This is a genomic window from Pseudomonas sp. 31 R 17, assembly GCF_900004915.1.
In the GTDB taxonomy this organism is placed as follows: Bacteria; Pseudomonadota; Gammaproteobacteria; order Pseudomonadales; family Pseudomonadaceae; genus Aquipseudomonas; species Aquipseudomonas orientalis_A.
Genome location: NZ_CVTN01000083.1, coordinates 1 through 42,389, shown reverse-complemented (window position 1 = coordinate 42,389; position 42,389 = coordinate 1). Strand labels below are relative to the sequence as shown.

Here is a 42,389-nt window from a genome sequence, read left to right as displayed (position 1 = left end):
CCGTTACCGCAGAAACGGATATGTACTCGATCTGATCCAACATCCTGGTCGGCCCAGAGGCCGCCATCGGGGGCAAGCCCCCTCCCACATTTTTGATCAGTTGCGGTCTGGGAAATCGGTGTGCAGCTTGTCCAGCAAGGCATCCTTGTCTTCCCACAGCTGGTTGATCCAGCCCTGGAACGCCAACCGATACTCCCCATCCTGCTCATAATTGCTGCCAATGAACTCGGCCGGAATCCGCACTTCTTCGAACTGCACCACCACGTCCTTCACATTCCCGCACAGTAAGTCCCAATAGCCCGGACGCCCGGCCGGGTAGTGGATAGTCACATTCACCAGTGACTTCAATTGCTCACCCATGGCATCCAGCACAAACGCGATTCCGCCGGCCTTGGGCTTGAGCAGATAGCGAAACGGCGACTTCTGTTGCGCGTGCTTGCCCGGGGTAAACCGCGTGCCCTCGGCGAAGTTAAAGATGCCCACCGGGTTGTCGCGAAACTTCGCACAGGTCTTGCGCGTGGTTTCCAGGTCCTTGCCTTTCTTTTCCGGGTGTTTTTCCAGGTAAGCCTTGCTGTAGCGCTTCATGAACGGAAAGCCCAGGGCCCACCATGCCAGGCCAATCACCGGCACCCAGATCAGTTCCTGCTTGAGAAAGAACTTCAGCGGGCGAATCCGTCGATTGAGCACGTATTGCAGCACCATGATGTCGACCCAGCTCTGATGGTTGCTGGTGACCAGATACGAATGCTGGTAATCCAGGCCTTCGAGGCCGCTCAGGTGCCAGCGCGTGCGCCGCACCAGGTTCATCCAGCCCTTGTTGTTCGTGACCCAGGCTTCGTGGGTGTGATTCATCAACCATTCGCTGAAGCGCTTGGCGAAGGGCAGCGCCTTGAACAGCGCGACGATAAACAGGAACGAGCACAGCAGGATCGTGTTCAGTGCCAGCAGCAGGGACGCGATCACCCCACGTACGGCGGCAGGTAGAAAATCCAGCATTTAGATATCCATAGGTCGGTTGGCGGCTTGGATCGCGGTGAGGGCGATGGTGTATACGATGTCGTCCACCTGGGCGCCGCGTGGCAGGTCGTTGACCGGTTTGCGCAGGCCCTGGAGCATCGGCCCCAGGCTCACGCAATCGGCGCTACGCTGCACGGCTTTGTAGGTGGTGTTGCCAGTGTTCAGGTCGGGGAACACGAACACCGTGGCCTTGCCGGCGACCTGGCTGTTGGGCGCCAATTGTCGGGCCACGCTTTCGTTGGCGGCGGCGTCGTATTGCAGCGGGCCGTCGATCAGCAGTGAGCTTTGCTGTTCGTGGGCGAGCAGGGTGGCCTCGCGGACTTTTTCCACTTCCTCGCCGCTGGCCGAATCGCCGCTGGAATAACTGATCATCGCCACGCGCGGGGCGATGCCGAACGCGGCCGCCGAGTCGGCGCTTTGCAGGGCAATTTCCGCCAGCTCCGCAGCGCTGGGGTGCGGGTTCATCACGCAGTCGCCGTACACCAGCACCTGCTCGGGGAACAGCATGAAGAACACCGACGATACCAAGGTGCAGCCCGGCGCTGTTTTAATCAGCTGCAGGGCAGGGCGGATGGTATTGGCGGTGGAGTGGATGACGCCGGAGACCAGGCCGTCCACTTCGTCCAGGGCGAGCATCATGGTGGCGATCACCACGGTGTCTTCCAACTGCTGCTCGGCCATCGGTGCGTTCAAACTCTTGCTCTTGCGCAGTGCCACCATGGGCTCGACGTAGCGCTGGCGGATCAGGTCCGGGTCGAGAATCTCCAGGCCTTCGGGCAAATCGATGCCGTGGGCGCGAGCGACGGCTTCCACGTCCGCCGGCTTGGCCAGCAGCACACAGCGCGCGATGCCCCGCGCCTGGCAGATCGCAGCGGCCTGTACGGTCAGCGGCTCGCTGCCTTCGGGCAACACGATGCGCTTGTTGGCGGCCTGGGCGCGTTGGATCAACTGGTAGCGGAATACCGCAGGGGACAGGCGCATTTCCCGTGGCGTGCCGCAGCGTTGGTGCAGCCAGCGTGCATCGAGGTGGCTGGCGACGAAGTCGGTGATGATCTCCGCGCGCTCGCGGTCATCGATGGGGATTTCCTTATTGAGGCTATTGAGCTGGTTGGCGGTGTCGTAGGAGCCGGTGCTCACCGACAGCACCGGCAACCCGGCCTGGAACGCACCGCGGCACAGCTCCATGATGCGCGGGTCGGGCAACGTGTCGCTGGTCAGCAGCAGGCCGGCCAGGGGGACGCCGTTGATCGCAGCCAGGCTGACGGCGAGGATGATGTCGTCGCGATCGCCGGGTGTTACGACCAGTACGCCGGGCTTGAGCAGCTCCACGGTGTTGCGCATGGTGCGCGCGCAAATGATGATCTTGGTCATGCGCCGGGTTTCGTAGTCGCCGGCATTGAGGATCTGTGCACCCATCAGGTCGGCCACGTCGCGGGTACGCGGCGCGTTGAGTTCGGGCTGGTAGGGAATGCAGCCGAGCAGGCGGAAATCACCGCTGCGCAGCAGGGGCGAATGTTCCTTGAGGCGCGCCGAGAACGCCTCCATGCTTTCGTCGGTGCGCACCTTGTTAAGGATCACGCCGAGTACTTTCGGGTCTTTCGGGCCGCCGAACAGTTGCGCCTGCAGTTCCACGCGGCCGGACAGTTCGGTGAGCACTTCGTTTTCCGGGGCAGAGACCAGGATCACTTCCGCATCCAGGCTCTTGGCCAGGTGCAGGTTGACCCGGGCCGCATAACTGGCGCTGCGGGTCGGCACCATGCCTTCGACGATCAGCACGTCCTTGCCCACGGCGGCTTGCTGGTACAGCGTGATGATTTCTTCGAGCAACTCATCCAGCTGGCCGTCGCCGAGCATGCGCTCGACATGGGCCAGGCCCAGCGGTTGGGGCGGTTTCAGGCCGTGGGTGCGCGCCACCAGTTCGGTGGAACGCTCGGGGCCGGTATCGCCAGGGTGTGGCTGGGCAATCGGTTTGAAAAAACCGACTTTCAGTCCGGCTCGTTCCAGGGTACGCACCAGCCCAAGGCTGATGGAGGTCAGGCCCACACCAAAATCGGTGGGCGCGATAAAAAAAGTCTGCATGCGAATTCTCTGGAGGTGCATGGCTGGGGTGGCGCTCTATGCTTGAGCACCTACCGCGAATCAGGCGCCAAGGTTATCGTTATTCGTGCTGTTGCGCACACCAGCCGCAGGCAAAGGGTTGGCCTATTTTTTCAAGGCGTTGCGCGGGGTCGAGCACCCAGGCGCGCGACTGCCACGGCGGCTGGTGGCGCAGATGCTGGGTGTGGCCGCAGGACAGCTCGGCGACCCAGTGCAGGTCGTCGTCCTGGTGGAATCCGGTTATCGTCGAGACCGTTGGTCGGCCCCGTCCGTCCGGGTTCTGTTCGCTTTCGGACAAATCCTTGTTTAGACTTGTCCGTTCTTCATTCTTATGCAAAAGGTCTCGCCCCATGACGATCGCCGCTAACAAGGCTGTCTCCATCGACTATACCCTGACCAACGACGCTGGTGAGGTCATCGACAGCTCCGCCGGCGGCGCGCCGCTGGTCTACCTGCAAGGCGCGGGTAACATCATCCCAGGCCTGGAAAAGGCGCTGGAAGGCAAGGCAGTCGGTGATGAACTGACCGTTGCCGTAGAGCCTGAAGATGCCTACGGCGAATACTCCGCCGAACTGGTCAGCACTTTGAGCCGCAGCATGTTCGAAGGTGTTGATGAACTGGAAGTCGGCATGCAGTTCCACGCTTCCGCGCCGGACGGCCAAATGCAGATCGTGACCATCCGCGACCTGGACGGCGACGACGTGACCGTTGACGGTAACCACCCTCTGGCTGGCCAGCGCCTGAACTTCCAGGTGAAGATCGTTGCCATTCGCGACGCTTCCCAGGAAGAAGTGGCTCACGGTCACGTCCACGGTGAAGGCGGTCATCACCATTGATTGTGGTTTGATCAATCGGTAGCAAAAACGCCCCGACTGGTTCGGGGCGTTTTTTTGCGCTCAAGAAAACACTGGAGTTCAAATGTGGGAGGGGGCTTGCCCCCGATGACGGTGTGTCAGTCAAAGTATTTCTTACTGATACACCGCCATCGAGGGCAAGCCCCCTCCCACATTTGGATAGGTGTGCATTCCAGAAAACAAAAATGCCCCGGACCTTTCGGTACGGGGCATTTCTTAACTGTTACGCAACCTGAGGTCACGTGGCAGTTGTTACCACTTAGGCTGCAGCAGCAACGTTCAGAGCCTTGATGTGGCCATTCAGGCGGCTCTTATGACGAGCGGCCTTGTTCTTGTGGATGATGCCTTTATCGGCCATACGGTCGATAACTGGCACGGCCAGAACGTAAGCAGCTTGGGCTTTTTCAGCGTCTTTGGTGTCGATGGCTTTAACTACATTCTTGATGTAGGTACGAACCATGGAACGCAGGCTGGCGTTGTGGCTGCGACGCTTCTCAGCCTGTTTTGCACGTTTTTTGGCGGAAGGTGTGTTGGCCACCGTCGAGCTCCTCGAAAGACTTTTTAGGAAATAGCAAACAAAATAGGCCGCGAATCATGCCGATGACTTGATGGGTTGTCAAGAGCGGCTGATGCGAACTGCTGAGTGGTCGATCTGAAGAGGCGGGTGATTTATTTCCGGCGCTTGACCTGTAAACTCGCGAGCTTTGGCGCTGTGCTGTTGCAGGCGCGCAGTATCGCATAAGTAGGCGCTTTGTTCGCCTGCTCTTTATCTATAGGCGCAAACTCTTTCAATGAATCTGCTCAAATCGTTGGCTGCCGTCAGCTCTATCACGATGATCTCCCGGGTTTTGGGGTTTGTGCGTGACACCCTGCTGGCACGCATTTTTGGCGCCAGCATGGCCACGGACGCCTTCTTCATTGCCTTTAAACTGCCCAACCTGTTGCGCCGGATTTTCGCCGAAGGCGCGTTCTCCCAGGCCTTCGTGCCGATCCTGGCCGAATACAAGACTCAACAGGGGGAGGAGGCGACTCGCACCTTTATCGCCTATGTCTCGGGCCTTCTGACACTGGTGTTGATGCTGGTGACCGTGCTCGGCATGCTCGCCGCGCCCTGGGTGATCTGGGCCACGGCCCCCGGCTTTGCCAATACCCCGGAAAAGTTCGCACTGACCACTGATCTGCTGCGCGTGACCTTTCCTTATATATTGCTGATCTCGCTGTCATCGCTTGCCGGGGCGATTCTCAATACCTGGAACCGTTTCTCGGTGCCGGCCTTCGTGCCGACGCTGCTTAACGTCAGCATGATTATCTTCGCGCTGTTCCTCACGCCGTACTTCGATCCGCCGGTGATGGCCCTGGGGTGGGCCGTCCTGGCGGGGGGGCTGGCACAACTGTTCTACCAGCTGCCGCATTTGAAAAAGATCGGCATGCTGGTGCTGCCGCGCCTGAACCTCAAGGACGCCGGCGTCTGGCGCGTGATGCGCAATATGTTGCCGGCGATCCTCGGTGTGTCCGTCAGTCAGATTTCCCTGATCATCAATACGGCGTTCGCGTCGTTGCTGGTATCCGGTTCGGTGTCGTGGATGTACTACGCCGACCGCCTGATGGAATTGCCGTCCGGCGTGCTCGGGGTGGCCCTGGGCACCATTTTGCTGCCGACCCTGGCGCGCACCTATGCGAGCAAGGACCGCCAGGAATACTCGCGCATTCTCGACTGGGGCCTGCGCCTGTGCTTCCTGCTGGTGCTGCCGTGCTCCCTGGCCCTGGGAGTCCTGGCCGAACCCTTGACGGTCTCGCTGTTTCAATACGGTCAATTCGACGCGCACGACGCCCTGATGACCCAGCATGCGCTGGTGGCGTACTCCGTGGGGTTGCTCGGCATTATCGTGATCAAGGTGCTGGCGCCGGGCTTCTATGCCCAGCAAAACATCCGCACACCGGTGAAGATCGCGATCTTCACACTGATCGTCACGCAATTGCTCAATCTGGTGTTTATCGGCCCGCTGGCCCATGCCGGCCTGGCGCTCGCGATCAGTGCCGGTGCCTGTATCAATGCCGGCCTGCTGTTTTATCAACTGCGCAAGCAGCAGATGTACCAACCGCAGCCCGGCTGGGGCGCGTTTACCCTCAAGTTGCTCGTGGCGGTCGCGGCGATGTCGGCCGTGCTGTTTGCGCTGATGCACGTGATGCCGGCCTGGGATCAGGGCCATATGCTGGAGCGCTTCATGCGCCTGGGCGTGCTGGTAGTGGCTGGCGTGGTGGTGTACTTCGGGATGTTGCTGCTGCAGGGTTTTCGCCTGCGCGATTTCAATCGCAAGTCGCTGGGGTAGAGAGTTTGCCGCGATAAAACGGCTGTTTTATCGAATCGATCCATTTGGCCTGCGCTGTTGCCTGTCGTCCGGGGCCGGGTGTGGTTATAATCGACCACTTTATGAGCAAGAAGCGCGTTATGCAGCTGGTTCGAGGTCTCCACAACCTGCGCCCCGAGCACCGGGGCTGCGTCGCCACCATTGGCAACTTTGACGGTGTTCACCGTGGCCACCAGGCTATCCTGGCCAGGCTGCGCGAGCGTGCGGTCGAGTTGGGCGTGCCCAGCTGCGTGGTGATTTTTGAGCCACAGCCGCGGGAGTTCTTCACCCCGGAAACGGCGCCGGCCCGCCTGGCCCGCCTGCGAGACAAACTGCAACTGCTGGCTGAAGAAGGCGTGGACCGCGTCCTCTGCCTGGCTTTCAACCAGCGCCTGCAAAGCCTCAGCGCCGCCGAGTTTGTCGACCGCATCCTCGTCGATGGTCTCGGCGTGCAGCATCTGGAGGTCGGCGACGACTTCCGTTTTGGTTGCGACCGGGTCGGCGATTTCGATTTCCTGCAACACGCCGGCGTCAACCAGGGTTTTACCGTCGAAGCCGCGCAAACCGTCGAACTGGACGGCCTGCGCGTGAGCAGTACCCAGGTGCGTAATGCCCTGGCCGCTGCCGACTTCGCCTTGGCCGAGCGTTTGCTCGGTCGCCCGTTCCGCATCGCCGGGCGGGTACTGCACGGCCAGAAGCTGGCGCGCCAACTGGGCACGCCAACCGCCAACGTGCAACTCAAGCGCCGTCGTGTACCGCTGACCGGGGTTTACCTGGTGAGTGTCGACATCGACGGCCAATCGTGGCCGGGAGTCGCCAATATAGGCGTCAGGCCCACGGTTGCAGGTGATGGCAAGGCCCACCTGGAAGTTCACCTTTTGGATTTTGCCGGTGACTTGTATGACCGGCGTTTAACGGTGGTTTTCCACCAGAAGCTGCGTGAAGAGCAGCGTTTCGCCTCCCTTGAGGCGTTGAAAACGGCGATCAATGCGGATGTCGCCGCCGCCCGTGCACTAGCCGCACCTAGCGCCCATCGCTAACCGAAGAGCCTTAAATGACCGACTATAAAGCCACGCTAAACCTTCCGGACACCGCCTTCCCAATGAAGGCCGGCCTGCCACAGCGCGAACCGCAGATCCTGCAGCGCTGGGACAGTATTGGCCTGTACGGAAAGTTGCGCGAAATTGGCAAGGATCGTCCGAAATTCGTCCTGCACGACGGCCCTCCTTATGCCAACGGCACCATTCACATCGGTCACGCGCTGAACAAGATTCTCAAGGACATGATCCTGCGTTCGAAGACCCTGTCGGGCTTCGACGCGCCGTATGTCCCGGGTTGGGACTGCCATGGCCTGCCGATCGAACACAAGGTCGAAGTGACCTACGGCAAGAACCTGGGCGCGGATAAAACCCGCGAACTGTGCCGTGCCTACGCCACCGAGCAGATCGAAGGGCAGAAGTCCGAATTCATCCGCCTGGGTGTCCTGGGCGAGTGGGACAACCCTTACAAAACCATGAATTTCAAGAACGAGGCCGGTGAAATCCGCGCCCTGGCCGAAATCGTCAAGGGCGGTTTCGTGTTCAAGGGCCTCAAGCCCGTGAACTGGTGCTTCGACTGCGGTTCGGCCCTGGCCGAGGCGGAAGTCGAGTACGAAGACAAGAAGTCCTCGACCATCGACGTGGCCTTCCCGATTGCCGATGAGGCCAGGCTGGCCGAGGCCTTTGGCCTGGCATCGCTGGCCAAGCCGGCGGCCATCGTGATCTGGACCACCACGCCATGGACCATTCCGGCCAACCAGGCACTGAACGTGCACCCCGAGTTCACCTACGCGCTGGTGGACGTTGGCGATCGCCTGCTGGTGCTGGCCGAAGAAATGGTCGAGCCGTGCCTGGCGCGTTACGAGCTGCAAGGTTCGGTGATCGCCACCACCACCGGTACCGCGCTGGAGCTGATCAACTTCCGCCATCCGTTCTACGACCGCCTGTCGCCGGTGTACCTGGCTGACTACGTCGAACTGGGTTCGGGTACCGGCGTGGTTCACTCCGCGCCCGCCTACGGTGTGGACGACTTCGTGACCTGCAAAGCCTACGGCATGGTCAACGACGACATCCTCAATCCGGTACAGAGCAATGGCGTGTACGCGCCGTCGCTGGAGTTCTTCGGCGGCCAGTTCATCTTCAAGGCCAACGAGCCGATCATCGACAAGTTGCGCGAAGTCGGTTCGCTGTTGCACACCGAAACTATCAAGCACAGCTACATGCACTGCTGGCGCCACAAGACTCCGTTGATCTACCGCGCTACCGCGCAGTGGTTTATCGGCATGGACAAAGAGCCGACCAGCGGCGAAACCCTGCGCATACGCTCGCTCAAGGCCGTCGAAGGCACCAGGTTCGTCCCGGCCTGGGGCCAGGCGCGCCTGCACTCGATGATCGCCAACCGTCCGGACTGGTGCATCTCCCGCCAGCGTAACTGGGGCGTGCCGATCCCGTTCTTCCTGCACAAGGAAAGCGGCGAACTGCACCCACGTACCGTCGAGTTGATGGAGCTCGTGGCCCAGCGCGTTGAACAGGAAGGCATCGAAGCCTGGTTCAAGATGGACGCTGCCGAGTTGCTCGGTGATGAAGCGCCGCAGTACGACAAGATCAGCGACACCCTCGACGTATGGTTCGACTCGGGCACCACCCACTGGCACGTGCTGCGCGGTTCGCACCCGATGGGCCACGAGACCGGCCCGCGTGCCGACCTGTACCTGGAAGGTTCGGACCAGCACCGCGGCTGGTTCCACTCGTCGCTGCTGACCGGTTGCGCCATCGACAACCACGCGCCGTACCGGGAGCTGTTGACCCACGGCTTCACCGTCGACGAAAACGGCCGCAAGATGTCCAAGTCGTTGAAGAACGTGATCGAGCCGAAGAAGATCAACGACACCCTGGGCGCCGACATCATGCGTCTGTGGGTCGCCTCGACCGATTACTCGGGCGAGATCGCCGTCTCCGACCAGATCCTGGCCCGCAGCGCCGATGCCTACCGGCGTATCCGTAATACCGCGCGCTTCCTGCTGTCGAACCTGACCGGTTTCAACCCGGCCACCGACATCCTGCCGGCCGAGGACATGCTCGCCCTCGACCGTTGGGCCGTGGACCGCGCCCTGTTGCTGCAGCGCGAGTTGCAGGAACACTACGGCGAGTACCGCTTCTGGAATGTCTATTCCAAGATCCACAACTTCTGCGTGCAGGAGCTCGGTGGTTTCTACCTCGACATCATCAAGGACCGCCAGTACACCACTGGTGCCAACAGCAAGGCGCGCCGTTCGGCGCAGACCGCGCTGTACCACATCAGCGAAGCGCTGGTGCGCTGGATCGCACCGATCCTGGCGTTCACCGCCGACGAATTGTGGGAGTACCTGCCGGGCGAGCGTAACGAGTCCGTCATGCTCAACACCTGGTACGAAGGCTTGACCGAACTGCCGGCCAACTTCGAACTGGGCCGCGAGTATTGGGAAGGCGTGATGGCCGTGAAGGTTGCGGTGAACAAGGAGCTGGAAGTGCAGCGCGCGGCCAAGGCCGTGGGTGGCAACCTGCAAGCCGAAGTCACCCTGTTTGCCGAGGACGGCCTGACCGCCGACCTCGCCAAGCTGAGCAACGAACTGCGCTTTGTGTTGATCACCTCCACCGCAAGCCTGGCGCCTTTCGCCCAGGCCCCGGCAGATGCCGTGGCCACCGATGTGCCGGGCTTGAAGCTCAAGGTGGTCAAGTCGGCCTTCCCTAAATGCGCCCGTTGCTGGCACTGCCGTGAAGATGTCGGCGTGAACCCCGAGCATCCGGAAATCTGCGGTCGTTGCGTCGATAACATCAGCGGTGAAGGCGAGGTTCGTCACTATGCCTAACGCTGCCAGTCGTTTCGGACGTCTGGGCTGGCTCGTATTGAGCGTGCTGGTGCTGGTCATCGACCAGGTCAGCAAGGCTCATTTCGAAGGCACCCTGGAAATGTTCCAGCAGATCGTGGTGATCCCGGATTACTTCAGTTGGACCCTGGCCTACAACACCGGTGCGGCCTTCAGCTTTCTCGCTGATGGCGGTGGCTGGCAGCGCTGGTTGTTCGCGGTGATCGCCGTGGTGGTCAGTGCGGTGCTGGTGGTCTGGCTCAAGCGCCTGGGCCGGGACGACACCTGGCTGGCCATCGCGCTGGCCCTGGTGCTGGGCGGCGCGCTGGGTAACCTGTACGACCGCGTTGCCCTGGGCCATGTGATCGATTTCATCCTGGTGCATTGGCAGAACCGCCATTACTTCCCGGCGTTCAACTTCGCCGACAGCGCTATCACCGTCGGCGCAATCATGCTGGCGCTGGACATGTTCAAGAGCAAGAAAACCGGAGAGACCGTCAATGACTGATCAGGTATTGGCTGAGCAACGCATCGGCCAGAACACGGAAGTCACTTTGCATTTCGCATTGCGCCTGGAGAATGGCGACACGGTCGACAGCACCTTCGACAAAGCCCCGGCGACCTTCAAGGTCGGTGACGGTAATCTGTTGCCGGGTTTTGAAGCGGCGTTGTTCGGCTTCAAGGCCGGCGACAAGCGCAACCTGCAGATCCTGCCGGAAAATGCCTTTGGCCAGCCCAACCCGCAAAACGTGCAGATCATCCCGCGTTCGCAGTTCGAAGGCATGGAGCTGTCGGAAGGCCTGCTGGTGATCTTCAATGACGCGGCGAATACGGAATTGCCCGGCGTGGTCAAAGCCTTCGATGACACGCAAGTGACCATCGACTTCAACCACCCGTTGTCCGGCAAGACACTGACCTTTGACGTCGAGATCATCAACGTCAAGGCGCTGGTCTAAAATGTGGGAGGGGGCTTGCTCCCCTCCCACCTTTGATCTCCATTATCTGTTGAGTCAGCGTTAATATTGACTCAATGTGGCTGCAAGACACGAGGCACAGCATGCAAATCAAACTCGCCAACCCCCGTGGCTTCTGTGCCGGTGTGGACCGGGCGATCGAAATCGTCAACCGCGCCCTGGAAGTCTTCGGCCCGCCGATCTACGTGCGGCATGAAGTCGTCCACAACAAGTTCGTGGTTGAAGATCTGCGTGCTCGCGGGGCCATATTCGTCGAAGAACTCGACCAGGTGCCTGACGATGTCATCGTTATCTTCAGTGCCCACGGGGTCTCCCAGGCCGTGCGCACCGAAGCGTCCGGCCGTGGCCTGAAAGTATTCGATGCCACATGCCCGCTGGTGACCAAGGTGCACATCGAGGTGGCGCGCTACAGCCGTGATGGACGTGAATGCATCCTGATCGGCCACGCCGGTCATCCGGAAGTCGAAGGCACCATGGGCCAGTATGACGCCAGCAATGGCGGCGCCATCTACCTGGTGGAAGACGAAAAAGACGTCGCCAACCTGCAAGTGCAGAACCCGGAGCGCCTGGCGTTCGTTACCCAGACCACCTTGTCCATGGACGACACCAGCCGCGTTATCGATGCCCTGCGCACGCGATTCCCGGCCATTGGCGGCCCACGCAAGGACGACATCTGCTACGCCACGCAAAACCGCCAGGACGCGGTCAAGCAACTGGCCGACGAGTGTGATGTGGTGCTTGTGGTCGGCAGCCCCAACAGCTCCAACTCCAATCGCTTGCGTGAGCTGGCCGAGCGCATGGCGACACCGGCGTACCTGATCGATGGCGCCGAGGATATGCAGCGTAGCTGGTTCGACGGTGTGGAGCGCATCGGCATCACGGCGGGCGCCTCGGCCCCGGAAGTCCTGGTGCGTGGCGTCATCCAGCAATTGCACGCCTGGGGGGCCACCGGTGCCGATGAGTTGGCGGGGCGCGAAGAAAACATTACGTTTTCGATGCCCAAGGAACTGCGGGTGCGCTCGCTGCTCTGAACCCGGCTCGCTCAACCACCGCATAACGCCTGCTCGGTCTTGTCACTGCGCAGGCTGACGCGTCCACTTGGCGCCAGCACTATCTGATACAGGCTTTGTGCCTGCGTCGCGTCGCACACATGCACGGTGCCGGCACGAAACCCGCCGCCCGCAAACACCGGCTCCCCCAACGCGCTGAAACGCACCTGGCTGCTGACCGGGCCATTACCTGCCACCGGTACGCGCCCGCTGTCCTGTCGCTCCAGCAGCACCGGATTCTCGTCATCCAGATGGCCGCGACCACTGATATCCAGGATCACCCGCCAGCCCTGGCTCCAGTCTTGCTCCCTTGCATGGATGACCACTGCACGACTGCGTGCGATCGCCTCCGTGCGCGCATAACGCAGCCCGTCGGCCAGTGACCGGGCCACGCTTTGTTGCTGCTGCGATTCCAGCAAACCCTTGAAGCCGGGTATGGCCAGTTGCGCCAGAACGCCCGTGACGATCAGCCCCAGCAGTAATTCGATCAAGGTGAACCCTCGTTGTGTCATGTGCGTCCCTCCGTGGATGCGGTTGATCTTTAAGTGACAGGCATAGGTATAGCGTTTGCTCCCTGATGCTGAATGATGGCCTTTATGTCCAATGTATTTCCCTTTGTTCCGATAGCGGCAGCCGCCAAAAACCGGCGCTAGTCTTGGGGCGTACAGCAGGGTTCTGCTGTTTTTCTACGGCCCTCGACATGGACGACGACGGTAATGCCTTTGTGCAGCAACACTTTATTTCTACGCGCAGTTCATCGACCTCAAGCCGGCATGACCCTGATCGAGGTACTGGTAGCGGTGCTGGTCCTGGCTATCGGACTGCTGGGGGCTGCGGCTCTCCAGCTCAACGCGCTCAAATACACCGACAATGCACGGATGACCAGCCAGGCCAGTTTCATTGCCTACGATATGCTTGATCGAATTCGCGCCAATGCCGGGGTCGATTACGCCTGGGCCCAAGCCGAACGCGCGCCGCCCGGCACCTCGACCGCCAGCGTGCGTGACCTGGACTTGCATGATTTCGAAGCCAATATCATAGGTTTTGCCGGCAAGGACGCCAAAGGTGCCGTGGCGGTCAGCGGCAATGAAGTCACTATCAGCATCACGTGGGAAGACGCCAGGTTGGAGAGCAGCCTGGGTGCGCGGCAAACCTTCACGCTCACCAGCCGTATCGCCAGTGGGCAAGGCAGATCGCAATGAACCGTCCCGCACGTGGTTTCGGGCTGGTGGAGTTGCTGCTGGCGCTGGCCGTCGGGCTGGTGCTGATCCTTGGCGCGAGCCAGGTGCTGATCGGTGCGCGGCTGACCCAGGCCAGCCAGCAGGCCGCTACGGTGCTGCAGGATGATGCGCGATTCGCCCTGAGCAAGCTTGTCCAGGATATTCGCCAGGCAGGCATGCTGGGATGTTTGGCCCCGGCGTTTATCGACAACGCCCCGGCGACCTTTGATCGACCGATTGGCTGGCAAATATCGGCAAGCGCAACGTCACTGACGCTGGTGACCGCCAATACCGGCGACGGTGCCGGCAAGCCAGACTGGACGGTGGTGTCCGACTGCAGGGACGCGGCACAGGCTTACGCCGGCACCCCGCCTGTGGTCGCGCCCGGCCAGGTTCGGTTTGCCATACGTGAGCTCACCTACACCCATGAGGCGGGGCAGTTGAGGATCAGTACGCCGTCGGCACCGGCCAAGGCGGTGCTGATAGATAACGTACGGGCCTTCGAGATCAGTTTCGGGGTAGCCGCCGGGCCTGAATCGACGGACGTGGCGCGCTACGACAGCCACCCGGCCGACGCATCGTTGATCCGCAGCGTGCGCATCCGCATGACCCTGCAGGACCCGACCGGGCGTGTGAAGGATCAGGCCTATAGCGTCGTGGCCGCACTGCGCAACCGGCTGGAGTAGGGCGATGATCATGAGTGGGGGGAGCCCTGTGCGCCAGGCGGGAATGGTATTGCTGATCAGCCTGGTCTTTCTGCTGTTGCTGTCACTGGTGGGGTTGTCATCCATGCAGGGCGCGATCTCTCAGCAGAAGGTCGCCGGTAGCCTGTGGCAACGGAATCAATCGTTCCAGACGGCCGAAAGTGGCCTGCGGCTGGGGGAGTCGGCGGTGCGCAGGGGCGGACTTGCGCTGCCACCTTGCCACTCGATCATCAGCTGCGCGCCGCCCGCGGAGGCATTTTCGGTGGTTGGCCCTGGGCCAAATCCGGTCTCTGCGGTGAATTGGGTGGCGTTCAAGGACGGGGTATATGGCATTCAATCCCTGGGCGTGGGGATGGGCCAGGCGCATTTACCGCCGCTTATCCCGGCCGCGCTCTTTCGGGTGACGGCCGTGGGGCTGGGTGGCCAGTCGCGCACGGTGCTTGAGACGGTGTATGCGCGGGTGGGGGAGGGCGACGGGGCGCGGTTTCGGCGAGTCTTATGGCGGCAACTTCAATAAGGAGCAATTCAATGGGCATGGATAGCCAGGGCTTTACCCTGATCGAGCTGTTGATCGCGGTGGCGATCATCGCGTTGCTGGTCGGGATCGCTTACCCCGGATACACCGGCCAGGTGAAAAAGGTGTACCGGGTGCAAGTCGTCGCGCTGCTGAGCGAGCAGGCTCAACATCTGCAGCGTTTTTACACGCGCAACGGCACTTTTATTGATGCAAGCGGCGTCAGTACAGGCAATGATCACTATAGAATCAGCGCCGTATTGAACCCTCATGATTTTGTCTTGCTCGCCACGCCTGCCCCGCACTCAGTCATGGCGGACGACGCCTGCGGCCAATTCAGTTTGACCAGCACCGGTATGCGCAGCAATCCGGGAGCGGTGCCGCAAATGCCGCTCAAGGCATGCTGGGGGCAGTGATGAGAGTGCTGGATGAATGGGCGCCGGGCGCGCTTTTCCCTTTTTATCGGCTGGATCAAATGATGGCTAAGCAACAGCGAGTAGTGATTGTCGGCGGCGGCGTGATGGGTTTGTTGACGGCATACAACCTGGCGAACCGGGGGCAGGCGGTCATATTGCTGGAGCGCGGCGGGCTTGGGCAGGAGTCTTCCTGGGCTGGCGGCGGGATTGTTTCGCCGTTGTATCCATGGCGCTATAGCCCGGCGGTGACCGCCTTGGCCCATTGGTCCCAGGATTTCTACCCGCAACTGGCACAACGGCTGTTCGCTGCGACCGGCGTCGATCCCGAGGTTCACACCACAGGTCTCTACTGGCTCGACCTGGATGACGAAGCCGATGCCCTGGCCTGGGCTGCGCGAGAGGGCAGGCCCTTGAGCAAAGTGGACGTATCGGCGGCCCATGATGCAGTTCCGGCGCTGGGCGGCGGATATTCGCAGGCGGTCTTCATGGCCGATGTGGCCAATGTGCGTAACCCGCGCCTGGTCAAATCCCTCAAGGCGGCGTTGTCGGCGTTGCCCAATGTGGCGATTCACGAGCAGTGCGAAGTCGATGGCTTCATTTTGCAGGGCGACACCGTGGTCGGCGTGAATACGAGCGCTGGCGCCATGACGGGTGATCAGGTCGTGCTCGCAGCGGGTGCCTGGAGCGGGGATTTGCTGGGAAAACTGGGCTTGGCACTGCCCGTTGAGCCGGTCAAGGGCCAGATGATCCTCTACAAATGCGCGTCTGACTTCTTGTCGAGCATGGTCCTGGCTAAAGGGCGCTATGCGATCCCGCGGCGGGATGGGCATATTCTGATTGGCAGCACCCTGGAGCATGAGGGGTTCGACAAGACGCCGACGATAAGCGCGCTGGAAAGTCTCAAGGCCTCGGCGGTGGAACTGCTTCCCGCCCTGGCGGACGCCGAGGTGGTGGGGCACTGGGCGGGGTTGCGGCCCGGCTCGCCGGAAGGTATCCCGTATATCGGCGAGGTACCCGGCTTCAACGGCTTGTGGCTCAATTGCGGGCATTACCGCAATGGCCTGGTGCTTGCCCCGGCGTCCTGCCAGCTATTTGCCGACTTGCTGCTGGGGCATGCGCCGATTATCGATCCGGCTCCTTACGCGCCCGCCGGTCGAGTCAGCGCTGGATAGACTTCGGCCCCTGCTGCAGATGCGCCTGGGTGCAATACCATTGCTGGCCCGAGCTCAACGCCCGATCCTGCGGCACGTGCACGCCGCAATGGGCGCAACGCACCATCAACGCGGCATTGGGTTCGCCGGTGCGCGGTTGCCTGGCGGCAGGGTTTTTGAATTTGCGCCAGAGCCATACCGCGGCGGCAATGACGGCGATCCAGAACAATAGACGAAGCATGATGGGCAGTTTCTCGATAAGGAATGCGCCAGTTTAGCCAAGGTGGCCATGGGCGCACAGCGCAATAAATACTCGCCCATGAAAAAGGGAGCTCCTGAGAGCTCCCTTTTGCGTTGCGTCGAACGGTCAGTCGAACACGCCGAAGGTCATATAGCTGAACCACGAGCGGTCCTGGTTGTTACCCAGGGCTTGCGGCTCTTCTTCTTCGATCACGTCGCCGTTCTCGTCGTGCGGCTTGAGGTCCGAAGGAATCGCGTCCTTGGCGTCCTGGTACTGCTTGATGACGTCCTGGTTGGCGCGTGTTTCGCCTGGCGGCAGCGGCGGACGGGACTCGATCAGGCCCAGGGTGTACTTGCTCAGCCACGAACGGTTGTCGGCTTCGTCAACCTGAGGCACGAACTGGCCGTCTTTCAGGCTCGGGTGGTCCGGGTAGTTGAGCTTCAGGGTTTCCAGGCTGGTGGTCGCCAGCTGATCCAGGTGCAAGCGCTGGTAAGCCTCGGTCATCACGGCCAGGCCGTCACCCACGGAAGGGGTTTCCTGGAAGTTCTCCACCACATAACGGCCACGGTTGGCAGCGGCCACGTACGCCTGACGGGTCAGGTAGTAATGGGCCACGTGGATCTCGTAGGAAGCCAGCAGGTTGCGCAGGTAGATCATGCGCTGCTTGGCGTCAGGCGAGTAGCGGCTGTTCGGGTAGCGGCTGGTCAGCTGGGCGAACTCGTTGTAGGAGTCGCGCGCTGCGCCCGGGTCGCGCTTGGTCATGTCCAGCGGCAGGAAGCGCGCCAGCAGGCCAACGTCCTGGTCGAACGAGGTCAGGCCCTTCATGTAGTAGGCGTAGTCCACGTTCGGATGCTGCGGATGCAGGCGGATAAAACGCTCTGCAGCGGACTTGGCAGCTTCCGGCTCGGCGTTCTTATAGTTGGCGTAGATCAGCTCGAGCTGGGCCTGATCGGCATAGCGTCCGAACGGATACCGCGACTCCAGCGCCTTGAGCTTAGCTGTGGCGCTGGTGTAGCTATTGTTATCCAGGTCTGTCTGAGCTTGCTGGTAAAGCTCGACTTCGCTCAGGTTTTCGTCGACGACGTCCTTGGTTGACGAGCAAGCAGCAGTCATGGCGAGGATGGCGATCAGCAGCAGGTGTTTCACTTGCATGGCGGCTTGCGTCCCTATGACGGCCGCTGTCTTGGGCGGGGCCGTCCTGTTATGATGAGCGCCCCGTTGAAAGCCTCGGGGCAAAAGACGCCGTATTTAACCACAAGCGCGCAGCCGAAACCAAAGGCTGTGCCACGCCTAGTCTGAGCATGTCCGATAAAATTGAACTTCGCGCAGAGGTGCCGTCCGAATTGGGCGGCCAACGCCTCGATCAAGTCGCCGCACAATTATTCGCTGAGCACTCGCGCTCGCGCCTTTCCGCCTGGATCAAAGACGGCCGCCTGACTGTGGATGGAGCGGTTATCCGCCCGCGAGACACAGTGCATGGCGGTGCGATTCTTGAGCTGACTGCCGAGCAGGAAGCCCAGGGAGAATGGGTCGCCCAGGACATCGAGCTGGATATCGTCTATGAAGACGATGACATCCTGGTCATCAACAAACCCGCAGGCCTGGTGGTTCACCCGGCGGCCGGGCACGCTGATGGCACCTTGCTCAATGCCCTGTTGCACCACGTGCCGGACATCATCAACGTGCCGCGCTGCGGCATCGTGCACCGTCTGGACAAGGACACCACCGGCTTGATGGTGGTGGCCAAGACCATTCAGGCGCAGACGCAACTTGTTACTCAATTGCAGAGTCGCAGCGTCAGCCGGATCTATGAATGCATCGTGATCGGCGTCGTGGTGGCCGGTGGCAAGATCAACGCACCCATTGGTCGCCACGGCCAGCAGCGCCAGCGCATGGCGGTGATGGAGGGCGGCAAGCAGGCCGTCAGCCACTACCGCGTGCTGGAGCGTTTCCGTTCCCACACCCATGTGCGGGTCAAGCTGGAAACCGGTCGAACTCACCAGATCCGCGTGCACATGGCCCACATCAACTTCCCGTTGGTCGGCGATCCGGCCTACGGTGGTCGCTTCCGCATTCCGCCTGCGGCCAGCCAGACCATGGTCGAATCGCTCAAGACGTTCCCGCGCCAGGCACTGCATGCACGCTTCCTGGAGCTGGATCATCCGACGAGCGGTCAGCGCATGAGCTGGGAATCGCCGCTTCCGGACGATCTGGTGTGGCTGTTGTCGCTGCTCAAGCAGGATCGCGAGGCGTTTGTCGGATGAGTGACTGGCTGATACCTGACTGGCCCGCGCCGTCTCAGGTCAAAGCCTGCGTCACCACCCGTGCGGGCGGCGTCAGTGTGGCGCCGTTCGACAGCCTCAACCTGGGCGACCATGTGGAGGACAGCCTTGAGGCCGTCCTGGAAAATCGTCGTCGCCTTACCGCAGCGTTCGATATCCAGCCGGCCTGGTTGCGCCAGGTCCACGGCACCACGGTGGTCGAGGCCGATCCGGGCCGGATCGTCGAAGCCGATGGCAGTTGGACCAGCACACCGGGCATCGCCTGCACCGCCATGACGGCCGATTGCCTGCCTGCATTGTTCTGCAATCGAGCAGGCACCCGTGTTGCGGCGGCTCATGCCGGTTGGCGTGGGTTGGCGGCAGGGGTGCTGGAGGCGGCGTTCGAAAGCCTTGAGAACCAGCCCGCCGACGTTCTGGTCTGGCTCGGTCCGGCCATCGGCCCGCAGGCCTTTGAAGTCGGTCCCGAGGTGCGTGAAGCGTTCATGCAGCAACTGCCGGCAACTGCCCAAGCCTTTGTTCCCAGCCGTAATCCCGGCAAGTTCATGGCCGACATCTATCAACTTGCACGCCTGCGCCTTGCCGCGCGGGGTGTCACCGCTGTCTACGGTGGCGGCTACTGCACCGTGACCGACCCGCGTTTCTTTTCCTATCGACGCAGCCCGCGTACGGGCCGATTCGCCTCCCTTGTCTGGCTTGACCGCTAGACTGTCCTGATCTGTATCAACCATCCACTGCTTGAATCCCGCAGAATCCACCCCATCTATAGGGGTATCTGGCAGGTTTCTTCATTCAGGATGTGTTTGTTCATAGCTCCGGCCTGCTCAAAAGGAAGGTGACTAATGCGTATTGATCGTTTAACCAGCAAATTGCAGTTGGCCTTATCGGACTCCCAGTCCCTGGCCGTCGGTCTCGACCACCCGGCGATTGAACCGGCGCACTTGATGCAGGCGCTCCTCGAGCAGCAAGGTGGTTCTATCAAACCCTTGTTGATGCAGGTGGGCTTTGACGTCAATAGCCTGCGCAAGGAGTTGAGCAAAGAGCTCGACCAACTGCCGAAAATCCAGAATCCCACCGGCGACGTGAATATGTCGCAGGACTTGGCGCGGCTGCTGAATCAGGCCGACCGCCTGGCCCAGCAAAAAGGTGACCAGTTCATCTCCAGCGAACTGGTGCTGCTCGCCGCCATGGACGACAACAGCAAGCTCGGCAAGTTGTTGCTGGGCCAGGGCGTAAGCAAGAAAGCCCTGGAAAACGCCATCAACAACCTGCGTGGCGGCGAGGCGGTGAATGACCCCAATCATGAGGAGTCGCGCCAGGCCCTGGATAAATACACCGTTGACCTGACCAAGCGCGCTGAAGAGGGCAAGCTTGACCCGGTCATCGGCCGTGACGACGAAATCCGTCGCACCATCCAGGTGCTGCAGCGTCGCACCAAGAACAACCCGGTACTGATCGGTGAGCCTGGCGTGGGTAAAACCGCCATCGCCGAGGGCCTGGCCCAGCGCATCATCAATGGTGAAGTGCCGGACGGGCTCAAGGGCAAGCGCCTGCTGTCCCTGGACATGGGCTCGTTGATCGCCGGCGCCAAGTTCCGTGGCGAGTTCGAAGAGCGCCTGAAATCCCTGCTTAATGAATTGTCCAAGCAGGAAGGGCAGATCATTCTGTTTATCGACGAACTGCACACCATGGTCGGCGCGGGCAAGGGCGAGGGCTCCATGGATGCCGGCAACATGCTCAAGCCTGCCCTGGCGCGAGGCGAGTTGCATTGCGTCGGGGCGACCACGCTTAACGAGTACCGCCAGTACATAGAAAAGGATGCGGCGCTTGAGCGACGTTTCCAGAAGGTCCTGGTGGAAGAGCCCAGCGAAGAAGACACCATCGCCATCCTGCGTGGCCTGAAAGAGCGCTATGAGGTTCACCATAAAGTCGCGATTACCGACGGTGCGATCATTGCGGCGGCCAAGCTGAGCCATCGCTATATCACTGATCGCCAGTTGCCCGACAAGGCCATCGACCTGATCGACGAGGCGGCTAGCCGCATCCGTATGGAGATCGATTCCAAGCCGGAAGTGCTCGACCGCCTGGACCGTCGCCTGATTCAACTGAAGGTCGAATCCCAGGCGTTGAAAAAAGAAGAGGATGACGCGGCGAAGAAACGCCTGGAGAAACTCCAGGAAGAAATCGTGCGCCTGGAACGCGAGTATTCGGACCTCGAGGAAATCTGGACCTCGGAAAAAGCCGAGGTGCAGGGCTCTGCGCAGATCCAGCAGAAGATCGAGCAATCGCGCCAGGAGCTGGAAGCCGCGCGCCGTAAAGGCGACCTGAACCGCATGGCCGAGTTGCAGTATGGGGTGATCCCGGACCTGGAACGCAGCCTGCAGATGGTTGACCAGCATGGCCATAGCGAGAACCAGTTGCTGCGCAGCAAGGTGACCGAGGAAGAAATTGCCGAGGTGGTCTCCAAGTGGACCGGTATTCCGGTGTCGAAGATGCTTGAAGGCGAACGCGACAAGCTGCTGAAGATGGAAAGCCTGCTGCACCAGCGCGTGATCGGTCAGGAAGAGGCGGTGGTGGCGGTGTCCAACGCGGTGCGGCGTTCCCGCGCCGGGTTGTCCGACCCGAATCGCCCGAGTGGTTCGTTCATGTTCCTTGGGCCTACCGGCGTGGGCAAGACCGAGCTGTGCAAAGCCCTGGCTGAATTCCTGTTCGATACCGAAGAGGCCATGGTGCGCATCGATATGTCCGAATTCATGGAGAAACACTCGGTGGCTCGCCTGATCGGCGCCCCACCAGGCTACGTGGGCTATGAGGAGGGCGGTTACCTGACCGAAGCCGTACGGCGCAAGCCCTACTCGGTGATCCTGCTGGATGAGGTCGAGAAGGCGCACCCGGATGTGTTCAACATCCTGCTGCAAGTGCTGGAGGATGGTCGCCTGACCGACAGCCACGGACGCACGGTGGATTTTCGCAACACGGTGATCGTAATGACCTCCAACCTGGGCTCGTCGCAGATCCAGGAACTGGTGGGCGATCGCGAGGCACAGCGGGCCGCTGTCATGGACGCGCTGACCACCCACTTCCGGCCGGAATTTATCAACCGGGTGGACGAAGTGGTGATCTTCGAGCCGTTGGCGCGGGATCAGATAGCCGGCATTACCGAGATCCAGCTGGGACGCCTGCGTGCACGTCTGGCCGAGCGCGAGCTTGCCCTGGAGCTGAGCAGCGAGGCGTTGGACAAGCTGATTGCGGTGGGTTACGACCCGGTATACGGCGCGCGGCCGTTGAAGCGTGCGATCCAGCGCTGGATCGAGAACCCGCTGGCACAGCTGATCCTGTCGGGCAGCTTTATGCCGGGCACCAGCGTCGAGGCGACGGTGGAGAACGACGAAATCGTCTTCCATTAAGCCCTGCGGCCAGTGCCATAAGAGGAGGCCCCGCATTGCGGGGCCTTTTTTTTCGATAGGGCGTTGAACTGTAAGGCAAAGGCTTGTAAAGTGCGCCCCGCAGCAACGTCAGCCCACGGGTTTCTTCTCCCCAAGAAGAAATCAGAAAGAAGCGCAAATCATTGTCTTAAAAGCAATTTAAAGGGTTGACAGGGGTTTTTAAGATTGTAGAATAGCGCGCCTCAGAGACGCTAACGTAGCGATACGGACAGGGTCGAAGAGAAGCTACACAGCGGTAAATGTTGTAGTTTGAAATATGTTGTACTTTGAAATATATAGTTCCGTGATAGCTCAGTCGGTAGAGCAAATGACTGTTAATCATTGGGTCCCAGGTTCGAGTCCTGGTCACGGAGCCAATTTCAAACCGGGGTATAGCGCAGTCCGGTAGCGCGCCTGCTTTGGGAGCAGGATGTCGGGAGTTCGAATCCCCCTACCCCGACCATATTTGGGTCGTTAGCTCAGTTGGTAGAGCAGTTGGCTTTTAACCAATTGGTCGTAGGTTCGAATCCCACACGACCCACCATTTTTGAGACCAGTTAACGCTGGAATCAGATCTTAAGATCAGAGGCCAAAAGCGCTGATCGAAGAAGGCGACTGAAAGGTCGCCTTTTTATTACCGGGGTATAGCGCAGTCCGGTAGCGCGCCTGCTTTGGGAGCAGGATGTCGGGAGTTCGAATCCCCCTACCCCGACCATATTAAAAATCCTCGTATCGAAAGATACGGGGATTTTTTTTGCCTGCGCGAAACTCAGGACCGATTGAAACACTGTGGGAGGGGCGGTGCGACGATTCGACCCGCCCCCGATTACACCAGAAGAACTACCTGTGATGCTTGCCCGCCAAACGCTATCGCAGCAGCCCCGATAGCAAAATACGAAAGCTGGCGATTGCCTGTGTCGATGCCTTGTGTGGATCAGCCGCGCCAGCGATCCACAGAGAAGCATTCAACGCTGCACCATTGACCAGATAGGCAGTCGCCTGTGCATCTACCGGTTTGACCACGTTCTGGTCGATCAACGCTTGAATGCAACGCATAGTGCTGGCCAGGCAGGCGCTCTGGCTGGCCGTCCGCGCCGGATCGCCAAGAACCGCAGGGCCATCCAGCAGAACGATACGTTGAATTTCCGGGTTAAGTGCCAGCTTGATCCATTCGACACTTTCCTCGACGAACCCCTCCCAAGGCGTACTGGCCTGTTCTACAACTGCACGCAGGTGCGCAGAAGATTCTTCGTCTATCTGGGCAATAACGGCTTCCAGCAGGCCTTTCTTGCCGCCGAAGTGGTGGTAGAGCGCACCGCGTGTCAGTTCGGCATCCGCTGTCAGATCCTCCATGGCGGTCTCGGCGTAGCCCTTTTCTGCAAAGGCTTTGCGGGCTGCAGCGATCAACTTGCTGCGTGTTGACGCAATCATCTCCGCACGTTTTTGTCGCGCCATCAGGCTCTCCTTATCAATCACGGGTGCATTGACATGCAGTGCGTATGTTAATACATTAATCACATACATTATGTATGTGAATGCGGCGAGAGCTGCTTACCGGATCATTTGATCAACCTGAGCGGGAGAAATGTAATGACAACGCTATCGAATCAGCAGGTCGTGCTGGCGGCGCGCCCGGATGGGGACCTGAAGCCATCCGACCTTCGCCTTGAAGATGTCGCTGTACCCATACCAGGCGAGCGCGAAGTTCTGCTGGAGACCATTTATCTCTCCATTGACCCCTATATGCGCTGGTGGATGAGGGCGGAAAAATCCTATAACGAGCCTATCGAGATCGACCAGGTCATCGTCGGCGCCACGGTGTCCCGGGTGAGGGAGTCTCGTCATCCCGATTGGCCCGTCGGTGCGTGGGTATTGGCTTTTTCCGGGTGGAAACGCTTTGCCATTTCAGATGGCAGCGACCTGCGTCAACTTGATCCAGACCTGGCACCGCCTTCCACCGCATTGGGCGTACTGGGAATGACAGGTTTCACGGCCTATGCGGGTTTGCGCAACATTGGCAAGCCCAATCCAGGTGAAACCGTAGTGGTTGCTGCTGCGAGCGGCGCGGTCGGCTCTATAGTCGGACAAATCGCCCGCCTGCGTGGCGCTCGAGCGGTAGGCATCACTACCGGTGCGAAAAAGCTCGCCTACCTGAAGGACGAGCTGCATTTCGACGCAGTCGCCGATTACAACGCGCCGGATTTTGCAGAACAACTGGCCAACGCCTGCCCGGACGGCATTGATGTCTACTTTGAAAGCGTCGGTGGAAAAATCTGGGATGCTGTACTGCCGCTCTTGAATACTTACGCTCGCGTTCCTGTCTGCGGGATTATTTCTCAATACGAGAAACCGTCCGGTGCTCAGGAAAGCATTGATCGTCTATCCAATACGATGGCGCAGATAATGAGCAAGAGCCTTACCCTGCGCGGTTTCATCCAGACGGAGTACGCTGAAGAGCAAATGGCAGATTTTCTCGAGGAGGCGGTCCAGTGGATCGCCGACGGCAAGTTGAGTTATCGCGAGCAGATTACCCATGGGTTGCATACAGCGCCGCAAGCCTTGATTGACCAACTCAAGGGACGTAATTTTGGTAAAACGATTGTTCAGTTAGGCGAGCCATGATGTGCCCGCCAATGGAATGATAGGCTGCGTAATTCTTTTTCAAAACGTCCAGTGTTTTGAAGGGAAGCATCCAGGATGGGAAGTTGCAGATAACAGCTTGGCGGTATAGAGCGCCTTAAGGACAGCGATATGATCCGGTTAGCCGAAGCAAGTGATGAGTTCGAGATCAGACATTGCGCTGAACAAGCCTACGCGCGTTATGTGCCCGTGATCGGGCGCAAGCCAGCCCCGATGATCGCCGATTTCATCACGCAGATAGCGGCCGGAGTGGTCTATGTTGCGCTTGACGATCAAGCCAGGTTTCAGGGCTTTATTGTGTTCTATGTCAAGGACGGGTATTGCCTATTGGAAAACGTGGCGGTCCTCCCGAGCGCAGCCGGGCGGGGGGTTGGAAGGGCGCTGATCAGCTTTTGTGAAAAAGCCGCCAGCGCGCGCGGTGTGAACGCCGTTCATCTTTATACCAATGCGAAGATGGCAGACAACCTCTCGATATATCCCAAGCTTGGTTATGTGAAAGTTGCTGAGCGCACGGAGTATGGTTTCGATCGCGTTTACTTCGAAAAAAGCCTTACATAACCAGGCGCATCTTGCCAGAGGCTGGTCCGGATGGCGATTTTGCGCGAGGTAGGTGGGGGCTTCACCGCCGTCTGTAGGAGCGAGCTTGCTCGCGAAAAACTCACAGGCACCGCGTTCATTCAGGAAACACGCGTTATCGTTGACGTTTTTCGCGAGCAAGCTCGCTCCTACCCCATTGTTTTATCTTGTCAGTGCAGTTTCAGGCGCGGCTCGGTCCCGCGTCCGATCTTGCTGCCAAGCATCAGCATAGCCGTGCGGAAAAAGCCATACAGCGCCATCTGGTGCATACGGTACAGCGACACGTAGAACATCCGCGCCAGCCAGCCCTCGAGCATCACACTGCCGGTCAGGTTACCCATCAAGTTACCCACGGCGGAAAAGCGCGACAGCGAGATCAGCGAGCCGTAGTCGGTGTATGTGTAGGTCGGCAGTTCCTTGCCTTCAATCCGCAGCTTCAGCGACTTGGCGAGCAATGAAGCCTGTTGGTGAGCGGCTTGCGCGCGTGGCGGCACATTGCGGTCGGTGCCCGGTTGCGGGCAGGCGGCGCAATCGCCAAAGGCAAAGATGTTTTCGTCGCGGGTGGTCTGCAGCGTCGCCAGCACCTGAAGCTGGTTGATGCGGTTGGTCTCCAGGCCATCGATGTCCTTGAGAAAGCCCGGAGCGCGGATCCCGGCAGCCCAGACTTTGAGGCTGGCCGGAATCACCTGGCCGCTGCTGGTGATCAGCGCGTCGGCGGTCACTTCGCTGACGGCCGAGTTGGTCAGCACGGTCACCCCGAGTTTCTCCAGGGTTTTATGCACCGGCCCGCCAATCCGCTCCGGCAGCGCGGGCAATACCCGTGGGCCGGCTTCGATCAGGGTGATGTGCATGTTTTCCGGCTTGATGCGATCCAGGCCGTACGCCGCCAGCTCATGGGCGGCGTTATGCAGTTCGGCGGCCAGTTCAACGCCGGTGGCGCCGGCGCCGACGATGGCGACGCTGATTTGTTCGACCGTATCGGTCTGCCCGGCGTGGGCGCGCAGGTAATGGTTGAGCAACTGCTGATGAAAGCGCTCGGCCTGTTTACGGGTGTCGAGGAACAGGCAATGTTGCGCGGCGCCCTCGGTGCCGAAATCGTTCGTGGTGCTGCCCACTGCAATGACCAGGCTGTCGTAGCCCAGGACGCGCGCGGGCACCAGTTCCCGGCCTTCTTCGTCGAGGGTGGCGGCCAGTTGGATTTTCTTCTGTTCGCGGTCAAGCCCGCTCATACGACCCAGTTGGAACTCGAAGTGGTTCCATTTCGCCTGGGCGACGTAATTGAGTTCGTCTTCCGAAGAGTTCAGCGACCCGGCGGCTACTTCGTGCAGCAACGGCTTCCAGATATGCGTCAGGTTGGCGTCCACCAGCGTGATGCTGGCTTTGCCACGTTTGCCCAGGGTCTTACCCAGGCGTGTCGCCAGCTCCAGGCCGCCGGCACCGCCGCCGACGACAATAATACGATGGGTCATGGGGATATCTCGCAAGGCTAAAAGAAATTGGAGCAGTTACCCCCGCGAGCGCCAGGCGGCTCATAGCGTCAGGTAACTCAAAAGGCGGCTCAGCAAACCGAGCCCGATCACCACCACCAGCACCACACCAAGGAGCAGCCAGGGCCTGAAAGGCTTGCGCTCGACTCTGTGCTGGGAGAGTTGCAGGTACTCTTCGACATGCTGTTGGTCATCGGGTTTCAGGCGGCTGCTCATAAAGGCCTCGTCAGGTAGACGTTGCAAAAGGGCGTCACGTTACAGCCTGTGGATCAAAGGCTGATGCCCACATCGAACACTATGCTGCGGCCCAGGTTGTTGCGCAAGAAATCCGGCGCGTCCGGATGAGCGAACAGTACCCGCGCAAAGGTCGGCCCCACCAGTGACAGGGAGCGCCAGCCCTGGCGCAGATATTCGGTGGGCGGCGGAAAGTGGCTGTTGAGGTCCAGCACTTCGCGCTTGAGGCTGGCGAAGGCGATGAGGTCCAGCTCCCCCAGGTCCATGCCGCGTTCCTTGTAGTTGTGCGCTTTCTTGCGCAGTGTCGGTGCCAGGCGCAACAGGAACTCATGGGCGGGAATGCGCCTTGGCTTGGCTTCGCGCCGCACCAGTTGGCTCAGGGAGAAAGCGCTGCGCCTGCGCAGCAATTCGTCGCGCCATTCGTCGTTCAGGCGGCGGCCTTCGTCCAATACAAAGAACACTTCAAAACTGGCGTCGCGAAACAGCACGTCCGGCGGCTCGGTGCCTGCGGCGTGGAACTCTTCGGCGCGATAGGGCACGTTCAAGCCTTGCAGCAGGCGCTGGCAGACCCAACGCTCACGCTCCCATTTGCGGGCATTGGACAAAAACGCGTTGGCCTGTTCGGCTGCTACGGTGAGCAAGCGCAAATAATCTGAGTCGTCCATCTGCCTAGCTTAGCGTTCAAATGATGACCGCAGGAAGTCTTGCTTTAAACGCGGGTGTAGACTGTTCATCTGGCAGCAAGCCCAGGGATGAGGTGTGCGGTGATGCGGTCTATAAAGGTGGTGCATCCGTGATCAGTGCGGCTGTTCTAGCACTCCCGACGCTCGGCATCGGCTGGTTGTTGTATGCCCCGCTGGTGATCTGGGCGATTGTGCGTGCGCCCTGGGTCGAACTGTTTGCCGACCGACGTCGCCAGCATTTGCTGTTCGGCACGGTGTTCGCGCTGTTCATGTTGTGGCTGGTGCGGCGGGATTTCGATACGGGCGTGTCGTACCACTTTATTGGCATGACCGCGGTGACCCTGTTGCTGGATTGGCCGCTCGCAATCGTCGGTGGGGTGGCCGCGCAGTTGGGGTTGGTATGGCTGGGGCGTCAGGACCTCGCCGCTGTCGGCGTCAATGGCCTGTTGTTGATTGGCCTTCCGGTACTCATCACTGAGCTTTGCGCGCGACTCGTGGAGCGGGCGCAACCGCGAAACCCCTTCGTGTATATCTTCTGTTCCGGCTTTTTCGCTGCGGCGCTGTCGGCGTTGCTTTGCCTGTTGGTCGGCCTGGGGTTGCTGTGGTTCGATGGTCGATTTGAAATGCCGCAATGGCTGGAGGATTTCGTCGGCTACCTGTGGCTGATCATCTTTCCCGAAGCCTTTATCAACGGCATGGTGATCAGTGCCCTGGTGGTGTTTTGCCCGGAATGGCTTGAGACTTTCAACCGCACCCGCTACCTCTCGGCGCCGTGGAAGGATGACGATTCAGCGCGTTGATCCAGATCAAAAAGGCGCTGAGCGCACAGGCCCATGCTCTGCGAAATTTCAGGAGCACCAATCATGAGTGTGTACGAATGGGCACGGCAGGAACTGCGCAGAAGCCAGGATGCCGCGCAGGAAATCGGTTTTGATCCAGGCTTGACCCTGCGCGCCATGCTCAGCGCGGTGGTGCAGCAGAGCAAGGGCGTTCGCAGCTTTGAAGACTTGGCCGACGAGTTGCAATACCTTGCGGAAAACCTCGACGACCAGCAGGAATATGCCTTTATGCGGCCTTAGTGGCGCGGCGGCAGGTCTTCGGAAAACAACTCGTCTTCGGCGTCCGGGGCTACCGGGATCTTGTGTTCTTCAGCGGCCCAGGCACCCAGGTCGATGAGTTTGCAACGGTCCGAGCAGAACGGCCGGTTGAGGTTGTCGGGTTTCCATTCCACGGGTGCACCGCAGGTTGGGCAATCGACGGTCAAGGGTTGGCTCATGATCGGCCTCCACGCAAAGTAAGGTAAAAGTGGTGCAGTCGCTCGACCTCACCGTGCAGCCAGGCAAGGTCCTGGTCATTGACCAGTACGTCATCGGCACGGTTCAGGCGGTCTTCGCGGCTCGACTGGGCCTTGAGAATCGCCTGCACCTGTTGCTCGCTGATGCCGTCGCGCTGCAGGGTACGCTGAATCTGCAGGGATTGCGGCACGTCGATCACCAGGATGCGCTGGGTCATGCGGTATTGGCCGGACTCGATCAGCAGCGGCGACACCAGGATCGCGTAGGGCGACCGGGCGCGTGCCAGGTGATCGCTAATCTCGTCAGCGATCAGCGGGTGCAACAGGCCTTCGAGCCAGCGACGTTCCTCGGGTACTTCAAAAATCAATGTGCGCAACGCGGCGCGGTCCAGTTGGCCGTCCGCCTGCAGCACAGCGCTGCCGAAATGCTCGGCTATGCGCGCCAACGCCGGCCGGCCGGGCTCGACCACCCAGCGGGCGGCATGATCGGCATCGACCAGGTCGACACCCAGCGTGGTGAAGTACTCGGCCGCAGCGCTTTTACCGCTGCCGATACCGCCTGTGAGGCCGAGAATCCAGGGTGTTGCAACAGGAGTGGTCATGTGAAACCGACAGACTGCAGATAGAAGTCGGTTATTTGACCACCCCAGAGCAATGCAATCCAGCCGGCAATTGCCAGGCAGGGTCCAAATGGCATGGGTGCCGACACGTGCGTCTTGCGCCAGCGCATCAGCAGCAACCCGGCAAACACGCCGAGCAGTGACGCCATCAGCAGCGTCATCGGCAGTATCTGCCAGCCGCCCCAGGCACCGAACAGCGCCAATAGCTTGAAGTCGCCATAGCCCATTCCATCCTTGCCGGTCATCAGCTTGAACAGCCAGAACACGCTCCACAGGCTCATGTAGCCCAGCACCGCGCCCCATAACGCATCGGGCAATGTTGCGAACAGGCCCAGACTGTTAAGGATAAGCCCCAGCCATAGCAGCGGCAGCACCAGGGCATCCGGCAGCAGTTGGTGATCCACATCGATCAGGCTCATGCCCAGCAACCCCCAACTCAGCAGCATCACCGCGCCCGCCTGCCAGCCAAAGCCGAAGTGCCAGGCTACGGTGGCGGATATCAGCGCACAGGCCAGTTCGGTGAGCGGATAGCGCGCGCTGATGGATGCACGGCAGTGGCTGCAACGCCCCTTGAGCATCAGGTAGCTGAGCAGGGGGATATTCTCCCAGGGCCGAATCGGCTGGTCGCAGTGTGGACAGCAGGAATTCGGGCGCATCAGGTTATAGGCCGGCCCCGCCGGCGCGTCGGGCAGGCCGAGGATCTCACGGGCCTGGGCGCGCCATTCGCGCTCGAGCATCTTGGGCAGGCGCCACACCAGCACATTGAGAAAACTGCCAACGATCAGCCCCAGCACCAGCCCCATGCCGACAAACGCCCAGGGCTGCTCGCCCGACAACGCGCTCAAAATGCCGAACCCAGTTGAAACACCGGCAGGTACATCGCAATCACCAACGCGCCGACGATGCTCCCCAGTACCACCATGATCAGCGGTTCCATCAAGCTGGTGAGGTTATCGACGAGGCTCTCTACGTCCGCCTCGTAATGGTTTGCGACCTTTTCCAGCATGTGGTCCAGGGTGCCGGACTCTTCGCCGATGGCCGTCATCTGGATCGCCATGCCTGGAAACAGGCCGCTGGCGGCCATGGACTGATTCAACTGCATGCCTGTGGATACATCGTGGCGCATATGTTCGATTGCCTGTTTGAAAGGGCCATTGCCGACGGCGCCGGCCACTGAGCCGAGCGCCTGTACCAGGGGAACACCTGCCGCAAAGGTGGTTGCAAGCGTGCGGGCGTAGCGGGCGACGGCAGCTTTGTTCAACAGTTTGCCTGCCAGGGGGACTTTCAACAAACCCGCCTCCAGCCGGTAGCGAAACCGCGCAGAACTGCGGTAGGCGTGGCGCAGCCCGCCGATGAGCGTGCCCAGGCCCAGCGCCAGTATCCACCAGGCCCGTTGCAGAAAGTCGGAGAGGGCGATGACCCCCAGGGTAAAACCGGGCAATTGGCTGTCGACTCCGGCAAACAGGTGCTGGAACTGCGGCACCACCTGTATCAACAGCACGGCGCTGACGAGGCCGGCCACCACCAGCACGGCAAGCGGGTAAGTCATGGCTTTCTTGATTCTGGTCTTGAGCCGCTGGCTTTTTTCCAGATGAATGGCTACGCGCTCCAGCAGCGTTTCCAGGGCTCCGGCCTGCTCGCCGGCGGCAACCAGGTGGCAGTACAGGTCATCGAAATAACGGGGGTATTGGCGCAGCGTGCCGGTCAGGCTGTTACCGGCGGCGACGTGTTGCTTCATACCCTTGACCAACTCGCGCAGTGTGCGGTTTTCGACGCCCTCGCCGATAATGTCGAAGGCTTGTAACAGCGGGATACCGGCCTTCAACAGCGTCGCCAGTTGGCGGGTGAAAAGGGCGATATCCGCCGGCAGTATCGGCGCCGCCAGGCGTGGCAGGCCTGACGATCGCTTGCGCACATGTTCGGGGCAGATTCCCTGCTGGCGCAGTCGTGCCTTGACCCACGCAGGGTCATGCCCCGAAATTTTCCCGCACACCCTGCGGCCGTTGCGGTTGATGCCCTGCCAGGCGTAGATCGTCGAGGTGTCGTTCATGTCGCGTTCGCACATGCAGATTAAGAATTTACAGCTTAGCCAGCGGGCGGATACAGGCAGGCTGGCGTTGGCCGATAAAATGTCAGATTGTGCTTCTGGTATGCGATTGGCCGCGCAGGGATGAGTACACTGGCGCCGCTGCACAATACGGGGCGCAGGATGCGCCTTGTCATGGTTCTATTCTGGAGAGTGAGAGTGATGCATCAGAAAGGCTTTACCTTGATCGAGTTGTTGATCGTCGTGGCAATCATCGGCATTTTGGCCACGATTGGCTTGCCCATGTACACCAAGCACCAGGCCAAGGCCAAGTTCACCGCGGGGTTGGCCGAAATCAGCGCGTTGAAGGCCGGCTACGAAGATGTGATTAACCAAGGCACGGTGCCCACGCTGCCGTTGATTGGCGGCAAGAGCCCCACCGCCAATTGCAAGGTCGATGTGACAGGAGATGTCGCTACGGGCAGCGGCTCCATCAGCTGTGAAATCGTTGATGCGCCTGCGCCCGTACTGGGCAAGACCATCACCTTGACACGCAGCGCCACCAGCGGCTGGACCTGTGCAACCACGGCCGAGGCGCAATACGTCGCCAAGGGTTGTGGCGCCAACGGCGCATGACGGCTGGCGGGTGGTGAGCGAGCCGGTTGCCGCATGCCCGATGCGGTGCTAGCTTTAGCCCACCGCCCGTGTAGCTCAGCCGGTAGAGCAGCGCACTCGTAACGCGAAGGTCGCAGGTTCGATTCCTGTCTCGGGCACCAAGGCAACACTGTTTCAAAGGCACAGTTTTCAGATGATCCCAGAATGGTTCTGAAGGCCAGACGAGCCGGCATTCGCGCCCGCTCTTTCGTATCTGCGCAACCTTGATGACCCAGATGCATCCCCATTCCTCGATCTAAGAGAACGACATGACCACGACTGAGATGACCCAGGAAGTTCGGCACCAAGCAGCCCTCGACAAATACCTCGAGGCAACGCCGCAGCTCAAAGACGAGATCAAGGACCTGAGCGCTGACGACCAGCGTGATCAGATTCAGTGGGCATTCGAGGACGAGGCGGAGAGCCAGAATCTCCAGCCTTGGGAACTGACCCTCAAGTACACCTGCGCACCGGAAGAGTTCGAAGCCGCACGCCTGGCCTTGCACAAGGAGGCCGCCGACGTGCTGGGGGTCGAATGGGACGAGTACTGCGAGATGAATAATCTCGTAGTCTAAACGCTGCCGGTAGGAGCGAGCTTGCTCGCGAAAAACGGTAACGATAACGCGTGACATCCGAGTGCACGCGGTGCCGTTGAGTTTTTCGCGAGCAAGCTGGCTCCTGCTGCCAAGGCTCTTTAGATACTGAGCCGCATCGACAAGTCCACAGCCTTCACATCCTTGGTCATCGCACCAATGGAGATGTAGTCCACGCCGGTCTCGGCGATGGGCAGCAGCGTGCTTTCATTGATTCCGCCGCTGGCTTCCAGCCTGGCCTTGCCCGCGTTCAGTCGCACGGCTTCGCGCATGTCGTCCAGGCTCAGTTCATCGAGCATGATGATGTCGGCACCCGCCGCCAATGCTTCGCGTAACTCCTGCAGGCTTTCCACTTCGACCTCCACCGGCTTGCCGGGGGCGATTTTGTGGGCCGCGCTGATGGCCTGGGCAATGCCCCCGCACGCGGCGATATGGTTTTCCTTGATCAGGAAGGCGTCATACAGCCCGATGCGATGATTGTGGCAGCCGCCGCAGGTCACCGCGTACTTCTGCGCCAGACGCAGGCCCGGCAACGTCTTGCGCGTGTCGAGCAGCTTGACCTGGGTGCTGGCGACGAAATCCGCCAGGTATCGGGCGCGGGTGGCGACACCTGACAGCATCTGCAGGAAATTCAGCGCACTGCGTTCACCGGTGAGCAGCGAGCGCGCCGGCCCTTCAAGGTGAAACAGCGGCTGGTTGGGGCTGACGCGCTCACCGTCGACCACCTGCCAATGCACGGCGACGCGGGGGTCCAGTTGGCGGAAGACCGTATCCACCCAGGCGGTCCCGGCAATCACGGCCGCATCGCGGGTAATGATCGTGGCCTTGGCCAGCCGTTCGGCCGGGATCAACTGTGCGGTGATATCACCACTGCCGATGTCTTCCAGGAGTGCGCGGCGCACGTTGGCTTCTATTTCGGCGGCGAGGTCGGCAAGACGCAGGTTCGGCATAACAGGCTCCACAGACTAAGTGCCGCGATTATAGGGGCTGTGTGAACTGGAACCCAGACGCGTCACTCATTTACCGCGCCGGGCAGAGTTTACTGGCGCAATGTCCATGATTTGCCGATAATCTCGCGCCTTGCAATTGGCGTCATAGCTTTGACGTCCTGATGGTGATCGGGTATTTGCAATGCCCAGCGGGTCAGGCCCCGTTCCTGCCCATCTCAACACCCGCCGTTTCAGGAGGCCAGGATGCACAATGACGGGAAGGTGGTGCCTATCAAGCAGGCACAGGCCACGCCATCGCCGCTCGCACGTCTGCCGGTGGTGGCGCTGCAGGTGCGTGACAAAGCGGCGCAACAGTTGCAACAGGGGTTGCAGGAACTGTTCGATAACGCCGACGACACCCTGTTTGAAATGGCCGACAAGGCCCGCAGCACGGTTGACCAGCATATTTTCTTTCAGGCCATGCGCGACCTGCGCCTCAAGCGCAAGAACTTCGAGCGCGTGTTCATGGAGCAACTGTATGCCGCCTTCGCCAACCTGAGCCAGGCCGATAGCGGTGCGTTGCACCCGGTGCCTGTGGTGTCCTATGAGGTGGCCGGGGCTATCCGGGCCGATGACCGGGAAAAGGCCGTGGCACTGGAGGCAATGCTCGGTCGGGTACGCCACCGTGACGGCGTGGCGCTCGGGCAACTGAGCGCGCGCCTGAGTGAAGTGTTGGGCAGGCCCATGACCGATCATGAGAACCCTCTGGGCCCTGCACGGCTTTGCCAGTTTTTCTTGCAGGCGGGCCGCAGCCTGGGGGTGGAGATCCGGGTCAAGCTGATCATGCTCAAGCTCTTCGAGAAATACGTGCTCAGCGACGCCGACCACCTGTATGGCGAAGCCAACCAACTGCTGGTTGCCACCGGGGTCCTGCCCGGACTCCAGAGCGTGCCGTCCCGTCGTGCGGGTGGCCGCGCGGCGTGTGAGCTCCCGCAACCGGCGCGTCCGCCGGCCGCCGAAGCGCCTTGTGACGAAAGCGGCCAGCAAGCCTTTGCCGCCCTGCAAGCCTTGCTGGTGGCGGTGCGCGGCAGCGTAGCGCCTACCCTTGAAGCCAGTGCGCAACCGCAACCCATCGCCAGCCGAGACTTGCTGCGCCTGCTGTCGCATTTGCAGCAATACGTACCGGAGCCTGGCGCCGAGGACGATTTCGACCTGCGCAACCAGCTCGAACAGTTGCTGACCCGGGTCAGCGTCAAGAGCGGCAAGTCGCGGGTGGTGGAGGCGGCCGATGAAGATGTGATCAACCTCGTCGCGCTGCTTTTCGAGTTCATCCGCAATGATCGCAGTGTGCCCCACGCCTTCAAGGCCCTGATCGCTCGCCTGCAGATCCCGATACTGAAAGTTGCTGTGCTCGACAAGAGCCTGTTCAGTTGCCCCGGGCACCCGGCACGCCGCTTGCTCAATCAGATCGCCAGTGCCGCCATGGAGTGCAGCCCGCACGATGGTGATCAGAACGAGAGCCTGTACCTGCGTATCGAACAGGTCATCCAGCGCCTGTTGAATGAATTTGCCGAAGATCCGGCGATTTTTTCGCAGTTACTGGCGCCATTCAGCACCTTCATCGATCAAGAGCAGCGGCGCAGTGAGTTGCTCGAACAGCACACCCGCGACGTCGAGGAAGGTCGCCTGCGTACCGAGGTCGCTCGCCAGCGCGTGGCGCACGCGCTGAACCGGCGGCTATTGGGCAAGGTCCTGCCGCCGTTCGTGGTGCAATTTCTGCAACAAACCTGGAGCCAGGTGCTGTTGCTGGCCACTCTCAAGCACGGCGAACACTCGGTGCAGTGGCAGACCGGGCTGCGCACCATGGATGAGTTGATCTGGAGCGTCGGCCTGCACGAAGACACCGAGGCAGGCCGGCATCTGCTGGCGCAATTGCCAGGGTTGCTCAAGTCGTTGCGCGACGGGTTGGCCAGTGCGGCGTTCGATCCTTTCAGCACGCGGGAGTTTTTTTTACGCTTGCAGACCGTACATGTTCAAACATGCGAAGGCGGGGGCGACGACGGGCTGATTGAAGTCCGCGAGCTCTTTGTTCTCGGCACCCCACTGTCGGACGCCGGCGAGGACTGGCCGCATGATGACCCGGACCTGCTCAAGGTGCTCCCGTTGCGGGTCGGCGGTTGGGTGGAGTTGCGCCAGGACGACGACACGGTATTGCGCTGCAAGCTCACGGCGATCATGGCGCCGAACCATCGTTATATTTTCGTCAGCCGCACGGGGCTCAAGGTCCTGGAGCAAACCCCCGGGCAATTGGCTGCGACTTTCAAGCGCGGCACCCTGCACAGCCTGGACGAGGGGCCGCTGTTCGACCGCGCGCTGGCGGCGGTGATGGGCAACCTGCGCCAACTCAATCGCGGCAAGTGATCGCAACCGCAGGGCGGAACGCGGCATACTGGTAACACTTTGTCTCAGTCAAGGAGCCTGTATGCAGTTGGACCCCGTCAGCGGTTGGTTCGAGGGCATTGGCCATTGCCCTTCGCCCAACTTCAACGAGCGCCCGGCAGGCGAGGTATCGTTGTTGGTGATACATAACATCAGCTTGCCCCCGGCGCAGTTTGCCACCGGTAAGGTGCATGAGTTTTTCCAGAATCGCCTGGATGTAACGGAGCATGCCTACTTTGAGGGGATAGTCCACCTACGGGTCTCTGCGCATTTTCTGATTGAGCGTGACGGTACAGTGACGCAGTTTGTGGCATGCCGGGACCGAGCCTGGCACGCGGGCGTCTCCAGCTTTGAAGGGCGCGATACCTGCAACGACTTCTCGTTGGGAATCGAGCTGGAAGGCACAGATGATCTGCCGTTCACCGATGCCCAGTACCAGGCGCTGATTGAGCTGACGCGTCAGCTGCTCGCAGCTTATCCTGCGATCACCCCCCAACGTATCTGCGGTCACAGCGACATCGCCCCAGGCCGCAAAACCGATCCGGGCCCGGCTTTTGATTGGAAGCGCTTTCGTGGCGCGCTGCAGGATGGAGGACACAAACTATGAGTTTCCTGGTGCTGGTGCTGGCAGTGTGGATCGAGAAATTCTCGGCCTTGCGCCAGCGGTTGCAGCGCGACGGCGGCTGGCTGCGCGAGCTGGCCAGGCTTGAATCGAGCCCACGCATGGGCAAGCGGCCCTGGCTGATCCTGCTGGCGCTGGTGGTGCTGCCCGCGGCGCTGCTGGGCTTGTTGCTGCTGGTGCTGGAGCCCGTGGCCTATGGCTTGTTGGCGTTGCCGGTGCATGTACTGGTGGTGATCTACAGCCTGGGCCGTGGCGATCTGTTGGCCGCGCTGGGACCGTTTCGGGATGCCTGGCGGCGGGGTGATCTGCAAGCCGCCGAGCACGTGGCCGAACGTGACCTGAAGCTGGGTGCCGACAGTGGCGAGCAACTGCTCGAGCGGGTTCAAGGCCACTTGCTGTGGCAGGCGTACCAGAGCTTTTTCGCGGTGATTTTCTGGTATTTCCTGCTGGGCCCGGTGGCTGCTCTGGCCTATCGCCTGCTGGCGCTGGCCAGTGAGCACAGCCAGAACCCCCTGGTGGCCGAACGCGCCACACAAATGCGCCACGCCTTTGACTGGCTGCCGGTGCGCCTGCTGGCCGCGAGCTTTGCCCTGGTGGGCAATTTTGTCGGGGTCAGCCGGGTCATGCTCCACGAATTGCTCAGCTGGGATATCAGCGCTGCACAACTGGTGGAAAAAGTCGGCCTGGCCGCTGCGGAAATACCGCCACCGGTAGTGGGCGCCGAAGGCATCAGCAGTCTTGATCAACTGTGGGAATTACTGCTGCGTGCGGCGGTGCTGTGGTATGCCGGATTTGCAATCTGGACGGTGTTGCCCTGAGACCGCCATCGGGGGCAAGCCCCCTCCCACATTTGATCGAGCAGGGATCAGCGAAAATCGGGGAGGCGCAGTCAGCGTGCGAGGGGGCTTGCCCCCGATAACCAATATCTACACAACTTCGTAGGCTATAGCCGCCAACACTAACCACGATGCGAAGCGAGTCGCCCTTGATCTTGATCTGCTTCTGATCTTGATCTCAGGCGCCCCGTTAAACCACAAGGGCACACCGAGCATGAGCGAGGTGCCGAGTGGTGGGGCAAGAGCGTTTTGCTTACTTTTGCGCTTTTCAAAAGTGAGCCGCTGTAAAAGCGGAACCCATAGCAGCCGTGACCGCAGAAACGGATATGTACTCGGTCCAATCCAACATCCCGGCCAGCCCAGAGGCCACCATCGGGGCCAAGTCGAATCGTCGCACCGCCCCTCCCACATTTGGATTGGCGCGTTCCGCACGTAGGAATTTTCGGTGGGATTTAACCCCGTCACGCGTGGCGCTTATCCTGATTTCGCTGCTGGCCTTTCAATGTGCCGTGAATGGGTGAACATTTGTATCATCTGGTCACGGTCTCAAGGAGGCACGGCGATGGCCGCTGTCATCGGCATCAAAGGGCATTGCGCCCACTGCGACATGACGTTTGAACTCAAACCCTGGCAACTGAACGCCATCGCCATCGACGAACCCTTCGTCTGTACCTATTGCCACACATGCCTGCAACTGTGTTGCCGCAAGCAGCTGCGTCGCTTTCGTGCCCTGGACCACTGGGCGCTGGTGCCGCCCGGCATGATCATGCTGACCTGCGCGACCCTCCTGGCGGCGCTGTTTGCAGAGTGGCTGGGGCTGCTCAGTGTGATCGGGCAATTCAACATTTCGCTGACGACGCTGTTGATCCACTTTCTGGTGCTGCGCTACGTGCGTCACCGGCAACGGATGACCTTGAACCTGCAAGTCGTCAGCCGCTTACCACTGGAACAGCTCGCACGCATTGCGTGTGCTCGCCTCAGCCAGCCGTGACGCGCTGATGCCTATCCGCTCGGCCAGGGCGCTGCAGATGTCCGGCAAGTGGTGTGGGCTGTTGCGCCGGCCCGGATACATGGCCGGGGCCATATCCGGCGCGTCCGTCTCCAGCACCACCGCTTCCAGTGGCAATTGGGCCAGCACCTTGTGCATGCGCAAGGCCTGGGGCCAGGTCGCGGCACCGCCCAGGCCCAGCTTGAAGCCCAGCTTGATGTACTCGCGGGCCTCTTCCCGGCTGCCGGCGAACGCATGAATGATGCCGCCACGCGGCAGGCGGATGCGCTTGAGTGTGGCGATCACCGCCGCGTGACTGCGGCGTACGTGGAGCAAGGCGGGCAGGGCGAAATCCACCGCCAGTTTCAACTGGGCTTCGAACAGTGTTTGCTGGCGCGCTCGGTCCAGATGCTCAAGAAAGTAATCCAGGCCGATTTCACCCACGGCGCACAGTTGCCGGTGGCCCTGCAGGCGCGTCAGCCAGTCGCCCAATTCCAGCAGGTCGGCAGGGCGGTGCTCATCGAGATACACCGGGTGCAGGCCGAAGGCGGCGAACAAGCCTTCATCCTCCACCACCAGATCCCACAACCGCTGCCAATTGCGCTGATAAACCCCGAGCACCACCATGCGCCGCACACCGAGTTGGCGGCTGCGGGCGAGGACTTGCGGACGGTCACTGTCGAAGTCCGCGAAATCCAGGTGGGTGTGGGTGTCGATCAGCTCCACACTCAGGCCTCGTGAATACGCTGCTTGAAGGTTCGGCTGATGCCGTGCACGCCGGGTTGGTAATGTTCTTCTTCAATGGCCGCCAGGGCCAGGCGCAGGGCGGTGTCGGCGATCAGTTGGTGCTGCTGGGCCATGGCGTTGACCGGCAGCGGCAGGAAGTCCAGCAACTGGGTATCGCCGAAGGTGCCCAGGCGCAGTGGCCGCGACTTGAGCGGGAAGTCGTGCAGTGCGTCAAACACGCCTTGCAGCAGCACGTAGGACGTGGTCACCAGCGCGTCAGGCAGATGCCCCAGGCGCTGCAGTAATTGCTCCATCAGCTGTCGCCCGCAGTCGCGGCTGAAGGCTTCGCCCTGTTCGATGATCACCTCGCCGGTAAAGCCTTGCAGGGCTTCACGAAAACCCGCAGCACGTTCCTGGCTGATGCTCAGCTCCGGATGGGCGCCGATCAGCGCGATTTGCTTGGGCAACGGTTGCAGCAGGCTGCCGGTGAGCTGCTGGCAGGCTTGGCGGTCGTCGCTGACCACCGAGCAGAACTGGCTGGGATCCATCACCCGGTCGATGGCGATTACCGGCAAGCCTTTGGCTTGCAGTTCGCGATAGCTGTCATCCTCAGCGGGCAGGCAACTGGCGACAAACAGCGCATCGCAGCGCCGCGCGCGGAACAGTTGCAGCAATTGGCGCTCACTGTCAGCCTCATCGTCGGAGCTGGCGATCAGCAATTGATAGCCGCGCGCCCGTGCGCCTTGTTCGAGCAACTTGGCAATGCGTGCGTAACTGGGGTTCTCCAGGTCCGGCAGGATAAAGCCCAGGGTGCGCGTGTGCCGGCTGCGCAAGCCGGCGGCTTGCGGGTTAGGCGTAAAACCGTGGGCCTGGACCACGGCCCGCACGCGCTCCACCGTCGCGTTGCTGATACGTTGTTGTTCGGCCTTGCCATTGATGACATAGCTGGCGGTTGTGACCGACACACCGGCCAGACGTGCGATATCACTGAGTTTCAAACCGGGTTTCCTTGTTTTTTTGAGCGTGCCCCGACATTTTGTCCAATCGTAACCGATTCCCGCATACGACCAATGTCCCACAACAGGCGCCGAGTGGCCCTTCAAGCTTGCGCAATTAACGCGTAATCTGCCATAAATTCTAGATTAAACGTTTCAGCAAGGGTATTTTTACGATGTTCGCCGCTGAGTGGCTACTGCCAACTGACCGCTCAGTCAGTTACTTTTGAACACCGCTAAGCTGATTTATTCAAAACAATACCTAGTGCGCACCCCGCACTAACTAGGAGAACGGCATGCTCGAGCTCACTGTAGAGCAGATATCCATGGGCCAGGTGGCGGTGGATAAATCTGCGGCCTTGCACCTGCTCGCGGAAAAACTGGTGGCCGATGGCCTGGTTGCCGAAGGTTATCTCAGTGGCTTGCAAGCCCGTGAAGCCCAAGGCTCGACCTTTCTTGGCCAAGGCATCGCCATTCCTCACGGCACCCCGGAAACCCGCGACCAGGTGTTTTCCACCGGCGTGCGTCTGTTGCAGTTTCCCGAAGGCGTGGACTGGGGCGACGGCCAGGTCGTGTACCTGGCGATCGGGATTGCCGCCAAATCCGATGAACACTTGCGCCTGCTGCAATTGCTGACCCGCGCCCTGGGTGAGACCGACCTCGGCCAGGCGCTGCGCCGTGCCGGTTCCGCCGACGCCTTGCTGAAACTGCTGCAAGGCGCGCCGCAGGAACTGGCACTGGATGCACAGATGATCAGCCTCGGCGTGTCGGCCGATGATTTCGAGGAACTGGTGTGGCGCGGCGCGCGCCTGTTGCGCCAGGCCGATTGCGTGAGCAACGGGTTTGCCGCCGTGTTGCAGCAAGTCGATGCACTGCCCCTGGGCGATGGCCTGTGGTGGCTGCACAGCGAGCAGACGGTCAAGCGTCCGGGCCTGGCCTTCGTCACGCCGGACAAGCCCATGCGCTACCTGGGCCAGCCGCTCAATGGCCTGTTTTGCCTGGCCAGCCTGGGCGAAGCACATCAGGCGTTGCTCGAGCGCCTGTGCGCCTTGCTGATCGAAGGGCGCGGCCAGGAATTGGGCCGCGCCACCAGCAGTCGTGCCGTGCTTGAGGTGCTGGGTGGCGAACTGCCGCCCGACTGGCCGAGCGCGCGCATCACCCTGGCCAATGCCCACGGGTTACATGCACGCCCGGCGAAGATCCTCGCGCAACTGGCGAAAAGCTTCGACGGCGATATTCGCGTGCGCATTGTCGACGGCCCGGTCGGCGCGGTATCGGTTAAAAGCCTGAGCAAGCTGTTGAGCCTCGGCGCGCGGCGTGGCCAGGTGCTGGAATTCGTCGCCGAGCCGAGCATTGCCGGGGACGCGCTGCCGGCTTTGTTGGCCGCAATTGAAGAAGGCCTGGGCGAAGCGGTCGAGCCATTGCCGACCGTCAGCGCCCAGCCCGCCACCGTCGACATCGAACCGGTGATCAGCGCGCCGCTGTCCGGTAGCCAGATCCAGGCAATTGCCGCCGCGCCCGGTATCGCCATCGGCCCTGCGCATATCCAGGTGCAGCAGGTCTTCGACTACCCACTGCGCGGTGAGTCCTGCGCGGTTGAGCGCCAGCGCCTGCAGGCTGCGCTGAGTGATGTGCGTCGCGATATCGAGGGCCTGATCGAACGCAGCCAGTCCAAGGCGATTCGCGAGATCTTCATCACTCACCAGGAAATGCTCGACGACCCGGAGCTGACCGACGAAGTCGACACCCGTCTCAAGCAAGGCGAAAGCGCCGAAGCGGCCTGGATGAGCGTGATCGAAGCGGCTGCCCGGCAGCAGGAGTCGTTGCAGGATGCCTTGCTCGCCGAGCGCGCCGCCGACCTGCGCGACATCGGTC

The 42,389-nt window shown here is 60.9% G+C and carries 43 protein-coding genes, 5 tRNA genes and 1 pseudogene; 31 read left to right on the top strand and 18 right to left on the bottom strand.

Features of this window, described 5'->3' with window-relative positions; genetic code table 11:
* Positions 1-96: 96 nt before the first annotated feature.
* The 3 genes from BFP89_RS24375 to BFP89_RS24365 all read right to left on the bottom strand — a co-directional run bounded on the left by BFP89_RS24375 (position 97) and on the right by BFP89_RS24365 (position 3,466).
* A complete protein-coding gene (locus BFP89_RS24375) occupies positions 97-996 on the bottom strand; it encodes an acyltransferase (RefSeq protein WP_065888014.1) in 900 nt (299 codons plus the stop codon).
* Positions 997-3,096: a phosphate acetyltransferase gene (gene pta / locus BFP89_RS24370; RefSeq protein ID WP_065888013.1), complete on the bottom strand. Its 2,100-nt coding sequence runs from the start codon at positions 3,094-3,096 to the stop codon at positions 997-999.
* Positions 3,097-3,175: 79 nt separating this feature from the next.
* A complete protein-coding gene (locus tag BFP89_RS24365; protein WP_122561932.1) occupies positions 3,176-3,466 on the bottom strand; it encodes a DUF3565 domain-containing protein in 291 nt (96 codons plus the stop codon).
* Between BFP89_RS24365 and BFP89_RS24360 the strand changes: the two genes are divergently transcribed.
* Positions 3,465-3,950 carry an FKBP-type peptidyl-prolyl cis-trans isomerase gene (locus BFP89_RS24360; RefSeq protein WP_003171645.1) on the top strand — a complete coding sequence of 162 codons (486 nt, stop codon included), beginning with the start codon at positions 3,465-3,467 and terminating at the stop codon, positions 3,948-3,950. The two genes, BFP89_RS24365 and BFP89_RS24360, sit on opposite strands and share 2 nt — an antisense overlap.
* A 277-nt stretch (positions 3,951-4,227) precedes the next feature.
* On the opposite strand, the gene rpsT is transcribed toward BFP89_RS24360, so the two are convergent.
* The gene (rpsT, locus tag BFP89_RS24355) at positions 4,228-4,506 is read right to left on the bottom strand and encodes a 30S ribosomal protein S20 (RefSeq protein WP_003171647.1); all 279 of its coding nucleotides are present in this window, start codon (positions 4,504-4,506) and stop codon (positions 4,228-4,230) included.
* Positions 4,507-4,759: 253 nt separating this feature from the next.
* Here rpsT and murJ point away from each other — a divergent pair, with 253 nt between their 5' ends.
* From murJ to ispH, 6 genes are all read left to right on the top strand, one after another.
* Positions 4,760-6,298, top strand: a complete 1,539-nt coding sequence (gene murJ / locus BFP89_RS24350; protein ID WP_065888012.1) for a murein biosynthesis integral membrane protein MurJ — start codon at positions 4,760-4,762, stop codon at positions 6,296-6,298.
* A gap of 119 nt (positions 6,299-6,417) precedes the next feature.
* A complete protein-coding gene (gene ribF / locus BFP89_RS24345; protein WP_065888011.1) occupies positions 6,418-7,356 on the top strand; it encodes a bifunctional riboflavin kinase/FAD synthetase in 939 nt (312 codons plus the stop codon).
* Between the two features lie 14 nt (positions 7,357-7,370).
* Positions 7,371-10,202, top strand: a complete 2,832-nt coding sequence (gene ileS / locus BFP89_RS24340; protein WP_065888010.1) for an isoleucine--tRNA ligase — start codon at positions 7,371-7,373, stop codon at positions 10,200-10,202.
* Positions 10,195-10,707, top strand: a complete 513-nt coding sequence (gene lspA, locus BFP89_RS24335) for a signal peptidase II (protein WP_065888009.1) — start codon at positions 10,195-10,197, stop codon at positions 10,705-10,707. Before ileS ends, lspA begins: the two co-directional genes overlap by 8 nt.
* A 7-nt stretch (positions 10,708-10,714) precedes the next feature.
* Positions 10,715-11,155, top strand: coding sequence for an FKBP-type peptidyl-prolyl cis-trans isomerase (locus BFP89_RS24330; RefSeq protein WP_170875978.1), 441 nt, complete (start codon positions 10,715-10,717; stop codon positions 11,153-11,155).
* A 101-nt stretch (positions 11,156-11,256) separates the two neighbouring features.
* On the top strand, positions 11,257-12,204 hold the full coding sequence (gene ispH, locus BFP89_RS24325) for a 4-hydroxy-3-methylbut-2-enyl diphosphate reductase (RefSeq protein ID WP_057725850.1): 948 nt from the start codon (positions 11,257-11,259) through the stop codon (positions 12,202-12,204).
* On the opposite strand, the pseudogene BFP89_RS24320 reads toward ispH, so the two are convergent.
* Positions 12,158-12,734: pseudogene (locus BFP89_RS24320) on the bottom strand (GspH/FimT family pseudopilin). The gene ispH and the pseudogene BFP89_RS24320 overlap by 47 nt on opposite strands.
* A 204-nt stretch (positions 12,735-12,938) precedes the next feature.
* Between BFP89_RS24320 and pilV the strand changes: the two are divergent.
* The 5 genes from pilV to thiO all read left to right on the top strand — a co-directional run bounded on the left by pilV (position 12,939) and on the right by thiO (position 16,248).
* On the top strand, positions 12,939-13,424 hold the full coding sequence (gene pilV / locus BFP89_RS24315) for a type IV pilus modification protein PilV (RefSeq protein ID WP_065888006.1): 486 nt from the start codon (positions 12,939-12,941) through the stop codon (positions 13,422-13,424).
* A complete protein-coding gene (locus BFP89_RS24310; protein ID WP_065888005.1) occupies positions 13,421-14,128 on the top strand; it encodes a PilW family protein in 708 nt (235 codons plus the stop codon). Before pilV ends, BFP89_RS24310 begins: the two co-directional genes overlap by 4 nt.
* A 4-nt stretch (positions 14,129-14,132) precedes the next feature.
* Positions 14,133-14,663, top strand: coding sequence for a pilus assembly PilX family protein (locus BFP89_RS24305; RefSeq protein WP_065888004.1), 531 nt, complete (start codon positions 14,133-14,135; stop codon positions 14,661-14,663).
* Between the two features lie 11 nt (positions 14,664-14,674).
* Positions 14,675-15,076, top strand: a complete 402-nt coding sequence (locus BFP89_RS24300; RefSeq protein ID WP_065888003.1) for a type IV pilin protein — start codon at positions 14,675-14,677, stop codon at positions 15,074-15,076.
* Positions 15,077-15,138: 62 nt separating this feature from the next.
* Positions 15,139-16,248: a glycine oxidase ThiO gene (gene thiO / locus BFP89_RS24295; RefSeq protein WP_065888084.1), complete on the top strand. Its 1,110-nt coding sequence runs from the start codon at positions 15,139-15,141 to the stop codon at positions 16,246-16,248.
* Here the strand turns inward: thiO and BFP89_RS24290 are convergent.
* Together BFP89_RS24290 and BFP89_RS24285 are read right to left on the bottom strand one after the other, a co-directional pair.
* A complete protein-coding gene (locus BFP89_RS24290; protein WP_065888002.1) occupies positions 16,235-16,468 on the bottom strand; it encodes a PP0621 family protein in 234 nt (77 codons plus the stop codon). The genes thiO and BFP89_RS24290 overlap by 14 nt on opposite strands.
* 126 nt (positions 16,469-16,594) lie before the next feature.
* On the bottom strand, positions 16,595-17,620 hold the full coding sequence (locus BFP89_RS24285; protein ID WP_065888001.1) for an outer membrane protein assembly factor BamD: 1,026 nt from the start codon (positions 17,618-17,620) through the stop codon (positions 16,595-16,597).
* Between the two features lie 149 nt (positions 17,621-17,769).
* Here BFP89_RS24285 and rluD point away from each other — a divergent pair, with 149 nt between their 5' ends.
* From rluD to BFP89_RS24250, 7 genes are all read left to right on the top strand, one after another.
* The gene (gene rluD / locus BFP89_RS24280; protein WP_065888000.1) at positions 17,770-18,732 is read left to right on the top strand and encodes a 23S rRNA pseudouridine(1911/1915/1917) synthase RluD; all 963 of its coding nucleotides are present in this window, start codon (positions 17,770-17,772) and stop codon (positions 18,730-18,732) included.
* The gene (pgeF, locus tag BFP89_RS24275) at positions 18,729-19,454 is read left to right on the top strand and encodes a peptidoglycan editing factor PgeF (RefSeq protein ID WP_065887999.1); all 726 of its coding nucleotides are present in this window, start codon (positions 18,729-18,731) and stop codon (positions 19,452-19,454) included. Before rluD ends, pgeF begins: the two co-directional genes overlap by 4 nt.
* 135 nt (positions 19,455-19,589) lie before the next feature.
* Complete coding sequence (gene clpB / locus BFP89_RS24270) at positions 19,590-22,154, top strand: ATP-dependent chaperone ClpB (RefSeq protein ID WP_065887998.1); 2,565 nt, start codon at positions 19,590-19,592, stop codon at positions 22,152-22,154.
* A 319-nt stretch (positions 22,155-22,473) separates the two neighbouring features.
* Positions 22,474-22,549: transfer RNA gene (locus BFP89_RS24265), tRNA-Asn, on the top strand.
* 9 nt (positions 22,550-22,558) lie between these two features.
* Positions 22,559-22,635: transfer RNA gene (locus BFP89_RS24260), tRNA-Pro, on the top strand.
* A 5-nt stretch (positions 22,636-22,640) separates the two neighbouring features.
* A tRNA-Lys gene (locus tag BFP89_RS24255) sits at positions 22,641-22,716 on the top strand.
* 94 nt (positions 22,717-22,810) lie between these two features.
* Positions 22,811-22,887, top strand: a tRNA-Pro gene (locus BFP89_RS24250).
* 152 nt (positions 22,888-23,039) lie between these two features.
* Here BFP89_RS24250 and BFP89_RS24245 read toward each other — a convergent pair.
* Complete coding sequence (locus BFP89_RS24245; protein ID WP_065887997.1) at positions 23,040-23,627, bottom strand: TetR/AcrR family transcriptional regulator; 588 nt, start codon at positions 23,625-23,627, stop codon at positions 23,040-23,042.
* Between the two features lie 135 nt (positions 23,628-23,762).
* Between BFP89_RS24245 and BFP89_RS24240 the strand changes: the two genes are divergently transcribed.
* Entirely contained in the window at positions 23,763-24,794 is a 1,032-nt protein-coding gene (locus BFP89_RS24240) for an NADP-dependent oxidoreductase (protein ID WP_083208143.1), read from the top strand.
* A gap of 129 nt (positions 24,795-24,923) precedes the next feature.
* Positions 24,924-25,370 carry a GNAT family N-acetyltransferase gene (locus BFP89_RS24235; RefSeq protein ID WP_065887996.1) on the top strand — a complete coding sequence of 149 codons (447 nt, stop codon included), beginning with the start codon at positions 24,924-24,926 and terminating at the stop codon, positions 25,368-25,370.
* 188 nt (positions 25,371-25,558) lie between these two features.
* On the opposite strand, the gene BFP89_RS24230 is transcribed toward BFP89_RS24235, so the two are convergent.
* From BFP89_RS24230 to BFP89_RS24220, 3 genes are read right to left on the bottom strand one after another with little or no spacing between them, the layout of a single operon-like run.
* On the bottom strand, positions 25,559-26,857 hold the full coding sequence (locus BFP89_RS24230; RefSeq protein ID WP_065887995.1) for an NAD(P)/FAD-dependent oxidoreductase: 1,299 nt from the start codon (positions 26,855-26,857) through the stop codon (positions 25,559-25,561).
* A 60-nt stretch (positions 26,858-26,917) separates the two neighbouring features.
* On the bottom strand, positions 26,918-27,091 hold the full coding sequence (locus BFP89_RS24225; RefSeq protein ID WP_065887994.1) for a DUF3094 family protein: 174 nt from the start codon (positions 27,089-27,091) through the stop codon (positions 26,918-26,920).
* Between the two features lie 53 nt (positions 27,092-27,144).
* Complete coding sequence (locus BFP89_RS24220) at positions 27,145-27,774, bottom strand: DUF1780 domain-containing protein (protein ID WP_065887993.1); 630 nt, start codon at positions 27,772-27,774, stop codon at positions 27,145-27,147.
* 128 nt (positions 27,775-27,902) lie between these two features.
* On the opposite strand from BFP89_RS24220, the gene BFP89_RS24215 reads away from it, so the two are divergent.
* Both BFP89_RS24215 and BFP89_RS24210 read left to right on the top strand, forming a co-directional pair.
* On the top strand, positions 27,903-28,592 hold the full coding sequence (locus BFP89_RS24215) for an energy-coupling factor ABC transporter permease (protein WP_065887992.1): 690 nt from the start codon (positions 27,903-27,905) through the stop codon (positions 28,590-28,592).
* A gap of 63 nt (positions 28,593-28,655) precedes the next feature.
* The gene (locus BFP89_RS24210) at positions 28,656-28,871 is read left to right on the top strand and encodes a hypothetical protein (protein WP_003171680.1); all 216 of its coding nucleotides are present in this window, start codon (positions 28,656-28,658) and stop codon (positions 28,869-28,871) included.
* Here BFP89_RS24210 and yacG read toward each other — a convergent pair.
* Genes yacG through BFP89_RS24190 form a run of 4 tightly spaced genes read right to left on the bottom strand, consistent with a single transcriptional unit; the run spans position 28,868 to position 31,756 of the window.
* Positions 28,868-29,068: a DNA gyrase inhibitor YacG gene (gene yacG, locus BFP89_RS24205; RefSeq protein WP_065887991.1), complete on the bottom strand. Its 201-nt coding sequence runs from the start codon at positions 29,066-29,068 to the stop codon at positions 28,868-28,870. The two genes, BFP89_RS24210 and yacG, sit on opposite strands and share 4 nt — an antisense overlap.
* A complete protein-coding gene (gene coaE, locus BFP89_RS24200) occupies positions 29,065-29,688 on the bottom strand; it encodes a dephospho-CoA kinase (protein WP_065887990.1) in 624 nt (207 codons plus the stop codon). Before coaE ends, yacG begins: the two co-directional genes overlap by 4 nt.
* On the bottom strand, positions 29,685-30,551 hold the full coding sequence (locus tag BFP89_RS24195; protein WP_065887989.1) for a prepilin peptidase: 867 nt from the start codon (positions 30,549-30,551) through the stop codon (positions 29,685-29,687). Before BFP89_RS24195 ends, coaE begins: the two co-directional genes overlap by 4 nt.
* Positions 30,548-31,756 (bottom strand): type II secretion system F family protein, encoded by a 1,209-nt coding sequence (locus BFP89_RS24190; protein WP_065887988.1) that lies wholly within the window; start codon positions 31,754-31,756, stop codon positions 30,548-30,550. Before BFP89_RS24190 ends, BFP89_RS24195 begins: the two co-directional genes overlap by 4 nt.
* A 198-nt stretch (positions 31,757-31,954) precedes the next feature.
* Here BFP89_RS24190 and BFP89_RS24185 point away from each other — a divergent pair, with 198 nt between their 5' ends.
* From BFP89_RS24185 to BFP89_RS24175, 3 genes are all read left to right on the top strand, one after another.
* Entirely contained in the window at positions 31,955-32,368 is a 414-nt protein-coding gene (locus tag BFP89_RS24185) for a pilin (RefSeq protein WP_065887987.1), read from the top strand.
* 64 nt (positions 32,369-32,432) lie between these two features.
* Positions 32,433-32,508, top strand: a tRNA-Thr gene (locus BFP89_RS24180).
* Between the two features lie 147 nt (positions 32,509-32,655).
* Positions 32,656-32,961: a DUF6388 family protein gene (locus BFP89_RS24175; RefSeq protein ID WP_065887986.1), complete on the top strand. Its 306-nt coding sequence runs from the start codon at positions 32,656-32,658 to the stop codon at positions 32,959-32,961.
* A gap of 119 nt (positions 32,962-33,080) precedes the next feature.
* Here BFP89_RS24175 and nadC read toward each other — a convergent pair whose 3' ends face one another.
* On the bottom strand, positions 33,081-33,929 hold the full coding sequence (gene nadC, locus BFP89_RS24170; RefSeq protein WP_065887985.1) for a carboxylating nicotinate-nucleotide diphosphorylase: 849 nt from the start codon (positions 33,927-33,929) through the stop codon (positions 33,081-33,083).
* A 243-nt stretch (positions 33,930-34,172) separates the two neighbouring features.
* Between nadC and BFP89_RS24165 the strand changes: the two genes are divergently transcribed.
* From BFP89_RS24165 to BFP89_RS24150, 4 genes are all read left to right on the top strand, one after another.
* On the top strand, positions 34,173-36,329 hold the full coding sequence (locus BFP89_RS24165) for a DUF1631 domain-containing protein (protein ID WP_065887984.1): 2,157 nt from the start codon (positions 34,173-34,175) through the stop codon (positions 36,327-36,329).
* A gap of 61 nt (positions 36,330-36,390) precedes the next feature.
* Positions 36,391-36,954 (top strand): 1,6-anhydro-N-acetylmuramyl-L-alanine amidase AmpD, encoded by a 564-nt coding sequence (ampD, locus tag BFP89_RS24160; RefSeq protein WP_065887983.1) that lies wholly within the window; start codon positions 36,391-36,393, stop codon positions 36,952-36,954.
* On the top strand, positions 36,951-37,787 hold the full coding sequence (ampE, locus tag BFP89_RS24155) for a regulatory signaling modulator protein AmpE (RefSeq protein ID WP_065887982.1): 837 nt from the start codon (positions 36,951-36,953) through the stop codon (positions 37,785-37,787). Before ampD ends, ampE begins: the two co-directional genes overlap by 4 nt.
* A gap of 580 nt (positions 37,788-38,367) precedes the next feature.
* A complete protein-coding gene (locus BFP89_RS24150) occupies positions 38,368-38,796 on the top strand; it encodes a hypothetical protein (RefSeq protein WP_065887981.1) in 429 nt (142 codons plus the stop codon).
* On the opposite strand, the gene BFP89_RS24145 is transcribed toward BFP89_RS24150, so the two are convergent.
* On the bottom strand, positions 38,743-39,519 hold the full coding sequence (locus BFP89_RS24145) for a TatD family hydrolase (RefSeq protein ID WP_065887980.1): 777 nt from the start codon (positions 39,517-39,519) through the stop codon (positions 38,743-38,745). The genes BFP89_RS24150 and BFP89_RS24145 overlap by 54 nt on opposite strands.
* Positions 39,520-39,521: 2 nt before the next feature.
* Positions 39,522-40,517, bottom strand: a complete 996-nt coding sequence (cra, locus tag BFP89_RS24140; RefSeq protein WP_065887979.1) for a catabolite repressor/activator — start codon at positions 40,515-40,517, stop codon at positions 39,522-39,524.
* Positions 40,518-40,810: 293 nt separating this feature from the next.
* Here cra and fruB point away from each other — a divergent pair.
* A partial coding sequence (fruB, locus tag BFP89_RS24135; protein WP_141689130.1) for a fused PTS fructose transporter subunit IIA/HPr protein occupies positions 40,811-42,389 on the top strand: 1,579 nt, incomplete at its 3' end.

Coding starts and splice junctions, on each gene's coding strand:
- BFP89_RS24375 (WP_065888014.1), bottom strand. CDS start 996: ATGCTGGATTTTCTACCTGCCGCCGTACGTGGGGTGATCGCGTCCCTG.
- pta (WP_065888013.1), bottom strand. CDS start 3,096: ATGCAGACTTTTTTTATCGCGCCCACCGATTTTGGTGTGGGCCTGACC.
- BFP89_RS24360 (WP_003171645.1), top strand. CDS start 3,465: ATGACGATCGCCGCTAACAAGGCTGTCTCCATCGACTATACCCTGACC.
- BFP89_RS24365 (WP_122561932.1), bottom strand. CDS start 3,466: ATGGGGCGAGACCTTTTGCATAAGAATGAAGAACGGACAAGTCTAAAC.
- murJ (WP_065888012.1), top strand. CDS start 4,760: ATGAATCTGCTCAAATCGTTGGCTGCCGTCAGCTCTATCACGATGATC.
- ribF (WP_065888011.1), top strand. CDS start 6,418: ATGCAGCTGGTTCGAGGTCTCCACAACCTGCGCCCCGAGCACCGGGGC.
- ileS (WP_065888010.1), top strand. CDS start 7,371: ATGACCGACTATAAAGCCACGCTAAACCTTCCGGACACCGCCTTCCCA.
- lspA (WP_065888009.1), top strand. CDS start 10,195: ATGCCTAACGCTGCCAGTCGTTTCGGACGTCTGGGCTGGCTCGTATTG.
- ispH (WP_057725850.1), top strand. CDS start 11,257: ATGCAAATCAAACTCGCCAACCCCCGTGGCTTCTGTGCCGGTGTGGAC.
- pilV (WP_065888006.1), top strand. CDS start 12,939: ATGCCTTTGTGCAGCAACACTTTATTTCTACGCGCAGTTCATCGACCT.
- BFP89_RS24310 (WP_065888005.1), top strand. CDS start 13,421: ATGAACCGTCCCGCACGTGGTTTCGGGCTGGTGGAGTTGCTGCTGGCG.
- BFP89_RS24305 (WP_065888004.1), top strand. CDS start 14,133: ATGATCATGAGTGGGGGGAGCCCTGTGCGCCAGGCGGGAATGGTATTG.
- BFP89_RS24300 (WP_065888003.1), top strand. CDS start 14,675: ATGGGCATGGATAGCCAGGGCTTTACCCTGATCGAGCTGTTGATCGCG.
- thiO (WP_065888084.1), top strand. CDS start 15,139: ATGGCTAAGCAACAGCGAGTAGTGATTGTCGGCGGCGGCGTGATGGGT.
- BFP89_RS24290 (WP_065888002.1), bottom strand. CDS start 16,468: ATGCTTCGTCTATTGTTCTGGATCGCCGTCATTGCCGCCGCGGTATGG.
- BFP89_RS24285 (WP_065888001.1), bottom strand. CDS start 17,620: ATGCAAGTGAAACACCTGCTGCTGATCGCCATCCTCGCCATGACTGCT.
- rluD (WP_065888000.1), top strand. CDS start 17,770: ATGTCCGATAAAATTGAACTTCGCGCAGAGGTGCCGTCCGAATTGGGC.
- pgeF (WP_065887999.1), top strand. CDS start 18,729: ATGAGTGACTGGCTGATACCTGACTGGCCCGCGCCGTCTCAGGTCAAA.
- clpB (WP_065887998.1), top strand. CDS start 19,590: ATGCGTATTGATCGTTTAACCAGCAAATTGCAGTTGGCCTTATCGGAC.
- BFP89_RS24245 (WP_065887997.1), bottom strand. CDS start 23,627: ATGGCGCGACAAAAACGTGCGGAGATGATTGCGTCAACACGCAGCAAG.
- BFP89_RS24240 (WP_083208143.1), top strand. CDS start 23,763: ATGACAACGCTATCGAATCAGCAGGTCGTGCTGGCGGCGCGCCCGGAT.
- BFP89_RS24235 (WP_065887996.1), top strand. CDS start 24,924: ATGATCCGGTTAGCCGAAGCAAGTGATGAGTTCGAGATCAGACATTGC.
- BFP89_RS24230 (WP_065887995.1), bottom strand. CDS start 26,857: ATGACCCATCGTATTATTGTCGTCGGCGGCGGTGCCGGCGGCCTGGAG.
- BFP89_RS24225 (WP_065887994.1), bottom strand. CDS start 27,091: ATGAGCAGCCGCCTGAAACCCGATGACCAACAGCATGTCGAAGAGTAC.
- BFP89_RS24220 (WP_065887993.1), bottom strand. CDS start 27,774: ATGGACGACTCAGATTATTTGCGCTTGCTCACCGTAGCAGCCGAACAG.
- BFP89_RS24210 (WP_003171680.1), top strand. CDS start 28,656: ATGAGTGTGTACGAATGGGCACGGCAGGAACTGCGCAGAAGCCAGGAT.
- yacG (WP_065887991.1), bottom strand. CDS start 29,068: ATGAGCCAACCCTTGACCGTCGATTGCCCAACCTGCGGTGCACCCGTG.
- coaE (WP_065887990.1), bottom strand. CDS start 29,688: ATGACCACTCCTGTTGCAACACCCTGGATTCTCGGCCTCACAGGCGGT.
- BFP89_RS24190 (WP_065887988.1), bottom strand. CDS start 31,756: ATGAACGACACCTCGACGATCTACGCCTGGCAGGGCATCAACCGCAAC.
- BFP89_RS24185 (WP_065887987.1), top strand. CDS start 31,955: ATGCATCAGAAAGGCTTTACCTTGATCGAGTTGTTGATCGTCGTGGCA.
- BFP89_RS24175 (WP_065887986.1), top strand. CDS start 32,656: ATGACCACGACTGAGATGACCCAGGAAGTTCGGCACCAAGCAGCCCTC.
- nadC (WP_065887985.1), bottom strand. CDS start 33,929: ATGCCGAACCTGCGTCTTGCCGACCTCGCCGCCGAAATAGAAGCCAAC.
- BFP89_RS24165 (WP_065887984.1), top strand. CDS start 34,173: ATGCACAATGACGGGAAGGTGGTGCCTATCAAGCAGGCACAGGCCACG.
- ampD (WP_065887983.1), top strand. CDS start 36,391: ATGCAGTTGGACCCCGTCAGCGGTTGGTTCGAGGGCATTGGCCATTGC.
- ampE (WP_065887982.1), top strand. CDS start 36,951: ATGAGTTTCCTGGTGCTGGTGCTGGCAGTGTGGATCGAGAAATTCTCG.
- BFP89_RS24150 (WP_065887981.1), top strand. CDS start 38,368: ATGGCCGCTGTCATCGGCATCAAAGGGCATTGCGCCCACTGCGACATG.